The organism is Streptomyces sp. NPDC059037, from assembly GCF_042740015.1.
Lineage (GTDB): Bacteria > Actinomycetota > Actinomycetes > Streptomycetales > Streptomycetaceae > Streptomyces.
Window position 1 is genome coordinate 1 of the sequence record NZ_JBHYIG010000013.1, and the last position, 47,270, is coordinate 47,270.

The 47,270-nt window shown below is 71.1% G+C and carries 36 protein-coding genes; 22 read left to right on the forward strand and 14 right to left on the reverse strand.

The window, feature by feature from the left end; all coding sequences use genetic code 11:
* Window positions 1–141 precede the first annotated feature (141 nt).
* Genes ACFWY6_RS04900 through ACFWY6_RS04910 form a run of 3 tightly spaced genes read left to right on the forward strand, consistent with a single transcriptional unit; the run spans window position 142 to window position 6,096 of the window.
* A complete protein-coding gene (locus ACFWY6_RS04900) occupies window positions 142–948 on the forward strand; it encodes an HlyD family efflux transporter periplasmic adaptor subunit (protein ID WP_384686433.1) in 807 nt (268 codons plus the stop codon).
* Complete coding sequence (locus tag ACFWY6_RS04905) at window positions 945–3,230, forward strand: NHLP family bacteriocin export ABC transporter peptidase/permease/ATPase subunit (RefSeq protein WP_384686435.1); 2,286 nt, start codon at window positions 945–947, stop codon at window positions 3,228–3,230. The genes ACFWY6_RS04900 and ACFWY6_RS04905 overlap by 4 nt, the downstream gene beginning before the upstream one ends.
* 1 nt (window position 3,231) lies before the next feature.
* Window positions 3,232–6,096 (forward strand): NHLP bacteriocin export ABC transporter permease/ATPase subunit, encoded by a 2,865-nt coding sequence (locus tag ACFWY6_RS04910; RefSeq protein ID WP_384686437.1) that lies wholly within the window; start codon window positions 3,232–3,234, stop codon window positions 6,094–6,096.
* 4 nt (window positions 6,097–6,100) lie between these two features.
* On the opposite strand, the gene ACFWY6_RS04915 is transcribed toward ACFWY6_RS04910, so the two are convergent.
* Entirely contained in the window at window positions 6,101–7,474 is a 1,374-nt protein-coding gene (locus ACFWY6_RS04915; RefSeq protein ID WP_384686439.1) for an SLC13 family permease, read from the reverse strand.
* 292 nt (window positions 7,475–7,766) lie between these two features.
* Window positions 7,767–8,546 (reverse strand): IclR family transcriptional regulator, encoded by a 780-nt coding sequence (locus ACFWY6_RS04920; RefSeq protein ID WP_384686441.1) that lies wholly within the window; start codon window positions 8,544–8,546, stop codon window positions 7,767–7,769.
* A 96-nt stretch (window positions 8,547–8,642) separates the two neighbouring features.
* On the opposite strand from ACFWY6_RS04920, the gene ACFWY6_RS04925 reads away from it, so the two are divergent.
* Window positions 8,643–9,809, forward strand: coding sequence for a pyridoxal-phosphate-dependent aminotransferase family protein (locus tag ACFWY6_RS04925; RefSeq protein WP_384686443.1), 1,167 nt, complete (start codon window positions 8,643–8,645; stop codon window positions 9,807–9,809).
* Between the two features lie 40 nt (window positions 9,810–9,849).
* Entirely contained in the window at window positions 9,850–12,834 is a 2,985-nt protein-coding gene (locus ACFWY6_RS04930) for an FAD-binding and (Fe-S)-binding domain-containing protein (RefSeq protein WP_384686445.1), read from the forward strand.
* On the opposite strand, the gene ACFWY6_RS04935 is transcribed toward ACFWY6_RS04930, so the two are convergent.
* The 3 genes from ACFWY6_RS04935 to ACFWY6_RS04945 all read right to left on the reverse strand — a co-directional run bounded on the left by ACFWY6_RS04935 (window position 12,827) and on the right by ACFWY6_RS04945 (window position 15,558).
* Window positions 12,827–13,420 (reverse strand): dihydrofolate reductase family protein, encoded by a 594-nt coding sequence (locus ACFWY6_RS04935; RefSeq protein WP_384686447.1) that lies wholly within the window; start codon window positions 13,418–13,420, stop codon window positions 12,827–12,829. The two genes, ACFWY6_RS04930 and ACFWY6_RS04935, sit on opposite strands and share 8 nt — an antisense overlap.
* A gap of 97 nt (window positions 13,421–13,517) precedes the next feature.
* The gene (locus tag ACFWY6_RS04940) at window positions 13,518–14,243 is read right to left on the reverse strand and encodes a hypothetical protein (RefSeq protein WP_384686449.1); all 726 of its coding nucleotides are present in this window, start codon (window positions 14,241–14,243) and stop codon (window positions 13,518–13,520) included.
* A gap of 67 nt (window positions 14,244–14,310) precedes the next feature.
* Window positions 14,311–15,558: a glycosyltransferase gene (locus tag ACFWY6_RS04945; RefSeq protein WP_384686523.1), complete on the reverse strand. Its 1,248-nt coding sequence runs from the start codon at window positions 15,556–15,558 to the stop codon at window positions 14,311–14,313.
* Between the two features lie 216 nt (window positions 15,559–15,774).
* Here ACFWY6_RS04945 and ACFWY6_RS04950 point away from each other — a divergent pair, with 216 nt between their 5' ends.
* Genes ACFWY6_RS04950 through ACFWY6_RS04960 form a run of 3 tightly spaced genes read left to right on the forward strand, consistent with a single transcriptional unit; the run spans window position 15,775 to window position 18,392 of the window.
* A complete protein-coding gene (locus ACFWY6_RS04950) occupies window positions 15,775–16,890 on the forward strand; it encodes a M20 family metallopeptidase (protein WP_384686525.1) in 1,116 nt (371 codons plus the stop codon).
* Window positions 16,891–16,920: 30 nt separating this feature from the next.
* On the forward strand, window positions 16,921–17,319 hold the full coding sequence (locus ACFWY6_RS04955) for an ACT domain-containing protein (protein WP_384686451.1): 399 nt from the start codon (window positions 16,921–16,923) through the stop codon (window positions 17,317–17,319).
* Window positions 17,320–17,357: 38 nt separating this feature from the next.
* The gene (locus tag ACFWY6_RS04960) at window positions 17,358–18,392 is read left to right on the forward strand and encodes an endonuclease/exonuclease/phosphatase family protein (protein ID WP_384686453.1); all 1,035 of its coding nucleotides are present in this window, start codon (window positions 17,358–17,360) and stop codon (window positions 18,390–18,392) included.
* A gap of 39 nt (window positions 18,393–18,431) precedes the next feature.
* Here the strand turns inward: ACFWY6_RS04960 and ACFWY6_RS04965 are convergent, their stop codons facing one another.
* The 4 genes from ACFWY6_RS04965 to ACFWY6_RS04980 form a co-directional block, all read right to left on the reverse strand.
* Window positions 18,432–20,501 carry an iron ABC transporter permease gene (locus ACFWY6_RS04965; protein ID WP_384686455.1) on the reverse strand — a complete coding sequence of 690 codons (2,070 nt, stop codon included), beginning with the start codon at window positions 20,499–20,501 and terminating at the stop codon, window positions 18,432–18,434.
* A 4-nt stretch (window positions 20,502–20,505) separates the two neighbouring features.
* Window positions 20,506–21,486 carry an ABC transporter substrate-binding protein gene (locus ACFWY6_RS04970; protein WP_384686457.1) on the reverse strand — a complete coding sequence of 327 codons (981 nt, stop codon included), beginning with the start codon at window positions 21,484–21,486 and terminating at the stop codon, window positions 20,506–20,508.
* On the reverse strand, window positions 21,483–22,343 hold the full coding sequence (locus ACFWY6_RS04975; RefSeq protein WP_384686459.1) for an ABC transporter ATP-binding protein: 861 nt from the start codon (window positions 22,341–22,343) through the stop codon (window positions 21,483–21,485). The genes ACFWY6_RS04970 and ACFWY6_RS04975 overlap by 4 nt, the downstream gene beginning before the upstream one ends.
* 97 nt (window positions 22,344–22,440) lie before the next feature.
* Window positions 22,441–23,538, reverse strand: a complete 1,098-nt coding sequence (locus tag ACFWY6_RS04980) for a serine hydrolase domain-containing protein (RefSeq protein WP_384686527.1) — start codon at window positions 23,536–23,538, stop codon at window positions 22,441–22,443.
* Window positions 23,539–23,820: 282 nt separating this feature from the next.
* Between ACFWY6_RS04980 and ACFWY6_RS04985 the strand changes: the two genes are divergently transcribed.
* Complete coding sequence (locus ACFWY6_RS04985) at window positions 23,821–26,226, forward strand: SpoIIE family protein phosphatase (RefSeq protein ID WP_384686461.1); 2,406 nt, start codon at window positions 23,821–23,823, stop codon at window positions 26,224–26,226.
* A gap of 4 nt (window positions 26,227–26,230) precedes the next feature.
* On the opposite strand, the gene ACFWY6_RS04990 is transcribed toward ACFWY6_RS04985, so the two are convergent.
* Window positions 26,231–27,577 (reverse strand): chloride channel protein, encoded by a 1,347-nt coding sequence (locus ACFWY6_RS04990; protein ID WP_384686463.1) that lies wholly within the window; start codon window positions 27,575–27,577, stop codon window positions 26,231–26,233.
* 92 nt (window positions 27,578–27,669) lie between these two features.
* Complete coding sequence (locus tag ACFWY6_RS04995; protein WP_384686465.1) at window positions 27,670–28,482, reverse strand: phytanoyl-CoA dioxygenase family protein; 813 nt, start codon at window positions 28,480–28,482, stop codon at window positions 27,670–27,672.
* 56 nt (window positions 28,483–28,538) lie between these two features.
* On the opposite strand from ACFWY6_RS04995, the gene ACFWY6_RS05000 reads away from it, so the two are divergent.
* From ACFWY6_RS05000 to ACFWY6_RS05025, 6 genes are all read left to right on the forward strand, one after another.
* The gene (locus tag ACFWY6_RS05000; RefSeq protein WP_384686467.1) at window positions 28,539–29,399 is read left to right on the forward strand and encodes a helix-turn-helix domain-containing protein; all 861 of its coding nucleotides are present in this window, start codon (window positions 28,539–28,541) and stop codon (window positions 29,397–29,399) included.
* A 277-nt stretch (window positions 29,400–29,676) separates the two neighbouring features.
* Window positions 29,677–30,843 carry an alanine--tRNA ligase-related protein gene (locus ACFWY6_RS05005; RefSeq protein ID WP_384686469.1) on the forward strand — a complete coding sequence of 389 codons (1,167 nt, stop codon included), beginning with the start codon at window positions 29,677–29,679 and terminating at the stop codon, window positions 30,841–30,843.
* A gap of 156 nt (window positions 30,844–30,999) precedes the next feature.
* Window positions 31,000–32,517: an alpha/beta hydrolase gene (locus tag ACFWY6_RS05010; protein ID WP_384686471.1), complete on the forward strand. Its 1,518-nt coding sequence runs from the start codon at window positions 31,000–31,002 to the stop codon at window positions 32,515–32,517.
* Window positions 32,514–33,749, forward strand: a complete 1,236-nt coding sequence (locus ACFWY6_RS05015; protein WP_384686473.1) for a serine hydrolase domain-containing protein — start codon at window positions 32,514–32,516, stop codon at window positions 33,747–33,749. Before ACFWY6_RS05010 ends, ACFWY6_RS05015 begins: the two co-directional genes overlap by 4 nt.
* Before the next feature lie 102 nt (window positions 33,750–33,851).
* A complete protein-coding gene (locus tag ACFWY6_RS05020) occupies window positions 33,852–35,087 on the forward strand; it encodes an AAA family ATPase (protein WP_384686475.1) in 1,236 nt (411 codons plus the stop codon).
* Window positions 35,088–35,107: 20 nt separating this feature from the next.
* On the forward strand, window positions 35,108–36,718 hold the full coding sequence (locus ACFWY6_RS05025; RefSeq protein ID WP_384686477.1) for a VWA domain-containing protein: 1,611 nt from the start codon (window positions 35,108–35,110) through the stop codon (window positions 36,716–36,718).
* 24 nt (window positions 36,719–36,742) lie between these two features.
* On the opposite strand, the gene ACFWY6_RS05030 is transcribed toward ACFWY6_RS05025, so the two are convergent.
* A complete protein-coding gene (locus ACFWY6_RS05030) occupies window positions 36,743–37,720 on the reverse strand; it encodes a helix-turn-helix transcriptional regulator (protein ID WP_384686479.1) in 978 nt (325 codons plus the stop codon).
* Between the two features lie 124 nt (window positions 37,721–37,844).
* On the opposite strand from ACFWY6_RS05030, the gene ACFWY6_RS05035 reads away from it, so the two are divergent.
* Window positions 37,845–38,582, forward strand: a complete 738-nt coding sequence (locus ACFWY6_RS05035; RefSeq protein WP_384686481.1) for an NIPSNAP family protein — start codon at window positions 37,845–37,847, stop codon at window positions 38,580–38,582.
* Window positions 38,583–38,659: 77 nt separating this feature from the next.
* A complete protein-coding gene (locus ACFWY6_RS05040) occupies window positions 38,660–39,133 on the forward strand; it encodes a carboxymuconolactone decarboxylase family protein (protein WP_384686483.1) in 474 nt (157 codons plus the stop codon).
* 26 nt (window positions 39,134–39,159) lie between these two features.
* Here ACFWY6_RS05040 and ACFWY6_RS05045 read toward each other — a convergent pair whose 3' ends face one another.
* Window positions 39,160–39,849, reverse strand: coding sequence for a nitroreductase (locus ACFWY6_RS05045; protein ID WP_384686485.1), 690 nt, complete (start codon window positions 39,847–39,849; stop codon window positions 39,160–39,162).
* Between the two features lie 119 nt (window positions 39,850–39,968).
* Between ACFWY6_RS05045 and ACFWY6_RS05050 the strand changes: the two genes are divergently transcribed.
* The 3 genes from ACFWY6_RS05050 to ACFWY6_RS05060 all read left to right on the forward strand — a co-directional run bounded on the left by ACFWY6_RS05050 (window position 39,969) and on the right by ACFWY6_RS05060 (window position 43,822).
* Window positions 39,969–40,568 (forward strand): TetR/AcrR family transcriptional regulator, encoded by a 600-nt coding sequence (locus ACFWY6_RS05050; protein WP_384686487.1) that lies wholly within the window; start codon window positions 39,969–39,971, stop codon window positions 40,566–40,568.
* A gap of 218 nt (window positions 40,569–40,786) precedes the next feature.
* Entirely contained in the window at window positions 40,787–43,312 is a 2,526-nt protein-coding gene (locus ACFWY6_RS05055; protein WP_384686489.1) for an ATP-dependent Clp protease ATP-binding subunit, read from the forward strand.
* Window positions 43,313–43,339: 27 nt separating this feature from the next.
* Window positions 43,340–43,822, forward strand: a complete 483-nt coding sequence (locus ACFWY6_RS05060; RefSeq protein ID WP_384686491.1) for a GreA/GreB family elongation factor — start codon at window positions 43,340–43,342, stop codon at window positions 43,820–43,822.
* Between the two features lie 37 nt (window positions 43,823–43,859).
* Here ACFWY6_RS05060 and ACFWY6_RS05065 read toward each other — a convergent pair whose 3' ends face one another.
* On the reverse strand, window positions 43,860–45,149 hold the full coding sequence (locus ACFWY6_RS05065; protein WP_384686493.1) for a YhgE/Pip domain-containing protein: 1,290 nt from the start codon (window positions 45,147–45,149) through the stop codon (window positions 43,860–43,862).
* 149 nt (window positions 45,150–45,298) lie between these two features.
* Here ACFWY6_RS05065 and ACFWY6_RS05070 point away from each other — a divergent pair, with 149 nt between their 5' ends.
* Both ACFWY6_RS05070 and ACFWY6_RS05075 read left to right on the forward strand, forming a co-directional pair.
* Window positions 45,299–47,065, forward strand: coding sequence for a DUF3556 domain-containing protein (locus ACFWY6_RS05070; RefSeq protein WP_384686495.1), 1,767 nt, complete (start codon window positions 45,299–45,301; stop codon window positions 47,063–47,065).
* Window positions 47,062–47,270, forward strand: a 209-nt coding sequence (locus tag ACFWY6_RS05075) for an FAD-dependent oxidoreductase (RefSeq protein WP_384686497.1), incomplete at its 3' end; no start/stop codon positions are given. The genes ACFWY6_RS05070 and ACFWY6_RS05075, both read left to right, overlap by 4 nt.

Below are 47,270 nucleotides of genomic sequence, written 5' to 3' on the forward strand. Positions count from 1 at the left end.
TCCGGGCCCGCGGGCCCCCGCAATGCTACACCCCCCCCCGCACCTTGACCACCGCTCGCCTCCCCCCCCCCTTCCGGGGCCCCCCCTAAAACCCCGGGGCGGCGCAACCCGGACGCCATAAGCAAGGTAGGGAAGAGCCCCGTGCAGTTCCGCCAACAGGCCCTGTCCAAGCTGCAGTCGCCCGAGGAACTCGACCTGCCGGTGCGCTATGCCCGCCCTCAGGGCCTGCTCGTCCTCGCCGTCACCCTCGTCGTGATGGCCGCGGCCGGCGTCTGGGCGGTGACCGGTTCGGTCTCCTCGACGCTGCGCGCGCCCGGCATCCTCACGCACGGCCAGGGCAGTTACGTCCTGCAGAGCCCCGTCACCGGGCAGGTGACCAGTGTCCTCGTCGAAGACGGCGAACGGCTCGCCGCCGGCGCTGCGGTGCTCAAGGTCCGTACGGAACAAGGCGACAGGGTGGTCCGCGCCATCGCGGCGGGCCGCGTCACCGCACTCGTCGCCCGGATCGGCACCGTCGTCACCACGGGCGCCGACGTCGCGACCGTGGAGCGCGTGGACGGTAGCGACGACCCGCTCCTCGCCATGGTCTACGTACCCGCGGACAGCGCGGCCACCGTCCCCGTCGGCGCGAAGGTGGATCTCACCGTCCAGTCCGTGCCCACGCAGCAGTACGGCGTGCTGCGCGGCCATGTGAAGGCGATCGGACGGTCCGCGCAGAGCGCGCAGAAGATCACCGGATTCCTCGGGGACAAGGAACTGGCCGAACAGTTCACCCAGGAAGGACCGCCCGTGGCGGTCCTCGTGCGGCTCGACCGCTCGTCCGCCACCAAGTCCGGCTACGCCTGGTCGTCGGCGGGCGGCCCGCCCTTCGCACTCGACTCCATGACCCTGGCCACCGGCGCCTTCCACCTCGCCGAGCAGCGCCCGATCGATTGGCTGCTTCCGTGACCGCACCGCACCCCTCCCCGGCACACCAGCAGCAACTGCCGCCCCCCGGCGGACGCCGCAGGCACCGTCCCGAGCCCCCGCAGCGCGGCCGCCGCCGCGCGGCGCAGCGCCCCGCGTCCAAGGGCAAGCGGCAGAAGACGGTGCGCACCCCCACCGTCCTGCAGATGGAGGCCGTGGAGTGCGGCGCCGCCGCGCTCGCCATGGTCCTGGCCCACTACGGAAAGCACGTCCCGCTGGAGGAGCTGCGCATCGCCTGCGGCGTCTCCCGCGACGGCTCACGGGCCAGCAACCTCCTCAAGGCGGCGCGCAGTTACGGCCTCACCGCCAAGGGCATGCAGATGGAGCCGGCCGCGCTCGCCGAGGTCAAGGCGCCCGCGATCCTCTTCTGGGAGTTCAACCACTACGTCGTCTACGACGGCATGGGGCGCCGCCTCGGCCGCCGCGGCGTGCACATCAACGACCCCGACAAGGGCCGCCGTTTCGTGCCGTCGGAGGACTTCGACACCAGCTTCACCGGCGTCGTCCTCGTCCTCGAACCCGGCGACGACTTCCGCCCCGGTGGGCGCAGGCCCGGCATCATGCGGGCGCTCCCGGCCCGTCTGCGCGGCACCACGGGCACCATGCTCGCCGCACTCCTGGCCAGCCTGCTCCTGGTGGCGGTCGGCGCGGCGCTGCCCGCGCTCAGCCGGACGTACATCGATCTGTTCCTGATCGGCGACCAGACCTCGCTGCTCGGCGCGCTGTTCGCTTCCATGGGCGCGATGGTCGTGCTGACCGTGGTCCTCACCTGGTTGCAACAGGCGAACCTGCTGCGCGGCCGCATCATCTCCTCCACCCTCAGCAGCGCCCGCTTCCTGCGCCATCTGCTGCGCCTGCCCGTCACGTTCTACGCCCAGCGCAGCCCGGCCGACCTGGTGCAACGCCTGGCGTCCAACGACGCGGTCGCCGAGACCCTGGCCCGCGACCTCACGGCCGCAGGCGTCGACGGCATTGTCGTACTCCTCTACGCGGCCCTGCTGTGGACGTACGACCCCCAGCTCACCCTCGTCGGCGTGGGCATCGCCCTCCTTAACATCGTGGCGATGCGCGTCGTCATCCGGCTGCGGGCCACCGGCACCCAGAAGCTGCGCGCCGACAGCGCCAAGCTCACCAACACCTCGTACACCGGCCTGCAGTTGATCGAGACGATGAAGGCCACCGGCGGCGAGAGCGGCTACTTCCGGCGGTGGGCGGGCCAGCACGCCACCACCCTGGAGGAGCAGCAGCGCCTCGGCGTGCCCAGCGCCTGGCTCGGCATCGTCGCACCGACCCTCGCGACCCTCAACAGCGCGCTGATCCTTTGGATCGGCGGTCTGCGCGCGGTGGAAGGGCATCTGTCGATCGGCCTGCTCGTCGCCTTCCAGGCCCTGGTGACCCGCTTCACCGCGCCGATCACCCGGCTCAACGGCGTCGCGGGCCGCATCCAGGACTTCGCCGCCGACGTCGCCCGCCTCAAGGACGTCGAGAACTTCCCCGTCGACACGCTCTACTCCCGCCCCGAACCGGCCGCGAGCACCCGCCGCCTCAAGGGCCACGTCACCCTCGACGACATCACCTTCGGCTACAGCCCCCTCGACAAGCCCCTCCTGACCGGCTTCTCCCTGACGGTCGGTCCCGGCCAGCAGGTCGCGCTCGTCGGCGGCTCGGGCAGCGGCAAGTCGACCGTCTCCCGGCTGATATCGGGCCTCTACAGCCCCTGGGAAGGCACGATCCGCATCGACGGACAGCGCCTGGAGGACATCCCGCGCGGCGCGCTCGCCGCCTCCGTCTCCTTCGTCGACCAGGACGTCTTCCTCTTCGAGGGCACCATCCGCGACAACGTCGCCCTGTGGGACCCCTCCATCCCCGACGACGCCGTCGTCGCCGCACTCAAGGACGCCTGCCTGTACGAGATCGTCGCCCGCAGGCCCGGCGGCATCCACGGCCGCGTCGAGCAGGACGGCCGGAACTTCTCCGGCGGCCAGCGCCAGCGCCTGGAGATCGCCCGCGCGCTGGTCCGCCGCCCCAGCATCCTCGTCCTCGACGAGGTGACCAGCGCCCTGGACGCGGAGACCGAGCAGGTCATCATCGACAATCTGCGCCGCCGCGGCTGCGCCTGCGTCGTCATCGCCCACCGTCTGAGCACCGTGCGGGACAGCGACGAGATCGTCGTCCTGGACCACGGCTCGGTCGTCGAGCGCGGCCGCCACGAACACCTGGTCGCCGCGGGCGGTCCCTACGCCGACCTGGTCAAGGAGCACTGAGGTGACCTCGGTACCGGAGCAGTACACGCACACCGCGTACGAGAACGACGCGGTCGCCGCCGCCTTCGGCGCGCTCGGCACCCCCGCCGACTGCACGGACCTGCGCAGCGTCCACCTGGAGGGGCCGCAGGTGCTGTGGCTCGTGGTGGCCGGCGCCCTCGACCTGTTCGCGGTCGACGCCGTGCAGCAGGGGCACTGGCACTTCCTGGGCCGCCTCGAACCCGGCACCCTGCTCCTGGGCCCCGTCGAAGGCCCCCAGCACACCCTGGTCGGACGCCCTCTCCAGGGCTGCGAGCTGCGCCGCATCCCGCTGCGCGAGCTCTACCGCCCCGACTTCGGCGACACCTGGGCCTACGAGCAGCAGTACCCCACCCAGTACGACACCCAGGACCAGGCCCTGAGCCTGCTCGAGCACGCCTTCGCGCTCGGCATCGGACGCAGCCACCGGGTGCTGTTCGAAGCACCCCTGGACGGGCGCACCCTGGGCGACGACGTGGTGACCGACGACGACATCCTCTGGATGCCGGTCGCGCCCGGCAGCGTGCAGTACGGCGCCGCCTACAGCACGGAGGCCGCCGGCGATCTGCTCGTCGACCCCGCCGTCTGGCAGCGCATGGTCAACCAGCAGTACCGGCTGCTCTCCACCCTCGACCGCTGGATCGAGCGCCTGGAGCGCGCCCACGAGGACCGCACGGCCGCCGGCATCAAGGCGGGCGAGACGGTCCGCGAGCAGGCCGACCGGACCCTGATCGCCTCCATCGGCCGCTCGGGCAGGGGCGGTTCGGGCCGCCCCGCGTCCCAGGGCGGCGACGACATGACGTACGCGGCCTGCCGTCTGGTCGCCGACGCGGCCGGCATCAAGCTCGCGGCCCAGGCGGAGAGCGGTGCGGTCAGCGACCGGATCGACCCGGTGGAGCAGGTAGCGGTGGCCTCGCGGATCCGCACCCGGGCCGTCCGGCTCGACGGCCAATGGTGGCGCGAGAACGCGGGACCCCTGGTGGGGCACCGCGCCGCGAGCGGTGCGCCGGTCGCGCTGCTGTGGCGACGCGGCGGCTACGAGTCCGTGCACCCCTCGTCAGGACGGCGCACGCGCGTCGACGAGGACAACGCGGAGGAGTTCGAGCCGCAGGGCGTCATGTTCTACCGGCCGCTGCCGGACCGGGCGTTGACCCCCTGGGGTCTCTTCCGCTTCAGCCTGCGCGGCAACGGCGGCGACGTACGCAATCTCACGATCGCCGGTCTGGTGACGGTCCTCATCGGGGCCCTGGTGCCCATCGCGACGGGCCAGGTGCTCGGCGTGTACGTCCCGAACGCCGAGAAGAGCCTGATCGTCCAGGTCTCCCTGGCCGTCATGATCACCAGCATCGTCTCCGCGGCCTTCATGCTGCTGCAGAACCTCACCATCCTGCGGATGGAGGGGCGGATGGAAAGCGCCCTGCAACCCGCCGTCTGGGACCGCCTGTTGAGGCTGCCGACCCGCTTCTTCGCCTCCCGCTCCACCGGTGAACTGGCCAGCGCGGCGATGGGCGTCAGCGCCATCCGGCGGGTGCTCTCGGGCATCGGCCCGGTGGCCCTGCAGGCGGGCACGGTCGGCGCGATGAACCTCGTCCTGCTGCTCGCCTACAGCGTGCCCCTCGCCCTGGCCGCGCTCGGCATGCTGGTCGTCATCGCCGGGGTGTTCCTCGCCCTCGGCCTGTGGGAACTGCGCTGGCAGCGCCGCCTGGTGGAGCTCGGCAACAAACTCAACAACCAGGCCTTCCAGACCCTGCGCGGACTGCCCAAGCTCCGCGTCGCCGGGGCCGAGAGCTTCGCGTACGCGGCATGGGCGGGGGAGTTCGCGCGCAGCCGCGAACTCCAGCAGCGCGCGGGCCGCATCAAGAACCTCACGACGGTCCTCAACGCGGTCTATCTGCCGCTCTGTACGCTGATCATGTTCGTGCTCCTCGCGGGCCCGGCGCGCGGCAGCCTCACCGCGGGGGAGTTCCTCACCTTCAGCACCGCCGTGACGATGCTCCTTACGTCGGTCACCCAGCTCACCGGGGCGCTGATCTCGGCGGCCGCGGTCCTGCCGATGTTCGAGCAGATCAAGCCGGTGCTCGACGAAGCGCCCGAGGTGCGCGGCGCGAGCACGCAGCCCGGCGAACTCCAGGGCGAGATCGAGGCCCGCGCCGTCTCCTTCCGCTACACGGACGACGGCCCGCTGGTCCTGGACGACGTGTCCCTCGCCATCCGCCCCGGGGAGTTCGTGGCGATCGTCGGCCCGAGCGGCTGCGGCAAATCGACGCTCCTGCGCCTGCTCATCGGCTTCGACAAGCCGGTCGCGGGCAGCGTCCTGTACGACGGCCAGGACCTGGCCGCCCTCGACCAGGCCGCCGTACGCCGCCAGTGCGGGGTCGTGCTGCAGAACGCGCAGCCGCTCACCGGATCGATCCTGGACTGCATCTGCGGCGCCGAGACGTTCACCCAGGAAGAAGCATGGGAGGCCGCGGCGATGGCGGGCCTCGCCGAGGACATCAAGCGCATGCCGATGGGCCTGCACACGATGATCTCCGGCGGGGGAGCGGTCTCCGGCGGCCAGCGCCAGCGCCTGATGATCGCCCAGGCCCTGATCCGCCGCCCCCGGGTCCTCTTCTTCGACGAGGCGACCAGCGCCCTGGACAACGAGACGCAGCGCACCGTCATCGACAGCACCCGCGCCCTGAACGCCACCCGCGTCGTGATCGCCCACCGCCTGTCCACCGTCCTGGACGCCGACCGCGTGATCGTCATGTCGGAGGGCCGCGTCGTCCAACAGGGCCCGCCCGCCCAGCTGTTGGCGGACACGGGCGGACGGCTGCACGAGCTGGTGCGGCGGCAGATGAGCTGAGCCGTCAGAGCGACCCGGGCACCACGAAGAGCCCCCAGGTCACCAGCGGCGCGACCACGGCGATGCCGAGCCCCCAGGTCATGAGGCGCCGGAAGACGAAGTCACGCTGCTCCTCAGGGGTGTTGGCGGTCACCAGCGCCCCGCTGGTGGAGAACGGGGATGCGTCCACCACGGACGCGGAGATGGCAAGGGCGGTGATGAGCCCCACCGCGCCCACCTGGCCGTCGAGCAGGAACGGCACCGCAAGGGGGATCAGCGCCCCGAGCATCCCGGTGGTCGACGCGAAGGCGGAGACCACCGCACCGATGAGGCAGATCAACAGGGCGCCCACGAGGGGCGCTTGGATGGCGGCGACCTCCTTGCCGAGGTAGTCGATGGTGCCGATGCGCTCCATCTGGCTCACGTAGGTGACGATGCCGCAGACCAGCAGCACGGTGGACCACGCGCACCGCTCGACCGCGCCCTTGGCCGACTTGGGGGAGACCAGCGAGAGCACGACGGTGATGCTGAGCGCCATGAGGCCCACGTCGAGGTCGAAGAAGAGCGCTCCGCCGACCAGGCTGAGCAGGCCGAGGAGGGTCAGGGCGCGGGGGCCGTCGAGGCGGACGGGCGGTGTGTCCGCGGTCGAGGTCGCGGTGTTCTTGGCGATGGCCAAGGCTGGCCCGGACGTGCCGCCCGCCTCGACCAGTTGACCGCCGGGCGGTCCGTCGTCCCGTTCGGCCGGTGCGGCGACCGTCCTCCCGCCACCGCCGGTGTGGGTCGGTGCGCGTTGCCCCAGCAACTGCCTTCCGCCGAAGACGAAGAAGACGATGACGCACAGGCCGACGTTGAACAGGAACGAGGCGGTGAAGAGCATCGCGGGGCTGCCGGGCAGATCGTTGCGCTCGACGACGTTGTTGGTGATGCTGCCGAACACGCCGATGGGCGAGAAGCCTCCCGCGCTGGCACCGTTGGCGATGAGAAGCCCCATGAGCACCGGGTTGATGCCGTACGTCGCGGCGAAGCCGAGCCCGATGGGCGCGATGATCCCGACGGCCGCGGGGGTGACGGCGCCGACCGCGGTGAGCACGGCGGTGACCAGGAACATGACCCAGGGGATGAGGGCTATCCGGCCCCGCACCGCCTTCACGGCCGCGTGCACGAGCCAGTCGACCGTGCCGTTGTTCTTCGCGATGGCGAACAGTAGGGTCACGCCGACCAGGACGACGAAGAGATCGCCGGGGAAGCCCGCGAAGAGGTCGTCCGTCGATTCGTCCGCCACCGTCGAGCCGATGATGAACGCGGCCACCAGGGCGAGCGCGCCCAGATGGACGGAGGAGAAGGTCGCGATGGCGAAGATCAGTACCAGGGCGATGATGGAGATGACTTGATCTGACACGAGGGCTCCCTTGCCGTCGGCCGATGGTCATGTCACGGAGCGCCGGGGCGTGTTGAGGCCGGGGCGCGTGATGATGGGGGGAGTCGAGGGATTCCGACAGGCGGAATCAGCCTTTCGCAGTGGGGAGTATTGAAGCGCGATTCGCGGGACGTCAAGGGGGGCGCCGGATTCTGTCGTGGAACGGGGCGCCGCGGATCCGGGGCGCGTTGGAAGCGCCCCGAAGGGGCGCGGGGAAGTGCGCGACCAGCCAAAACGGACCCGCGGACGAATGCAGCACCCCCCGGCGGAGCCGCTAGCGCCCGGCCGCAGGCCCGCCCGACGCCCCCTCCGGCAACTGCCTCAACGCGGCGCCGACCTGCAATGCCGTCTCGCGCACCAGCGCTCCGTGCGCCGCGCTCGACTCCGCGCTCATCCGGCTCGTCGGCATATTGACGCTGATGCTCGCCACCGGCGAACCCGCCTCGTCCAGGACCGGCGCGGCGACCGCCGACACATCGGTGCGCCACTCGCCGCCGTTGGTGGCGTAACCCCGCTCGCGGATCAGCGCGAGCTCGGCGAGCAGCGCCTCCCGGTCCGTGATGGTCGTCTCGGTGAACTCTTCGAGCCCGGCGGCCAGTTGGCCCTCGATCGCCTCCGCGGAGCGGGAGGCGAGCACGGCCTTGCCGTTCGCGGTGGCGTGGCTGGGCAGCCGGGTGCCCAGGGCCAGGATGATCCGCACCGGCTTGGAGGTCTCCAGGCGCTCGATCAGGACCACCGACTCGCCGTCAGGGACGGTCAGATGCACCGTCTCGTCGGTGCGCCGCCGCAGCTCCTCCATGATCGGCACGGCCACGTCACGCAGGCTCAACTCCCCGGTGGCGCGCCGCCCGACCTGCAGTGCCTTGGTGGTCAGCGCCCACCGCGTGACCTCGCCGCCGGCCGGCCGGATCCAGCCCGCCGTGTGCAGCGTACGCAGGGCGCGCTGCGCCGAGCTCTTGGGCAGCTCCAGGGCGCGGGCCAGGTCGGCGACGCCGACGGGCTGGCGCGCGGCCACCTCTTCGAGCACTCGAAGTGCGTTGAGAACGCTCTGCATCCGTTGACTCCCCCTGCGTCGGCTCCTATGCTCCGCGTGCCACCTTATGACACACCGTGCCACAATGCGGCACGCTTCTCAAGGGAGTTGGCCACAGTGACCTCTCAGTCCGGGCGGCACTTCTTGCAGATACCGGGCCCCACCAACGTCCCCGACCAGGTGCTCCGCGCCATCGCGGCGCCCACCATCGACCATCGCGGCCCCGAATTCGCCGCGCTCACCACGGAGTTGCTCGCCGGTCTCGGACCGGTCTTCGGCACCACCGGACCCGTCGTGATCTTCCCCGGCTCCGGCACCGGCGCCTGGGAAGCGGCGCTGGTCAACACGCTCAGCACCGGAGACCGCGTCCTGCACGTCGAGACGGGCCACTTCGCCACGCTCTGGCAGCAGATGGCCACCACTCTCGGCCTGTACGTCGACTTCGTGCCCGGCGACTGGCGCCACGGCGCCGACCCCGAGGCCGTCGCCGAACACCTCGCCGCCGACACCGCCCGCACCATCAAGGCCGTCTGCGTGGTGCACAACGAGACCTCGACCGGCGTGACCAGCCGCGTCTCCGAGATCCGGCGGGCGATGGACGCGACAGGACACCCGGCGCTGCTCCTCGTCGACACCATCTCCTCGCTCGGCTCGATCGACTACCGGCACGACGAATGGGGCGTCGACGTCACCGTCGCGGGCTCCCAGAAGGGCCTGATGCTCCCGCCCGGCCTGAGCTTCAACGCCGTCAGCGAGAAGGCCCTTTCCGCCTCCCGCACGGCGGGACTGCGCAGGTCGTACTGGGACTGGCAGCCCGTCATCGACGCGAACAAGCGCGGCTACTTCCCCTACACCCCCGCAACCAACCTCCTCTACGGCCTGGCCGAGGCGCTGCGCATGCTCGGGGACGAGGGGCTCCCCGCGGTCTTCGCCCGGCACGACCGGCACGCGGCTGCCACTCGAACCGCCGTACGCGGCTGGGGACTTGAGCTCCTCTGCGCCGACGAACGGGAGTACTCCTCCTCGCTCACCGCGGTTCTCATGCCCGAAGGTGAAGACGCCGACAAGGTGCGCGAGGTCATCCTCGACCGGTTCGACATGTCCCTGGGCGCAGGGCTCGGCAGGCTCGCGGGACGGGTCTTCCGCATCGGCCACCTCGGCCACTTCAACGACCTGACCCTCGCGGGCACCCTCGCCGGCGTCCAGATGGGCCTCCAACTGGCCGGCGTACGCATCGACCCGAACGGACTCACCGCCGCCCTGGACGTCCTGCGCGCCGAGTGACGCCGCTGAACTCCCCACCTAGAAGAGGAGGTTGCCGCGTATGACCGTCACCACCCGCGACGAGAACCCCACGGACGACGATCCCGCAGGCAGGCAACAAGGCAGGGAACGGAGCAAGGATCAGGCCCGCGCTCTAGAGCAGGACCTCGTCAAGGATCTCGACGGTGAGGTCCGGTTCGACGACTACACCCGGCATCTGTTCGCCCGCGACGCGAGCATGTACGCGATCACGCCGATGGGTGTGGTCTTCCCCCGGCACGCCGACGACATCGCCGCAGCCGTCGCGGCCGCCGCCGCCCACCAGGTCCCCGTCGTACCGCGCGGCGCAGGCACCAGCCTGGCCGGCCAGACCGTCGGCCCCGGCCTGGTCCTCGACCTGTCCCGCCACATGAACGCGATCGTGGAGCTGGACCCGGAGAGCGGCACCGCGCTGGTCGAACCCGGCGTCGTGCAGGAGCAGTTGAACCGCGCCGCGAGTCCCTGGGGTCTGATGTTCGGCCCCGACACCTCGACCAGCAACCGCGCCACCATCGGCGGCATGATCGGCAACAACTCCGCAGGCAGCGGATCGGTCCGCTACGGCATGACCATCGACCACATCCGCGAACTCGACGTGGTGCTCTCGGACGCGAGCCGGGCCCGCCTCGGCCGCGTCGACGAGACCGAACGCGCCCGCCGCGCCAAGCAGGAGACCCTCGAAGGCGCCCTCTACCGCGAACTGCCCGAGATCGTCCGCGCCAACGCGACGGCGATCGCCGACGGCTTCCCGGCCCACTGGCGCCGCGCCTGCGGCTACCGCCTCGACCGGCTCGCCCGCGAAGACTCCCCCTTCGACCTCGCCAAGTTCGTCGTCGGCTCGGAGGGGACGCTGTCCGTCGCCACGCGGGCCCTGGTCGACCTGGTGCCCAAGCCGAGCCGCACCGTGATCGCCGTGGGCCACTTCGCCTCCGTCGCCGAGGCCATCGCAGGCACAGAGGACGCGCTCGCCTGCGACCCGGCCGCCGTCGAGCTGATGGACCGCACGATCCTCGACCTGTCCCGCCGCAAGATCGAGTACGCCGCGCTGGGCGACGTCCTTCAAGGAGCCCCCGAAGCCCTGCTCTTCGTCTCCTTCACCGGCGACGACGAGGCCGAACTCCTCGACCGGATGCGGCGCCTGACGAAGCTGTGGGCGCGGCACGGCCACGGCTACCACACCCTCCAGGCGGTCACCCCGGCCCAGCAGGCATCGCTCCTCAGGGTGCGCAAGGCCGGGCTCGGCCTGCTGATGGCCGCCGGCGAAGGCACCCGCCGCCCGCTGGCCTTCGTGGAGGACACCGCGGTCGACCCCGTCCATCTCGCCGACTACACCCGCCGGTTCAAGGACGTCCTCGACCGGCACGGCATGAGCGCCGGCTTCTACGGCCACTGCTCGGTCGGCTGCCTGCACATCCGCCCCTACCTCGACCTCGCCGACCCCGCCGACGTGGGCCGGATGCGTGCCGTCGCGGAGGAGATCAAGGACTTGGTCGCCGAGTACGGCGGCGTCAACTCCAGCGAGCACGGCGACGGCCTTGCGCGCAGCGAGTTCAACCGCGAGATCTTCGGCGACCAGCTGTACGAGGCGATGCGCCAGGTCAAGCGGCTCTTCGACCCGCACGGCGTACTCAACCCCGGGAAGATCGTGGACGCGCCGCCGATGACGCAGAGCCTGCGCGACGCGGGCCTGCCGCCCGCCGAACCCCTGCGCACCCGGCTCTCCTTCGAGGTCGTCGGCGGAGGCGGCATGCGCGCGGCGGCCGACCGGTGCATGAACATCGGCCTGTGCCGCAAGAGCGGAAGCGGCGCCATGTGCCCCTCGTACATGGCCACCCGCAAGGAAGAGGACTCCACCCGCGGCCGGGCCGGCGCCCTGGTCAAGGCCCTGTCCGAGCCCGACCCGAAGGCCGCGCTCGGCGACGAACGCCTGCACGAGATCCTCGACCTGTGCCTGATGTGCAAGGCGTGCAAGAGCGAATGCCCCCTCGGCGTCGACATGGCCACCCTCAAGAGCGAGACCCTCTCGCACTACCACGACGTCCACGGCGTGCCGCTGCGCTCCCGCCTCTTCGGAGCGATCCGTACGCTGAACCGCCTGGGCTCGGCGACCGCGCCGCTGTCCAATCTGCCGGGGCGCATCGCACCGGTGCGCCGCCTCTTGGGCCGCGTGGCCGGCATCGCACCGGCGCGGCCGCTGCCGGTCTTCGTCCGCCACAACCTGCTGCGCTGGTTCCGCCGCCGCACACCGGCCGTGCACCCCGTCACCGACCAGGGCACCGTCACCTATCTCGCCGACTCCTTCACCACGTTCACGGAGCCGGACATCGGCAGGGCGGCCATCGAGCTCCTCGAACGGGCCGGTTTTCGGGTCAGGTTGGAGAGCGGCGGCTGCTGCGGCAGGTCAAGCCTCTCCAAGGGTCTGGTGGACGACGCCAAGAACAAGGCACGCCGGCTCGCCCACACCCTCGCCGACACGACCGACCCCGGCTCGCCGATCGTGGGGTGCGAGCCCTCCTGCCTGATGACCCTGCGCGACGAACACCGGGCGCTGCTGCCGGACGACACGGCCGTCAAGGATGTCGCGGGCCGGGTGCGCCAGGTCGAGGAACTCCTGGTGGAGGCCATCGACGAGGGGCGCCTGCGGCTGCGCGAGGACTCCTGGCTCGCGGGCCGCAGGCTCCTCTACCACGGCCACTGCCACCAGAAGGCCGAGGTCGGCACGGCCGCGACCGTCGCCCTGCTCAGCCGCATCCCGGGCGTGACAGTGAGCGAACTGGACGCCGGATGCTGCGGAATGGCGGGATCCTTCGGCTTCGAATCCGAGCACTACGACGTGTCCATGACCGTCGGGCAGGATCGTCTCTTCCCCGCGATCGCAGCGGAATCCCCGGACACGGTGGTGGTCGCCACCGGCGTCTCCTGCCGCCAGCAGATCTTCCACGGCACGGAGCGCAACGCCTGGCATCCGGTCCAGCTCCTGCGGGAGGCGGCTGCAACAGTCAGCTAGTGCGGGTGTAGGTGAGGAACGCGGTCCCGCCGTCCAGGACGGTGTGGTCCGTGAGGTTCCAGACGTGCGGGTCGAAAGCGGTCGAGCGGCCGAACAGGGGAATGCCGGCGCCGGTCGTCAACGGGGCCAGCTTGACGATGAGTTGGTCGATCTCGGCGTACAGGGCGCCCGCCAGTTCGCCGCCGCCGATCAGCCAGATGTCCTTGCCCTCCTCCTGCTTCAGCTCCCGCACCTTCGCCACCGCGTCGCCGGTGACCAGCTCGACGGACGGGTCGGGGCTCTCGGTCAGCGTGGTGGAGAACAGCAGGTGGCGCAGGTGCGGGTAGGCGTTGGTGGTGCCGGCGGCCACGCCGATCTCGTACGTCTTGCGTCCCTCGACGACCGTGTCGAAGTGGGTTCCCTCGGCCGTGATGGACAGTGCTGCCCGGGCCGGGCCGGGCAGGGTCTCGGGATACTCCGCGGCCAGGTGCTGCACGTAGTCGGCGGGGATCGGCCAGAAGCCGTCGGGGCCCGTGGGGTCGGCGCCGTCGGGCCCGGCGATGAATCCGTCAAGGGTGACGGCTATGAAGTACACGAGCTTGCGCATGGGGCCTCCTGTGGCGTGGCAGGTCGGTCAGCCCGCCGACCGGTCGGCCGACGGGCACGTCGAAGATCGACTGACCAGGCACAGTACCCGGCCGCCGTCATGCACGGGCTGCTCCGGCCGCGGGGATGCGCTCAAGGACCCCGCCCGCGAAGACGTCGTACAGCGGCAGCGTCTCCAGATGGACGTAGCCGATGTGGCAGTCGCACACGGCGAGCGGGCAGGCGCGTGGCTCCAGGGCGCGGCGGTACGAACCGTCGTAGAGATTGCCCAGTTCGCTGCGGACGAAGTGGCAGCGGCGGACCGTGCCGTCGCCGTCGCCGTCGACGGAGATGACCGACTCGCCCGTACGGCAGGGCAGTCCGGCCGAGCGGTGCGGGTGGCGGCTGTAGGGGAACAGGGGGTCGATGGCCGTCCACTGCTCGGCCTCGGCGTCGGTGTAGGTGTGGCCCTCCGCCCCGTCGACCCGGCGGCCGTGCACGGCGCGGCTGAAGTCCTCCGTGGCGGTGTAGTCGTCGGTGATCGTGCGGATCTCGCGCAGGTCGACCGCGTAGTCGAAGGAGTAGTGCAGCGTCGAGGTGTACGAACGGGCGCCGCAGCCCAGGCCGATCATGCCGTCGGTCTGGCAGGCGTAGTCGTCCGCACCCTGCGGTGGCGCGTCCGCGCGGCGGAACATCCTCATCGACACCTGGACATAGCCCTCGGCGACGAGGCGGTCGCGGCCCTGCCGGTACAGCCGCAGCCGCTGCTCGTCCCACTCGCGGTCGGCGAGCGCCGCGTCGAGTGCCGTGCTTGCCGCCGCCCCGTGCCTGCCCAGACCCGTCAACGGCCGTACGTACAGCGGGTAGAGGTAGAGCTCCTCGGGCCGCCAGGCGAGTGCGGCGTGCCACGCATCACCCGGAAGCCGGTCGCCCTTGCTCGCTGACGCTGTCGATCAGCAGCTTCGCGGTGACCGTCGCCCCGTCGGTGCGGAACATGCCGGCCACGGCCGTTGCCCGTGCGCCGGTCTCGGGAGCCAGGGCCGTCTTGAGCGCCGTCGACAGGGACTCGAAGGTCGGCGTCGGACCGTCGTGCGCCGCGCCGATGCCCAACTCGGCCACCCGGCCCGCGAAGTACGGCTGGTCCCCGAACTGGGGGACCACGACCTGAGGGGTGCCGGCCCAGGTGGCCGTCGTCGTGGTGCCCGCGCCGCCGTGGTGGACGACGGCGCCCACGCGGCGGAACAGCGCCTGATGGTTGACCTCGTCGACGACGAAGCAGTCGTCCGCGTCGTCGATCAGGGCGAGGCCGGCCCAGCCCCGCCCGACGACCGCGCGGCGGCCCTGCGCGCGTATCGCCTCGATGGCAGCCCGGGCGACGTCCTCCGGATCGCGCATCGGAATGCTGCCGAAGCCCACGTAGACCGGCGGTGCGCCCGCGTCGAGGAACGTCACCAAGCCGGCGGGCAGCGGCCGTTCGTCCGGCAGGACCCACGCGCCGGTCTGCACGACTTCGAGGTCCGCCGGTTGCGGCCACGGCGCGAGGACCGGGTCCGTGGCCAGCCACGGGCGGTCGGTGAAGACATGGTCGCGGACGTTGTCCACCAGCGGCAGGCCGACCGACGCCCGGTGCGTGTTGACCGCTTCGCCGAACACCGCCTGAGCGTCCAGGGCTTCCTGGTCCCACAGCGCTTGGTTGTCGGTCACATCCTCCGGGAGCGGATGGCCCGGCCGCGCGAGCGGCGGGTGGTGCGGCGACGGAAGGGTGACGGGCTGATGGCTCGCGTACACGTAGCGGATGCCCAGCTTCTCGGCGGCCGACTTCACACCGGCCACAGCGGGCACGATGCCGGTCGCCACCACCACGTCTACAGCGCACCCCTCGGCCGCGGCGATGACGTTGTCATAGAAGGCGACGACCAGTTCGGCCGCGCGCCGGGGAACACCTGCCGCCGTCGGCCGCGTCTTACCGGTCGCCAATGCGCGCACCGACTTGCCCGTAGGCACCATCTCCACGCCGACTCCGGCAAGCCGCCGCGTGAACTCCTCGTCCGGCGGCGCGCACACCAGCACGTCCGCGCCGAGTTCCCGCAACCGCACCGCGAGCCCCACCAGCGGTTCGACGCCCCCGCGCGAATCATAGGCGGCCAACAACACGCGCATTCGTACTCCCATTTGCCGTTCCTGCGGAATCTTGCCCAGGGCGCGGAATCTTGCCCAGGCCGGAGATTCTGCGGCACGACCGGGGCCTTGCCGCAAGCCCCATGGGGCGCTATAAGTTGAAAGTGGCAAGGAGCGAGTGCGCTCCTTGCCTTTTTTCGCCTTGCCTTCTTTCGTCCTCAGAAGCCTCAGAGGCCCGCGTACCCTGGCGACGTGACCATGCACAGAAGCGCCGATGTGAGTGTCGACGCGATGATCGATGACCTCAGGACACTCGTCGAGATCGAGTCTCCGTCGCGCGATCCGGATGCCTTGACGGCATCGGCCAAAGCCGTCGCCGCCGTCATCGAGAACCGCATCGGCGGGCAGGCCGTCCTCGTCGAGAGCGAAGCCGGGCCGCATGTCCACTGGTCGGGCGGCGGCGATCCGCGCGTCCTGATCCTCGGTCACCACGACACGGTGTTTCCGCTCGGCACCCTCGCACGCCGTCCGTTCAGGGTCGAGGACGGGAAGGCGACAGGACCCGGGGTCTTTGACATGCTCGGCGGCCTCGTACAGGCCATTCATGGTCTGGCGGCGCTCGACGACCGGTCGGGCGTCGAGATTCTGGTGACCGCCGATGAGGAGGTCGGTTCCCGTTCCTCTCGCGCTCTCATCGAGGAACGAGCCCTTGCCTGCGGCGCGGTCCTCGTCTTCGAAGGCGCCGCCGACGGCGGGGCCCTGAAGACCGGTCGCAAGGGCTGCGGCACCTTCCAGGTCTCCGTCACGGGCCGGGCCTCGCACGCGGGCCTCGAGCCCGAGGCCGGGGTCAACGCCCTGATCGAGGCGGCGCATCAGGTACTGGACATCGCGGCGCTCGGCCGGCCCGAGATCGGTACGACCGTCACCCCGACCGTCGCGTCGGCGGGAACCCTGGACAACGTGGTGCCCGCCGAGGCGACCGTCGTCGTGGACGTCCGCGTCGAGTCGGCCGACGAGAAGGAACGGATCGAGTCCGCCTTCGCATCACTGGTCCCGCATCTCGACGAGGCGGAGATCGCGGTTGCGGGTGCCGTCGGCAGGCCCCCGATGCCCGAGTCCGCGTCGGCCGAACTCATCGCTCTGGCACGGGAGTTGATTCCCGGCATCGAGGGCAGGGCAGTCGGCGGCGGGAGCGACGGCAACTTCACCGCCGCCCTTGGCGTGCCGACGCTCGACGGCCTCGGCGCGGTCGGGGGCGGCGCGCACGCCGACCACGAGTACCTGGTGATCGACGCCATGACCGAGCGGGCCAACCTTGTCACCGGCCTGGTGAAGGCACTGCGCGGCGGATCGCGCCCGGCGAGCACCGCCTAGCGGTTCGACGGATCCCGCTAGCATGCCGACATGTCTGGAGAAACCGACCTGGCGAAACTGCTGAGCGGCATGCGGCCCCAACTCAATCCGGGACGCTACGTGTTCACCCTCGCCCCGGGGCGCACGGTTCCCCCGGGTGCCGAGCCGGTGGTCACGGTCCTGGAAGAGGAGGGGCTGACGCTGGTGCTGCGGCAGGAGGAAGCGGACGGCGCAGGGCTCCCGTACGACTACGTGGCGGGCTGGATCACCCTGCGCGTCCACTCCGCCCTGGAGGCCGTCGGCCTCACCGCCGCCATCGCCGGCGAACTCGCACGGGCCGGGCTGAGCTGCAATGTCGTGGCCGGTTTCCACCACGATCATCTCTTCGTGCCCCACGAGCGGGCGGCGGAAGCCGTGCGTCTGCTCCAGGGCATGGCCCTGCGCGGCTGATCTGGAACCTGATCACAGGGGCGTGCGTCGTTGCAGGCATGCAGCGGGTGGAGAGCGGTGCGGCGCCGCGGGAACGGCGTACGGACAGTGGGGTGTGGCTGCGGCGCATCGGCCGGCCGCGTTGGGGTACGGACGCGGCAGGCAGGTCGTCCTGGCAGCGCGGCCGGTTGCTCGCAGGCCTCGCCGTGCTCACCGCCGGGCTGCTGGCGTTCCCCTCCGCCGTGCCCAACTCCGTCGGCCGTGTCGGAAGCCTGCTGGAGACGTTCCTTCCCTGGCTCGGTCTCGCCGTCCCGCTGCTACTCGTTGCAGCGCTGCTGCGGCGCTCGGCCACCGCGCTGGTGGCGCTGCTGCTTCCCGTCGCCGTCTGGGGGAGCCTGTTCGGCGGACCGCTGTTGGCGCCGGACCGCGCCGCCCACGACATCACGGCGGTCCAGCACAACGTCAGCGACGTGAACGCCGACCCGGCGGGCACCGCACGTGCCCTGATCGAGGCAGCACCGGAACTCGTCGCCCTGGAGGAGCTGACACCGTCCGCCCTGCCGCTCTACGAGAGGGCGCTGGCACCGACGTATCCCTACCGTGCGGTCGAGGGCACGGTCGGCCTGTGGTCGAAGTACCCGCTGTCGGACGTCCGGCCGCTGGACATCAAGCCGAAGGGGATCGGGGAGGGCTGGCAGCGCGGGATGCGGGCGAGAATGGGGACGAAACAGGGCGATGTCGCCGTGTACGTCGCCCACTTGCCCTCGGTGCGCGTCGGCTGGAGCGGCTTCAGTTCCGGGAGGCGGGACGAAAGCGCCGGGCTGCTGGGCGCGGCCCTCGCCGCGGAACGCCTTGACCGGGTGATCCTGCTGGGTGACCTCAACAGCACGGCGGACGACCGGGGTCTTGACCCGGTCACTTCGCGGATGGACCCGGTGGGGCGGGACTTCGCCTTCAGCTGGCCCACGGCCTTCCCCGTGTCCCGGATCGACCACGTCATGACCCGGGCGGCGACCGTCACCCACGTCCGGACGCTGCCCGCCACGGGCAGCGACCACCTGCCGATCGCCGCCGACATCAGGCTTCAACCCTGATGCCTCCGGAGGCGCGGTCGGCTCCCCCGGAGGATCCCCCTATCGCCCGGCCCTGCTGCGAAAGAGCAGATGCATGAAGTACGGCGTCCCGACGACCGCCGTCATGAGGCCGGCGCCCAGCTGCGCGGGTGCGATCAGCGTGCGCCCCAGCAGATCCGCGACGCCGACGAGAACCGCCCCGAGGAGCATGGCCACCGGCAGCACCCGCACATGGCGGCGTCCCACGAGCGAGCGCGCCGCATGCGGCGCCACAAGGCCGACGAAGCCGATGGTGCCCGCCGCGGCGACGGCGGTCGCGCTCAGGAGCACGCTCAGCAGGAGGAACCCGAGGCGTCCGCGGGACAGTTGCAGCCCGAGGAGCCGGGGGGTGTCGTCGTCGAGGGAGACGAGGTCGAGTTCCGTGCGCCGCGCGAACGCCACGGCCGCACCGGCGGCGAGCACGACGGCGAGCGGGGCCATGTCGGTCAGGCTCCGCCCGTAGGTGGAACCCGACAGCCAGGTGAGCGCCTTGGTCGCGTTGAACGGGTCGGTGAGGACGATGAGCAGGCTGATGAGTGCCGTCGTCCCGGTGGACACGGCCATGCCGACGAGGACGAGACGGTTCTGCTGGAATCCGCCCCGGGCAGCCAGGCCGAAGACGACGGCGGAGGCGAGCAGGGCGCCGGTGAACGCCGCTCCAGCGATGCCCCACGAACCGGCGAGCGGCACGGTGGTGACGAGCAGTACGGCGCCGAGCGCCGCCCCGCCCGACACACCGAGAATGCCGGGCTCGGCCAGCGGATTGCGGGTCACCGCCTGCACGAGCGTCCCCGACAGGGCGAGCGCCGCGCCCGCGGAGAGTGCGGCGAGCACCCGCGGAACCCTGGTGTCGAGCACGAAGGTGGTGGTCTGACCCGCCCGGCCCTGGGCCCAGTTGACCACGTCGCCAAGGAGCAGCTTGGCGTCGCCGAGGAGCACGGAGGCGATGGCCAGGCCGACGAGTACGGCGACCAGCACGACCAGGGTGATCAGGAAGGCGGCCCGGCTCGGGATGCGCAGCCGGTCCATCGTGTCGGCGGCCCCGGTGTCCCGCACCCGCACGGCCATCACCATGAGGAAGGCGGCCCCCACCAGGCTGGTGACGACTCCCGTGGGCACCGAGACCGCGGTCTGGGCGGTGATGAGGGCCCGCAGGAGCACGTCCGAACCGAGGACGAGAGCGGCGCCGACCAGGCCGGCGACCGGGATGGTCCCGCGTGCCCGTACGAAGCCCTTGAACCTGCGGCCGAGTGGCCGCACCAGCGCGGGTGCGCAGAGCCCCACGAACCCGATGGGCCCGGCGAGCGTCACCGCCGCGGCGGAGAGCAGCGCCGCGAGCACCACCACCGTGACGCGGGTGGAGCGGACCGGGACGCCTAGGCCGCGGGCGGCGTCGTCCCCGAGGGCCAGGGCATCGACGCGGCGGGCGAGCAGCAGAAGACCGACGAGGCCGGCCACGGCGATGGGCGCCATCTGGAGTACGCCGTTGAAGCCGTTCTGCCCGATGCTGCCCTGGTTCCACTGGTAGAGGCCGTCCGTCTCCTCGGGGTACAGCAGGAGCAGCGCTTCGGTGATGGAGCCGAGGCCGAGGGTGAGGGCGCTTCCGGCGAGGACGAGGCGCACGGTGCCGGTGCCGAGCCCGGAAAGGCCGAGCACGACCGCCGCGGCAGCGAGCCCGCCGACGAACGCGACCCCGGAGGAGGCGAGCAGCGGCAGCGACGTACCGGTGATGGCGAGCAGGCCGAGCCCCAGGTAGGAACCGGCGTTCACCGCGAGGGTGTCCGGCGAGGCGAGCACGTTGCGGCTGACGGCCTGCAGTGCCGCGCCCGCCATGCCCAGGCAGATGCCGACGAGCAGACCGGCGGCCATCCGGGGCAGGCGCGATGCGATGACGACCGAGGCGTCGCCCGCGTCGGCCTGCCCGGTGAGCGCCTTGACCACTTCGTGCGCGCCGACGTCGGCCGTGCCCTGCGTGATGTCGACGACGGCGAGGACGGCGACCAGGAGCAGCAGTCCGGCCGTCACCGCGGCCGCGCCGGTCCTGGACGCCGTCGACGTGCGGGTCGCGGTGGTGGGTGCGGTGACGGCCATGGCGCTACTTCGTCAGGGCGTCGGTGAGGGCGTCGATGTACGCGCCCATCGACTCGGGTCCGCCGAACATCCAGATGCCGTCGGGCAGTTGGTGGACGTCGCCGGCCTTCACGAACGGCAGGGACTTCCAGACGGCGTTCTTGGGGAGGTCCTTGGCGAACGGGTCGCGGTCGCCGCTGCTCTCGCCCCCGATGTAGGCGAAATGGACGTCCTTGCCGAGGCCGGTGAGTCCTTCGACGTCGGTGGTGGCGAGCCCGTAGTCCTTGTCGCCCTTGACCTTCCAGGCGTTCTTCAGGCCGAGCCGCTTGTTGACGTCGCCGATGAGGGAGCCGTCGGTGTAGGGGCGGATCGAGACCTGGTTGGAGGCGACGTAGCCGTCGGCGAAGGCGATCTCCGTCCCGGCGAGGCCGGCCTTGTCGAGCTTCTTCTTGCCGGCGGCGATCTCCGCCTCGAACTGCTTGGTGAGGGTGGCCGCCTGCTTCTCCTTGCCCGTCGCCTCGGCGATGAGGTCGAGGTTCTCCGTCATCTGCCCGATCGGGTCGGACGCGTCGGCGGGGCGCACCGTGAGGACGGTGCCGACCTTCTTCAGCTGCTTCACGGCGGAGGCAGGCAGGTCGGTCGTGGCGAGGATGAGGTCCGGCTTGAGCGAGGCGATCGTGTCCATGCTCGGCTCGCCACGGGTGCCGATGTCCCTGGGGGTGTTCTTGAGCGGGACGACGGTGTCCCACGTCTTGTAGCCCTTGACGTCGGAGACGCCGACGGGGTCGACGCCGAGGGAGACGAGGCTCTCGACGACGTTCCACTCGGTGCCCACGACCTTCTTCGCGGGGCCGTCGAGGGTCACCTTCGCGCCGGTCGCGTCGGTGAGCGTGATCTGGTCGGAGGCATTGTCCGAGCCGTCGGAAGCGGGCTCGGTCGTTCCGCAGGCGGCCAGCGAGAGGGCGGCGGCGGTGACGACGGCCGCGGTGCTGAAGAGGCGTCTCATGAGGTGGTGCGGAGCCTTTCGGTGCGCGTGTGGTGGCGGCCGATGGCGCGGGTGCGCAGGCGGCCGGTCAGCGGGTCGGTGTCGACATCGATGCGGATGCCGTACGTGTCGGTGAGGCGTTCCGGCGTCAGTACGTCCTCGGGGGCGCCGTCGGCGATGATCCGCCCCGAGTGCAGCAGGGCGATCCGGTCGGCGACGGCCGCCGCCTGGTCGAGGTCGTGCAGGACGACACCGACGGCGATCGCGTGGTCGTCCGCCAAGTCACGGATGAGATCGAGGAGTTCGACCTGGTACCGCAGGTCGAGATAGGTCGTGGGCTCGTCCAGGAGGAGTACGCCGGTCTCCTGGGCGAGGCAGCTCGCGAGCCAGACGCGCTGGAGCTGCCCTCCGGAGAGCTGGTCGGCGCCGCGCCCCGCGAGGTCCTCGACGCCCGTCATGCGCAGCGCCCGGTCCACCGCGGCGGGCCCTTCGGGATCGGCCCGGCCCCACCGGCCGCGGTAGGGATACCGCCCGAACTCGACGACGTCCCGCACGGTCAGCCCGCTGGGCGTGGGCCGCGCCTGGGTCAGCAGCGCGACGTGCCGCGCGAACTGCCGGGAGGTGAGGGCGAGCCCGTCGGTGCCGCCGTCGAACGTCAGCGTGCCGGTCCGGGCGCTCTGCAGCCGGGCCAAGGCGCGCAGCAGCGTCGACTTGCCGCTGCCGTTGGGCCCCGCGAGCGCGGTCACTTCACCGGGCCTGAGGGAGACGGCGGCATCGTGCACGACGTCCACGCCGTCGTACGCCACGGTCACATCTTCGGCGGCCAGTTCATGCCCACGGGAACGTGCGGAACCGACTCCTTGCTCACCAGCTTTCACGGGTGGAAGGTTAGCCTAACCTAAGTGGCTTGAATGCCATGGGTTCAGAACCCGGTTCTGGGGACCGACGCGCCGGCCGGCCCCCAGGAGGCGGGGTTCAGCGGCAGAGGGCCGTGTCCACGACGTGCTCCGCGTGGCGCATCGTCGCCTTGTCGCGCGGCTGGACGGTCACCGCGACGTTGGCGGCGCGGCCGTCGCCGGTGGCGCCGCCCCGGGTCTCGTAGCCCGTGGTGCTGCCGCCGTGGCCCCAGTAGACGCCGCCGCACGACAGGGGCTTGCTCACCAGGCCAAGGCCGTAGCGGGCTCCCGGGCCGAAGTACTCGGCGGGGACGGTGGTGCGCATCTCGGCGAGCTGGGCCGCCGGGAGGAGGCGGCCTGCCAGGAGCGCGGAGAGGAACTTGTTGAGGTCGGAGTTGGTGGAGACCATCTGGCCCGCGGCCCAGCCCCAGGAGGGGTCGAATTCCGTGACGTCGAGCGGGGCGCCCGTCGCGTCCCGGTCGTAGCCCTTGGGGTGGGGTTCCCGGATGGTCGCGTCACCGGGGGCGGGGAAGTAGGTGTGGCGCAGCCCGATGCGTTTGATGACGCGGCGGTCGATCTCCTGGGCGACGGAGTGGCCGGTGACCTTCTCGACGATCAGGCCGGCCAGCACGTAATTCGTGTTGCTGTACGCCCATTTCTTCCCGGGAGGGAAGTCCGCCTTGTGCTGGAGGGCGAGGTCGAGGAGCTCGTGGGGCGCGTAGTACCGGGGTTCGTCGGCGAGGTACTTGACGTAGTTCGGAAGTCCGCTGGTGTGCTGCAGGAGCTGACGGACGGTGATGCGACGTCCGTCGATCCCCTCCCCGCGGACGAGGCCGGGCAGATGGGTGTCGACCCGGTCGTCGAGGCCGATCTTCCCTTCACCGACCAGTTGCAGCACGACCACCGCGGTGAACGTCTTGGTGTTGCTGCCGATCCGCACCTGTCCGTCCCTGGGCACCTTCGCGCCGGTGGCCAGGTCGCCGACCCCCGCGGTGTACGTACGGGCGTGGCCGTTGCGGTCCGTGACGCTCGCCAGCGCGGCCGGTACGCCGTCGGAGCCGACCAGCGCGTCCAGACCCTGCCGTACCTCGTCCGGCCTCGCGGCAGCGGACGCCGTCGGCGACGCGAGGACACCCGCCGCCAAGGCGCCGAAGGCCACCGCGGCCGCGGCCCGCACGCCTCTGCGCCGGCCACCGCGCTGCCGGTCGGAAGGCCCCTCGGAAGGCCGCTCGGAAGGTCCAAACCTCTGCCATGTCTGCTCACGCACGGGCCAACTCCTACGGAATCGTCGGGACATCAGCGGCATATGCCGGGACCCAGCATTTCCGGCGAAGGACGCCCGGGACGATCCTGCTGGCCGCCCGGTCCGGCTGGGGATAACCCCCCATTGCCGACCTGCGAAGACGGTGAGGACTGGCGGGCGCGGCGAGCGGAGGGATGATGGAGTGGAACCCGGCCCTTGAGGGAGGCAGAGCACGAGGTGGACGAAGAGATCCTGCCCTTCGCTCCGGTGCACCCCGGGCTGCCGTTCGCCGATGGGGCCGCCGGGGCGCTGCTCGACGCAAAGGGCCGGATCATCGGGTGGACGCCGACGGCGGAGGAACTGTTCTCCCTGCCCGCCGCAAGGGTCTTGGGGCGGCGCCTCCGTGAGCTGCTCAAGGATCCCGGCGCCGGGCCCGGACCACCGTCCGAGCTGCGGTCGGGAGCTTGGTCCGGCGAGGCCGTGGTGCGTACCGGCGAAGGCGGGGAGCTGAAGGTCGAGTTCCAGGTCCTGCCGCTCAGCGACGCCGGCCCGAGCACCGGGGCGCCCACGGCGCAGCCGGCCCGGTACTTCGTGCTTGCCGCCCCCGCGAGGACCGCGGACCGGTGGCGGCAGGACCGGGCGTTCACCAGGGAACTGTTCCTGCAGGACCGGCTTGGCCTGGCCGTCTTCGACGAGGAACTGCGGCTGGTCAGGACGAACACCCATCTGCTCCCGTACACGGGTCTCCCGCAGGACCTGCGAGGGCATCGCCTTGGGGACTTCCTGCAGGCCAAGGACGCCGCGGCCGTCGAGCAGCGTTTGCGGGAGGTACTGCGCACGGGCCTGCCGCTCGTCCGGGTGGAGGAGACCGTCAGGACCGTCGAGGACCCCGGGCGCGGCGCGGTGATGGCCATCTCGGCGTTCCGGCTGCAGGCTCCCGACGGGCAGGTGTTCGGCGTGACCGCGCTGTTCACGGACGTCACCGAAGTGCGCCGCGCGGGCGAGCGCCTGGCCGTGCTGCAGCGTGCGACCGCGGCGGTCGGCACCTCGCTGTCGGTGGCAGGCACCGCCGAGGACCTGGCCGCCGCACTGGTGCCCGCGCTGGCCGACTTCGCCGTGGTGGAGATCGCGGAGGCCGTGTTCACCGGGGAGGAGCCGGCCCCCGCCCCCGACGGCAGCATGCCCCTGCGCCGGACCGCCGTGGCCGGGCGGACATCGGCGGAGGCTCCCCTCGACAGCGTCGTCCTGGCCAGGCCCGACGATCCGGCGAAGCCCGCCGATCCGCTCACCTCGATGACCGTCCCATTGAGCGCTCGGGGCAGCGTGCTCGGACGCGTGGCCGTCCACCGCGAGGCAGGCGAAACTCCGTACGAGGAAGCCGACTTGGACCTGCTGCGGGAGATCGCCGGACATGCCGCACTGGCCCTGGACAACGCCCGCCGCTACACCCGCGAACACCGCGCGTCCGTGGGCCTGCAACGCAGCCTGCTGCCGCCCTCACAGGCCGAGACCGTCGCCGTCACCACCGCGGGTGTGTATCTGCCGGCGGACACGGGCACCGGTGTCGGCGGCGACTGGTTCGACGTGATCCCCCTGTCGTCCGCCCGTGTCGCCCTGGTCGCGGGCGACGTCGTCGGCCACGGCCTCGCGGCCACGGCCACGATGGGACGACTGCACACCGCGGTCCGTACCCTCGCCGACCTCGATCTCGAACCGGACGAACTCCTTGAGCACCTCGACGACCTGGTCTCCCAGCTCCGCGTGGAGACCGACGAACCCGAGCAGTCCGATGACGCGGCGGAACGCACCCGCCCCCGGCCCGACCCGATCGGCGCCACCTGCCTGTACGCCGTCTACGACCCGGTGTCCCGGCGGTGCAGCGTGGCCTCCGCCGGGCACCCACCGCCCGCCGTTGCCGCGCAGGACGGGACCGTCACCTTCGTCCCCGTGAACCCCGGGCCGCCCCTGGGCGTCAGCGGCCTGCCCTTCGAAGTGGCCGAGGTCGACGTGGAGCCGGAGAGCATCATCGCCCTCTACACCGACGGCCTGATCGAGAGCCGGGAGCGCGACCTCGACGAAGGCATGGCCGAGCTGACCCGCCGTCTTTCACGGCCCGGCGTCTTCGACACCCCGCTGCGGGAACTCGGCCTGGACATCGTCTCCGCGCGCCCCTCGCACCATCTGACCGACGACATCACCCTGCTGCTCGCGCGCACCCACGTGCTGCCGCCCGAGGACCAGGTGGTCTGGCCGGTGGCCGCCGACCCGGCCGCCGTCGCCGACGTACGCGAGGCCACCGCCCGGCAACTGGACGTCTGGGGCCTGACGGACCTCGCCTTCACCACCGAACTGGTGCTGAGCGAGCTGGTCACCAACGCCATCACCTACGCCGGCGGCCCGGTCGAGGTGCGCCTCATCCGTGCGGGCCGCCTGATCTGCGAGGTCTCCGACCCGAGCGCCACCCAGCCGCGCATGCGCCGCGCCCTGCTGACCGACGAGGGCGGCCGGGGCCTGTACCTGGTCGCCCAGCTCACCACGCGGTGGGGCTGCCGCTACACCCGGCAGGGCAAGACGATCTGGGCCGAGCAGGAGATCCCCGACGGCGACGGCTTCTCCCGCTGATCCCTCAGTGGCCTTCCGCGGAGTCGCGGCGCCGCAGGAGCTGAGCGGTGACGAAGGCGGTGACCGAGGCGGTGACGATCAGCGGCATCTGGTTGTACGCGTCGCCGCCGATCAGCAGAACCGCGAGGACGGCGCTGGTGAGCGGCAGTCCGGTGATGCTCGCTGCCGCGGCCGCGAGACCGAGGGCCAGGCCCGGTGTCGTACCGAGTCCGGGGAGCCCGGAGCAGGCGATGCCGATCGCGGCGCCGATGAGCGCGGCGGGGAAGATGGGGCCGCCGCGCATGCTGCCCAGGCTGATGCCCCAGGCCAGTGCCTTGCACACGATGAGGGTGAGCAGTGCCGCCACCGACCAGTCGTGCGGCTCGGCGGCCAGCCGGCCGAGGGTTGCCTGCCCCGACAGGGCGGCTTCCTCCGGCGAGCGGTCGGTCAGCAGGGCGTACGCGCTCAGGCAGCAGCCGACGGCCAGCGCGCACAGGACCGTGCGGCGGGCGGTGTGTGTCGACGTCCATGCCGCTGTGCGGTGGCCGAGGCCGCGGGCGACGGTGAGCACGGCGGCGATCAGGACGGCGGCGGGGACGCCCCACAGGAAGTCGCCCACGTCCGGGTTGACGTTCGGCGGCAGATGGGGGAGCCGCAGGCCGCCGATCGAAAGGCCGGTCCAGTTGCCGAACCCGGTGAAGACGAGCGCGCCCGTCGCGCTGGCGAGCAGGCAGGGCAGCAGCAGGACGACCAGCTGGGTGCTGCCGAGCCCGGCGGCCTCGACGACCATCACGGAGGCCACCACCGGACCGCCGAGGATCGTCGAGATCGCCGCGGTGGAGCCGGTGGTGGCGAGTACGGCCGTGGCCCTGGGGTCGGGTGCCTGCTTGAGGGTGCGTACGGCCAGGAGCGCCAGCGCACTGCCGACCGCCATGAGCGGCGCCTCGGGGCCGAGCACGACGCCCAGCGGGAGGGTCGCGAGCGCGGCAAGGGCGACGCCCGGCAGTTCGGCGGGCCCGATGGGCGCACCGCCCCCGAGGCCGTGCACCGGCAGATGGCCACCCCCTCCCGGCATCCGGGTCACGACCGGCGCGAGGATCAGCCCGGCGAGCAGCAGCGCGGGCAGCGGCCACCACCAGGGGGCGCGGTCGTATCCGAGGGCCTCGGGCAGCGCCTCCCACACGCCGTGCTGCAACTCGTGCTGGAGGCTCACGAAGAAGAAGCAGGCCAGCGCGATCGGCACCCCGAGCAGCACACAGAGCAGCAGCAGGCGCCGATAGCCGCGGCTGAGCAGCGTGGCGCGCAAGGTGTCGGCGGGCTGCTCGGGCTCGGCGGCCGCGGGGGTGCTCGTCCGGCCGACGGCGTCACCCATGCAAGGCCCCCTGGACTTCGCCGTACGGCGGTTGGCAGCAGATGGGCCTCAGTAAAGAATGAGAGCGCGACCCGCGCATCTCGGGAAGCTCCTCAGTGCGCCGCCCCCGGCCAGCCGTCGCCGCACGGCCCGCCGCCCACCGCCGCGGCCACGGAGACGTCGGTCCCGTCCGGTGCCACCAACGGCAGGTACCACTGGGCGATCTCCACCGACGTCTGCGGTACGTAGTGGAAGATCAGCGACATGCGGAAGCGGTCCTCCGTGGTGTTGGGCAGCGAGCCGTGCACCAAGCTGCCGTGGAAGAACAGCACATCGCCGGCGCGCATCACCGTCTGCACGGTCGTCAGGCCTGCCGGGGGACGCACCAGACCGGTCGTGAACGACTCCTGGTCGTCGGCCGTCTCGGGGCACACCACCTCCATGGTGTGCGAGCCGGGGACCACGGACAGCGCGCCGTTGGCCGCGTCGCAGTCGTCGATCGCGATCCAGGCGGCGATGCACGTCTCCGGATGGGCGCGGAGGAAGTAGTTGTCCTGGTGCAGCGCCTGGCCGCGTGCGGAGGGCGGCTTGAAGTAGAACATCGACTGCGCGCCGAAGGCCGGGCCGACGAGTTCGGTGACGATGTCCAGGAGGCGGGGGTCGGTCATCAGCCGGCGGGCGATCGACCCGACTTCCAGGTCCGGGTGCCGGTGCGGCTGCATGAAGCGCGGGAAGCGGGCCAGGACGTCGCCATCGGCGATGCCGTCCCGCGCGCCCAGGCGGTGCCGGTCCCGTACGACCTGATCCATGAACGCCGAGCGGATCGTCTCGGCCTCGCCGGAGCCGAGCAGGCCGTCGACCTGGACCATGCCGTCGGCGGCGTACCGCTCGGCCCGTTGCGACGCCGGTGCTGTATCGAGTGTCATGTTCTCCATCGTGTGCACCGGCCCCGTGGCCGGGAATCGGACTTCGAGGACTTCACATGGAAGATGCTGCCGCGGGGGGTGACGCCAGGACGCGTCCGGGTGGCGCGCGGACGCGTCCGCAGGTCGTCGCCACGTCCGAGAACCGGGTCGTCGCGGGCCGGCTCGCGGCAGGACGCGACTACCGGACCGTGCGGCACGCCGGTACGGACGACTGGCTGCTGCTGTTCACCTGCCGGGGGCGTGGCCGGATCAGGAACGAGGGAGCGGCCGACGTACCCGCCGACGGCAGGTCCTTCGTCGCGATCGCGCCCCGCACGCCCCACGATTACGGCACCGATCCCGAGGCGGGGGACTGGCTCCTGCTCTGGGCCCATGTCCAGCCGCAGCCCGAGTGGCTCGCCCTGCTCGACTGGCCGCGGGCCGCGCCCGGCGTGGGACGCGTGCTGCTGCCCGACCCGCTCGCCGACCGCGTGGCCGCCGCGCTGACCCGAGCCGTGTCCCTGAGCAACAGCGCGCTGGCGAACTCCGCGCTCTTCGGCGTCAACGCGGTGGAGGAGGCGTTGTTGTGGTGCGACACGCAGAATCCCCGAGGCGAGCGGATGGACCCACGCCTGCTGGCCGTCCTTGAGCACCTGAGCACCTGCCTGGCCGCCCCGCACACCGTCCGGTCCCTGGCGCGCGTCGCCGGCCTTTCGGAGTCCCGCCTCTCGCGGCTGTTCACCGCCCAGTTCGGGACGAGTGTCATGGCGCACGTCGAAGAGCGCCGCATGGACGTGGCGTGCCGCCTGCTGCGCCTCTCGTGCCTGCCGGTGCGCGATGTCGCCCGGCAGGTCGGGTACAACGACCCGCTCTACTTCTCCACGCGGTTCCGGCGTGCCCTGGGGTGCTCGCCGTCGGCGTACCGCGATGCCGTCTGAACCCTCGGCGTTGCGTCTGCAGGCCGGCCTCACGCCGGAAATTCGGGTGCCCCCGCGATCCGGGCGCGCTACCGTCGGCCCCATGAACGTCACCGGCCCAAGCACCACCGCGACCGCGCGAGCGACCAGCTCGCCGGTTGCCGCCGTCTGACGTACCTCCCCCTCTCCACCGGCGACCGGAAAACGGTCCGCCGGTGCTTCTGTGGCCCTCCCGCCCGTGCCGTTCCGCGGAGCGTCCTCCGGTGCCTGCCCGCTGCGCACGCGAAGGAGCCACCCCATGAACACCGAACAGATCGTCCGTACGTTCGTCGAGTACTTCGAGGACCGCGGTCACCGCCGGATCACCGGCTCGACGCTGCTGCCACCGACCGGTGACCCGGTCCTGTTCACCACCTCGGGCATGCATCCCCTCACCCCGTACCTGGAAGGGCGCCCGCATCCGCTGGGCAGGCGGCTGGTCAATGTGCAGCGCTGTCTGCGCACCACGGACTTGGATGAGGTCGGCGACTCCACCCATCTGACGGTCTTCGAGATGCTCGGCAGCTGGTCGCTTGGTGACTACGAGGGCCCCATGAGCCTCGACTGGGGCCATGGGCTGCTCACCGAGGGCTTCGGCATCGATCCCGGTCTGCTGTACGCCACGGTCTTCGGCGGCGACGGCCAAATTGGCCTGGACACCGCCTCCTTGGAGCTGTGGCAGGAGCGCGGGGTGCCGGTGGAGCTCACCGTCGAGGACAACTGGTGGTCCAACGGGCCGACCGGCCCGTGCGGCCCCGACTCGGAGATCTTCATCTGGACCGGCGCCACCCCGCCCGAGTCGACGCCGACGGGCGACGACCGCTGGGTGGAACTGTGGAACCACGTGATGATGCGTCATCGCCGGCTCGTCGACGGTTCGCTCGTGCCGCTCCCGCAGCGCAACATCGACACCGGGCTCGGCCTGGAACGTCTCGCCTCCCTGCTCCAGGGCCGGACGTCGGTGTTCGAGTGCGACCTCTTCGACCCCTGGCGTCGCCTCGTGCCGGCCCTGTGGCGACTGGACGAACCGTCGCTGCGGCTGGTCTGCGACCACCTGCGCTCGGCCATCGTGGTGATCGGCGACGGGGTGCGCCCGGCCAACACCGGCCGCGGCTATGTGCTGCGCCGGCTGGTACGCCGCGTACTCACCGTGCTGTGGCGGGACGACCCCTCGCGCGGCCTCGGGGACCTGCCGGACGAACTCGTCCTGCACACCCTCGACCACTTCCGCCAGGAGGTGGACACGGACGAGGTGCGCCGGGTGCTGCTCGGGGAGGAGCGCCGCTTCAGGCAGCTCCTGGAGCGCGGCCGGCAGGTGCTGGCCCGGCCCCGGTTCCGCGGCCCGCTGGACGAGGAGGACCTCCACTACCTTCACGACACCCACGGACTGCCGCGCGACCTCGTCCTGAGCCTGCGCCCGGAGTGATCCGGGGGGCATCCGGAGGGAGCGTACTGGGGCTGTCCCCAGGGGAGTTCGGCCCGGTGGCCCGATGGTCCGGTGCGGCGCGCGTTCCTAGCGTAGTGATCGATTTCTTCGGCCGATCCAGCCGAGCCGATCGGTCCAGTCGATCCAAGGAGCACGATGCGCGCCGCCTCAGCAGTCACCGCAGGCCTGGCCCTGGCCGGATTACTCGCCGGCGGAGTAGCCGCCGCGACCCTCCCTGATTCTGCCGAAAAGACCCGCCAGAAGCTCAGTTGGGGCCGCTGCTCGGCCGACCAGAAGGCGCTGAACGAGGCGGGCGCGCGGTGCGCGAAGGTGACCGTCCCGCTCGACTACGCCGACCCCGGCGGTCGTACGATCCAGATCGCCGTCTCCCGCATCAAGGCGAAGTCGCCGGGCGAGCGGCGCGGCATCCTGCTCTCGAACCCCGGCGGCCCCGGCGGGACGGGCCTGGCCAACACCCTCGCCCTGCGCCCCGCGCTGAAGGACGTGGCGGACCGCTACGACCTGATCGGCTTCGACCCGCGCTTCCTCGGCGAGAGCACCCCCGTCACCTGCGGCAAAACCCCGCGTCCGACGCCGCCCCCGGAATCGACCGGCCCCCGCAAGGACTTCGAGGCAGCGGTGCGTTCCGCGCGTGACACCGCACGCCGCTGCCAAGAGCACGGCGACAACGCCCGGTTGCTGCCCCATGCATCGACCCGCAACGTCGCCCGCGACATGGACGCGATCCGCGCGGCACTGGGCGAGCGCACGCTCTCGTACTACGGCATCTCGTACGGCGCCGACCTGGGCGCCGTCTACACCCAGCTCTTCCCGCGCCGGGCCGACCGTTTCGTCCTGGACTCCTCGACGGATCCGGCGGCCACGCAGTACGAGCTGTTCCAGCGGTCGGGCGCGCCCGCGGAGGCGGCCTTGGACGGGCAGGCGGGTCAGGTCGGGTCGGACGTACGGAAGTTGCTCGACCGGGCCGAGCGCCGTCCCATCGCGGTCGACGGCCAACGGCTCAACGCTCCGTTGCTGCGCATCCTGTTCAAGCAGCTCGTCCAGCACGAGGAGAACGACCCCCAACTGGCCAGTGTCGTCGGTGACTTGAAGAAGGCCGCCGCGGGCGAGCTCGACAAGCCGGGGCCCGCGCTCGCCGCGCTCCTGGAGCTCCTCGCCTCGCCCGATCTCGAGAGCAGCATGGTCGGCGGCGCGATCTTCATGTGCGGCGACGGGGGCTGGCCCGCGGGCGGCTGGCCGAAGAACCCGGAGACGTACTGGAAGAACATGCAGCGCAGCCGCGCCACGGAGCCGGTCTTCGGTCCGTACGTCAACGGAATGATCGCCCCGTGTGCGTTCTGGGGAGCCGAGCCGCGCGAACCCGGCACAGAGATCGGCAACGCCGTGCCCGTTCTGATGCTCCAGGCCCGCTACGACAACAACGTTCCGTACGACGGCGCCCTCGCCCTGCACCGCAAGCTCACCGGCTCGCGGCTGCTGACGGCCGACATCCGTTCGCACGGCGTCTACGGGCGCGGCAACGACGGTCTCACGCCCGTCGCGTGCGCCGACCGGACCGTCAACGCCTATCTGCGGGACGGAAAGCTGCCCGCCGCCGACTTCACCTGCCCCCGCCCGACGGACGAGGCAGCGAAGAACGAGGGGGAGCGATGAAGGCGAACACCCCGATGGCCCCGATGGCCCCGATGATCAGCAGGCGCACCGGCCTGACGGCCACCGCGGCCGCCCTGCTCACGGGAGTGGCCGGCGCCCCCACGGCCACGGCGTCGCGGCGCACGCCCCAGGCGGCCTCTTCGCTCCAGAAGAACGTCGACGCGATCCTGGCCACCGGGGTGTCCGGCATCCTCGCCGAGGTGCAGGGCGCGCACGGCCGGACGACCGCCCGTGCGGGCGTCGCCGATCTCGCGGCGAAGGGGCCCGTGCCCTGGGACGCGTACTACCGCATCGGCAGCGACACCAAGACCTTCACCGCCACCGTCGTACTCCAACTCGTCGGCGAGGGACGGCTGAAGCTCACCGACACCGTCGACCGATGGCTGCCCGGAGCGGTCCGTGGCCACGGCAACGACGGCCGCCGCATCACCGTCACCAACCTGCTGCGGCAGACCAGCGGCCTGAACGACTACTTCGCCGCGGACGCCGGTGACCTCACCCCGGAGAGCTACCGCCGCCACCGCTTCCGCCCGCAGACGCCTGCGGAGCAGCTGGCGGCGGCGCTGAGCGAGCCGCCGCAGTGGCTGCCCGACGCGAACGACCCGGCGCAGGAACGGCGTTGGGGGTACTCCAACACCAACTACGTCGTCGCCGGAATGCTCATCGAGCAGGTCACCGGACACCCCTGGGCGCAGGAGGTCCACGACCGGATCATCGAACCCCTCGGCCTGCGCCACACGCTCACTCCGGGCACCTCCTCGTATGTGCCGGGGCCGACGGCCACCGCGTACACGCACTTCCCCGGCGACCCGCGGCCGACCGACACGACCCTCAACTTCGGCGGGGGAGCGGACGGCGGAATCATCGCGACGGCACACGACCACGGTGTCTTCCTGCGCGCCCTGATGAGCGGCCGGCTGCTGCGTCCCGCCCAGCTGGCGGCGATGAAACAGACCGTGCCGGCCGCCGATCTGATCCCCGTGCCCGGTGTCCGCTACGGCCTGGGCATCGCCTGGAGGCCGGTGGCGGGGCGTGGCGACGGCATCTGGTTCCACGGCGGGACGAGTCTCGGCTGTGTCTCCGAGTGCGGTGTGACGCCGGACGGCAACAGGGCTGTGACCAGCGCGGCCTTCACCCTCAGGCTCGGCGGGCCGCAGGCCGATGCGCAGGCCGCGCGGACCCTAGGGATGGTCGATGCGGCGCTGCGTGCCGACTCCGGGGGAGGGCGGTGATCACGGGCGTCCTGACCGGCCTCATCACCGGGTGAAGCGGCGGCTATCTTGCTCGGGCAAGGACCGAGCCCGGCAGGGCGGCGTCGCAAGGAGTTGAAACACGTGGACGCACCGGACGCACCGGACGCACCAGACGCACCAGACGCACCGGACGCGCAGGACACGGCCAAGAGGCTGCGGACGGTCTGCGACGAGCTGTCGGACCGTTTCTACGAACGGGCCGACGTGGTGCGGACCTTGGTGGTGACACTTCTTGCCGGGCAGCACTCGTTGCTGCTCGGCCCTCCCGGGACGGCGAAGTCCGAGCTGGCCCGGGAGCTCACGGGCCGGGTCGACGGCGCGTCCTACTGGGAGATCCTCCTGTCGAGGTTCACCGCGCCGACGAGGATGTTCGGTCCCGTCGACGTCGCCGCGCTGGCCAGGGGCGAGTACCGCCAGGTCTACGACGGCCGTGCCACGACCGCGCACGTCGCGTTCATCGACGAGATATTCAAGTGCTCCACGGCGGCGCTGAACGAGACGCTGGGCTATCTCAACGAGCGGATCTACCACCCCGAGAGCGGCGGCGAGCCGATCCGCTGCCCCCTGATCGGCGCCATCACGGCGAGCAACGAACTGCCTGCCGGGGAGGATACGGCCGCGATCTACGACCGGCTCCTCGTCCGGATCGAGGTCGGATACCTGGCCGACCCGTCCAGCTTCGCCGCACTGGTCCGCTCCGCCGTCGGCCGCCCGGCGGCACCGCATCGCACCACCGTCGAGCTGGCCGCGCTGCGGCACGCCGTGACCGAGGCCGTCCCTTCCGTGGACGTCCCCGACGGGATCGTGGACGCGGTGTGTACGCTGCGGGCCGCCCTGCGCCGCAAGGAACTCGTCGCATCGGACCGCCGCTGGCGGCAGGCGGTGGGCCTGCTCCAGGCGTCCGCGTACCTCGACGGCCGCCCGGCGGTCGCCGAGACCGACCTGTCGGTCCTTACGCACGTGCTGTGGGACTCACCGGCCGAGCGCCCGACCGTCGAGCGCGAGGTGCTGCAACTGGTCAACCCCGACGCCAAGGAGGCGCTCGAACTGGCCGACGCCATCGAGGAGTTGGAGGTACAGCTCGACGCCATGGCCGGGCAGTCCCGCGAGGCGCTGAGCGAGTGGGTCATCAAGAAGGCCCACAACAAGCTCGCCATGGCGGGAAAGCGCCTGGAGAAGCTGCGCGAGGAGGCGGTGGGCGCCGGCCGCTCCACCGCCGCCATAGACAGGGTCACCGGCCGCCAGCGCGCCGTCCGCGCCCGCGTCCTCACCGAGGCCCTCGGCATGGACGCGAGCATGGTGCAGGCTCAGCTCTGACCACCGGGGGGATCAAGGCCATGGGCGAAATGCCGGGCAGGCTCGACGAGTTGGCGGGCAGGGCAGGGAAGTGGCTGGGCCTGTCCGCCGCCGCTCCCGATCGGCACACCGCGGCCGTGGTCGCGGACCGGTTCGAGCAGATCGCCTGGCGCGACACCTACGCGCAGTCGGCCGGACTGCGCGACCTCGCCGAGGAGCTGAACGAGCGTCACCCCTACGCCACCGACCTCCTCAGCGACGCGTTCCTGGCCGCGTACAAGGTCGGCCCGCGGCTGCGCGAGCGCGCGGAGATGGACCCGTCCCGGCTGGTCAACCACCAGGTCATCGCCGCACTGGTGGAGTCGATGGAGTTCGCCGAGCTGCGCCGGGAGACGGCCGGTGACCCCTACGCCGCCGCCATGGCCGTGCTCGCCCAGGCCGCCGCGCTGCGCCGGATGCTTGACAGCTCCCGGGATGCCCAGGACCGGGCCGAGCGGGCGAAGAAGGCACAGGAGGACGCCGAAGGCGCGGCCACCGCCGTGGCCGATGCGCTCCGGCGTTTCGCCGACCAGGACGGCACCGTGCCGGCTCCGTCCGCCGACGCCGTCCACCAGGCGATCGCCGCAGCCGAGGCCGCAGAAGCCGCTGCTCAGCGGGCCGCCCGGGACGCCGGGCAGGTCCTCGCGGTGGCCGCTCCCGGCATCGGCGCCGCCGCGCGGAACTCGGCGGCGAAGGCGGCCAGGGCCGCGCGTGAGGAGGCCGCCCTGATGCGGGCGTGGGGCGTCGGTCCCGGCGATCTCGAGCGGCTGGCGTTCGACCGGCGCGCCCGGCTCGCCGAGCGGCTGCGCACCGGCCGGCTCGCACAGTGGGCCGAACTGATCGGCCGCTTCCGGCAGATGGCCGGAGCCGAGCGCGCCCGCAAGGTGGAGAACACCGCCGGGGAACTGGTCGGCGTGACGCTCGGCAATGACCTCTCCCGCGTCATCCCCTCCGAACTCGCCAACCTGGGCCTGCCCGAGCTGCGTGCGGTGTTCGCCGCGCGTTACGCCGCCGGGGAGCTGATGCTCTACGACAGCCAGGGAGAGCAGACCACCGGCAAGGGCGCCGTCATCGCCTGCGTGGACACCTCGCACTCCATGTACGTGGAAGGGCCCGGCGGAGTCACCCGGGAGGCGTGGGCCAAGGCGTGCGCCCTGGCGCTCCTCGACCAGGCCCGCGACGCCGGGCGTGACTTCGTCGGCATCCTGTTCTCCGCCGCCGACAAGATCCAGGTCTTCCGCTTCCCGGCCGACCGTCCCGCAGGCATCGACCGGACCCTCGACTTCGCGGAGACCTTCCTCGGCGGCGGCACCAGCTACCAGACGCCCCTGACGGCGGCCGCCGAGCTGCTGGGGGAGGAGTTCAACGACGCCGCCCGCGAGCGCGGCGACATCGTGCTGCTCACCGACGACGAATGCGGCGTCACCGAGGAGTGGATGCGCGGCTGGAACGAAGCCAAGCACCTTCTGGGCTTCCGCGTCTTCGGCGTGGCCATCGGCGCCCCGCCCGCCGCCGAAGCAGGCTCGGTCCTTGACGCCCTGTGCGACAACCTCCGCTCCATCGAGGACCTCACCGACGTCCACGCCGCCGCCGACCTCTTCCGCGTGATCTGACCCGGCCTTCGCGACGCCGGCAGGTCAGCCGATCCCGTACGTCCTGGCGAGTACGTCGACCGTGTCGGCCATGGCCCGGCGCAGTTCCGCGGGTGCGACGACCTCGACGTCGACACCGAGCCGCAGCAGCTCGCCGCACGCGTGCTCGGTGCTCTCGGTCGGGATGACCGCCTCGACCCATCCGTCGTCGCCGACGGCGGTCGCGGTGGATTCGACCGCCCGCACCACCTCCGGGGGAAGGTTGTCCGGCAGGCGTCGGCGTCCCCGCGCGGAGAGACGAATGGTGGCCGTGCCGGTGAAGCGGCGCCGCTGGAAGTCGTCCAGGTACGAGGTCCAGTACACACCCAGGTCGAAGTCCGGCGGCCGGTCGAACCGTTCGTCGCTCGGCACCGCGTCCAGGACCTGGGTGACCCGGTAGGTCGCGACCCGGCTCTCCGTGGCGGCCACGAGGTACCAGACACCGGACTTGAGGACCAGGCCGTAGGGGCGGAGGCGACGCCGCACTTCTTGCGGTGCGCGCCAGCGGCGGTAACGCACGTCCACCACACGCCGGTTGAGCACCGCGTCGACGAACACAACGAGATACGGCGTCTGTTCGGGCTCCCGGTACCAGGCCGGAGCGTCCAGGTGGAACACCGCCGCGGTCCGCGCCGCCTCCTCGCGCAGCCCCGTCGGCAACGCGGCAAGCAGCTTCAGGCGCGCCGCGGTCACCTCCGCCGCCAGCCCCAAGTCGGCCGCGGGGCCCGGCAGTCCGGCGAGCAACAGCGCCCGCGCCTCGCCCTGGCTCATCCCGGTCAGCCGGGTGCGATAGCCGTCGAGCAGCCGGTAGCCGCCCCCGCGGCCCGGCTCCGCGTACACCGGGACTCCGGCGGCCTGCAGCCGCACCACGTCACGGTAGGCGGTGCGCACGGACACGCCCAGCTCGTCCGCGATGCCTCGCGCGGACACGCGGCCGCGGGACTGCAGCAACAGCAGCACCGACAGCAATCGACCAGCAGACATGGGCGCATTCTCCCCGGAAACCCTGACAGCCTCTGACACACGGCCGTCGTAGCGTCAGCCGCGAGCACCGAAGCACCGAAGCACCGAAGACCCTTACGAAGAGAACTGAACAGGAGCCTGCCGCGTGGCCAGCACTGAGACTTCCGGTCGTCCCGCCGTGATCGAGCTTCGCCAGTACACGCTGCGGCCCGGCCGGCGCGACGAACTCATCGAGCTGTTCGACCGGGAGTTCATCGAACCCCAGGAAGAGGCCGGGATGCGAGTGTTCGGCCAGTTCCGCGACCTCGACGACCCGGACCGCTTCGTCTGGCTGCGCGGATTCCGGGACATGACGACGCGCCGGCGCGCGCTGACGTCCTTCTACGACGGCCCCGTCTGGGCCAAGCACGGCCCCCAGGCCAACGCCACCATGCTCGACTCCGACGACGTACTCCTCCTGCGTCCCCTGTCGGAAGAGAGCGGCTTCGCCGTCTCCCCGTCCCGGCGGCCCCAGGTCGGCGCTCCGGCGCCGGAGCGTTTCGTGGCCGCCACGGTGTGGTCCTTCCCTCCCGGCCACCAGGACGGCATCGCGCTGATCCGGGACGAACTCCTCCCCGTGCTGCACAGGACGGGCCCCGCGCCCCTGGCCGCCCTCAGCACCGAGGCGGCGCCCAACACGTTCCCCCGACTGCCCGTCCGCACCGGGGAGAACGTCGCCGTGGTCGTCACGGCCTACCCCGACGAGAGCACGTACCGAGCGCACCTGGCCGCTGTGCAGGCGGACCCTCTCGCACGGGACGAGATCTTGCCGAGCATCGAGCGGGAACAGACGGCGGCGGCAAGGACCCTGCGGCTGGCGCCGACGGGCCGATCGGGCAGCTGATCGGGCGGCCATGTCACATTTGGCGGAGCTGTTCCGTCGGAAGGGTGTAGGCACCCGCAACGACACTGGAGCGCATCATGGAAGCCCGCCTGAACTTCTTCACCAGCCCGGTCGCAGCCAAGTTCGGCAAGCACCTGGTCGCCGCCGGCAAGGTGCTCGCGGAGTCCACGCTGCCCGCCGAGACGCAGGAGCTGGTGAAGCTCCGCGCCAGCCAGATCAACGGCTGCGGATTCTGCACCGACATGCACACCAAGGACGCTGCCGCCGCCGGTGAGACGTCGGTGCGCCTCAACCTGGTCGCGGCCTGGCGCGAGGCCAAGGTCTTCACCGACGCCGAGCGGGCAGCCCTGGAGCTGGCAGAGCAGGGCACACGTATCGCGGACGCGGCCGGTGGCGTCACCGACGAGGCCTGGGCGAACGCCGCCAAGCACTACGACGAGGAGCAGTTGGCCGCCCTGGTGTCGACCATCGCGCTGATCAACGCCTTCAACCGGGGAAACGTCATCGTCCAGCAGCCCGCAGGCGACTACCAGCCCGGCCAGTTCGCATAGCCAGGGCTGTGGGCAAACGGAAGTCGTCAGTCATGGAAGGCCGTGGTTGACCCGAGCGCGGCCCGCTCGGTGGTGATCCGGTTCACCGGGGCGGCCTCGTCTGCATAGCCGAACGAGATGCCCAGGAGCAGCTTTCCTTCGGTCACGCCGAGTTCGGCGCGGACGGTGTCGGCGTAGAAGCTGAGCAGCCCCTGCGGGCAACTGTCCACGCCGTACGCGGTCATCGCCAGGAGCAGCGTCTGCATGTAGGCGCCGACATCCGCGGCAAGGCGGGCCCCGCCGTCTCCGGTGACGAACAGGAACGCGGCGTGCGGCGCGCCGTAGAAGCGCAGGCTCTGCGCGTCGTAGGCCGCGCGTGCCGCGTGGTCGTCGGGACCGATGCCCAGCGCTCCGTACAGCTCGCCGCCGAACGCCGCCCGGCGCGCCTGGTGAGTCGGCGAGTACATCCCTTCGGAATACGGGAAGTCCACCGAGACGCGCTGCTCGGCATGGGCCGCCCGCAAGGCGTCCGCAAGGCGCTCACGCGCCGCGCCGCTCACCACTTCCACCTGCCACGGCTGTGCGTTGGAATGGGACGGCGCGGCGCCGGCCAGCGAGAAGATCGCACGCATCGTGTCCTCGGGCACGGCTCCCGGACGGAACGCCCGGGTCGCGTGACGGCCACGGATCAGCTTCTCCGCGCAGCCACTCAGCTCTGTGGGGACCGACTTGCTCATAGGGCTCCTCAACGCCGTTCAATATCGCCGTTCAATGATGTAAACGGGTGCGTTTACTTGGGTGGGTCGACCGTAACAGCACGCACCTTGGTAAGTAAACGCGTACGTATACTTGCCTCATGAGTGCGACGGCTACGACATCTCAACGGCGGGGGCGCGGAGGGCGGGAGCGGATTCTGGCTGCCGCCGCGCAGCTGTTCGCGGTCCAGGGGATCAACGCGACCGGCATGGAGCAGGTCGCGGAGGAAGCCCCGGTGTCCAAGCGGACGCTCTACGCGCACTTCCGGACCAAGAACGACCTGGTCATCGCCCACCTGCAGGACCTCGCGTCGTCGGGCGCCACGCTGGAAAGCGTGCTGACCCGCGAGGACATCCCCCCGCGGGAACGGATCCTCAAGCTGTTCGAGCAGCCCGCGGGGGGCGCGAATCCCGTGCGGGGGTGTCCGTTCATCGACGCCGCCGCGGAGTTCCCCGACCCGGAGAGCGCGGCCCACTCCTACGCCCGCGAACAGAAACTGCGGATGGCGCAGCTGATCGCCGCGCTGGTGACGGAGCTGGGCTGCCGCGAACCGATCGCCCTCGCCGAACAACTGGCCACCCTCGCGGACGGGGCGGCCAGCCGCGCCATGGTGCTGGGTGACGCGGACTACGGCCGACACGCACGGGCGGCAGCAGAGGTTCTCCTCGAGCGCGCGGAGCGAGTGGACTCGCCGGGCTGAGCGGCGGTGCGGCGGCTACCGTCATGACGCCGTGAGCCACGCCCCGGCCACACTGCGTCCGGCGCCGGCGCTCGACGAGGCAGTGGTGACGCTCAGCCCGGATAAGAGCGGCCGAGCAGCCCTTCAATTCTCGTTCCCGCCTGCATTTCTCTCCGCTTGCAGAGCAGTGGACATCGCGTTTCAGTTGTACAGATCTCCCCTCGGTACCAGGAGCTGCGATGTCGATGTCCTTCGGTTCAGGGTTCGGTTCCTCTGACCCCTTCAGCGAGATGTTGAATCGGTTTTTCGGAATGTCCCCGGCATCGTCGCCACCGGCCGTTCAGCGCGTTCCCATCGGACGGCTCCTGACCGATTCCTCGCAGGAACTCCTGAATCTGGCCGCGCAGCGAGCCGTCAAGGACGGAACCCCCGACCTCGACACGGAGCACCTGCTCTGGGCATCCGCACAGGTCGACCCCGCGCGCAAATTGCTCTCCCAGGTCGGCGTGAATCCCGACAAGCTCGCCTCGGAACTCGACGCGGTCCTTCCACGGGAGTCCGGTGAGCCGTCCGCGGAACCAGGACTGACACCGGCGGCCAAGCGCACCCTGGCAACCGCCTACGCCCACTCGCAGGCCGCCGGGGTTTCGTACATCGGGCCCGAGCACATTCTCAGCGCGCTCCTCGACGGCGCCGACTCGGGCGCCAACCGGCTGCTGCGCGCGGAGGGCCTGGACCCGGAGCGGCTTTCGGGCCTCGCGGACCAGGCGGCCCGCTCGGACGGATTCCCGGCCGACGCGAAGAAGGAGAAGCCGGCCACGACCCTGGACGAGTTCGGGCGGGACCTGACGGAGGAAGCGAAGGCCGGAAAGCTCGACCCGGTGGTCGGGCGGTCCGACGAGATCGAGCAGACCGTCGAGATCCTCTCGCGGCGATCCAAGAACAACCCTGTGCTCATCGGCGAGCCCGGCGTCGGCAAGACCGCCATCGTCGAAGGCCTGGCGCAGCGGATCGTGGCCGGCGAAGTCCCGGCGACCCTGAAGGACAAGAGGGTCGTCTCGCTCGACCTCTCCGGCATGGTGGCCGGCGCACAGTACCGAGGCCAGTTCGAGGAGCGTCTGAAGAAGGTCATCGAGGACGTCCAGGAAGCCAGCGGCGACATCATCCTGTTCATCGACGAACTCCATACGGTCGTGGGCGCGGGCGCCACCGGCGAGGGGTCGATGGACGCGGGCAACATGCTCAAGCCCGCGCTGGCACGCGGAGAGCTCCATGTCGTCGGCGCGACGACCATCGACGAGTACCGCAAGCACATCGAGAAGGACGCAGCCCTGGAGCGCCGCTTCCAGCCCGTACTGATCCCGGAGCCGACCGTCGAGCAGACGGTGCAGATCCTGGAAGGGCTGCGGGACGCCTACGAAGCCCACCACCAGGTCCGCTTCGCCGACGGCGCCCTGGCGGCCGCGGCCGAGCTGTCCGACCGGTACATCAGCGACCGGTTCCTGCCGGACAAGGCCATCGACCTGATGGACCAGGCGGGCGCCCGTGTCCGCCTGCGCAGTGCGGGCCGCTCCACCGAGGTCGTCAGCCGCGAGGACCGTATCGCCAGACTCCGCCGCGAGCAGGCCCATGCGGTGGCCGGTGAGGACTTCGAGAAGGCCTCCGACCTCAAGCGGCAGATCGCCGAGGCGGAAGGCGAACTCGCGGGCATCGAGGAGCGCCGCGAGGGCGTCGTCTCCGTCACCGCCGACGACATCGCCGATGTCGTGTCCCGCCGCACCGGGATCCCGGTCTCCCAGCTCACCGCGAGCGAGAAGGAGAAGCTCCTCAAACTCGAAGAGGAGATGCACGCCAGGATCGTCGGCCAGGACGAGGCGGTCACCGCCGTCTCGGAGGCCGTACGCCGCAACCGTGCGGGCATGGGCGACCCCAACCGCCCCGTCGGCTCGTTCCTCTTCCTCGGCCCCACCGGCGTCGGCAAGACCGAACTCGCCAAGACGCTGGCCGAGTTGCTGTTCGGCGACGAGGATCACATGATCCGCTTCGACATGAGCGAGTTCCAGGAGAAGCACACCGTCGCCCGGCTCGTCGGTGCCCCGCCCGGATACGTCGGTTACGAAGAGGCCGGCCAGCTCACGGAGAAGGTCCGCCGGCAGCCCTACAGCGTGGTGCTGTTCGACGAGGTGGAAAAGGCCCACCCGGACGTCTTCAACACACTGCTGCAGATCCTCGACGACGGACGGCTGACCGACGCCCAGGGACGCACCGTCGACTTCCGCCACTGCGTCATCATCATGACGTCCAACATCGGCGCCCACCGCATTCTCGCGCACGAGGGCGATGTGTCCGAGATCAAGGACGAGTTGATGGAGGAACTGCGGACGCGGTTCCTGCCCGAATTCCTCAACCGCATCGACGACATCATCATCTTCCACAGCCTCACCGAGGACGACCTGTCGCAGATCGTGGATCACCTCCTCGACCAGAGCAAGCACCGGGTGCACGCCCAGGGCATCAATCTGGAAGTCACCGACGCGGCCAAGAAGTTGCTCGTCGCCCATGGCCACCAGCCGGAATTCGGCGCCCGTCCGCTGCGCCGCACGATTCAGGCCGAGCTCGACAACCGCATCGCCTCGTTCCTGCTCGGCGGCGATGCGGACCCGGGCGACACCATCGTCGCCGACGTGGAGAACGACACGCTCCACTGCACCGTACGCAAGGGAGCCGCTGCGGAACCTACGGAATCCGCCGACGGCGATCAGTAAGAAAGCTGACAGTTCACGGGAGCAGTGATGAACGGAGATCCCCAGCCGATCGGCGCCAGCGCACGTCGCGCGCTCGAGAAGGAGCTCGCAGACCTGCGCGCCGAACGGAACGCGGATGCCGCGACGCTGCAGAACACCGACGAAGCGGGCGACCGCGCCGACCAGGCCGACGAGTTGCGGCGGCTGGCCGTCATCGGACGCCTCGACGACCGCATCACCGAGATCACCTTGCGGCTCCGCCAGGCGGACGACGCGGGTCCGCCGTCGACCGACGAGGTCGGGATGGGCAGCACGGTCACCGTGCGGTTCTCGGACGGCACGGTGGGAACCGTCGAGATCGGCGAGGTCGGGGAGCCGCTGGACCCGACGATGGTCACGTACGACAGTCCCATGGGCCACGCGCTGCTCGGCCACCGCGCGGGCGACAGCGTCAGCTACAAGACGCCCGGCGGAGAGCCGGCCGTGACGATCGTGTCGCTGGGCGAGACGGGCGTCTCGGGGGAGGGCTGACGCAGCCACGGCGAGCCGCCGCTCACGACGAGGACCGTCACCCCGGCTGCGGCACCATCCGGTGCAGGCCCTTGCGGTCGTAATAGCGGGTCATGGCGAAGCCGAACACGAGCGCGGCGACGAAACCGACCGCGATCATGATCCAGCCCCGGGTGAGTCCGGCGTCGGCGCGGGCGTCGAAGTAGACGATCGCCCGGACGCCGGAGACGAGTTGGCGCATGGGTTCGAACGTGGCGAGGAAGCGGTAGAAGCCCGGCGTGGCTTCCAGCGGGACCGTGGCGCCGGACGACGGGAGCGCGAGCGCGATGAAGACGAACATGGCCACCAGCTGGCCGATGCTGCCGAAGGCGGCGTTGATCGCCTGAACGCCGAGGCCGACGGAGAGACTCGCGCAGCAGGAGAACACCCAAAGGAGCGCCGGGTGCGGCGCGTCCATGCCCAGGATCGAGACCGTCGCGACCATGAGAAGCGTGGTCGTCAGGAGCGAGAGACCCGCGGTCATGACCATTTTCAGGAGCAACATCTGGGTGCGGCTGATGGGAACGGTGGGGTGCCGGGAGTGCCAGGGGCCGATCTCGCTGTCCGCGTAGCCGAGTGAGCTGTCGACGGTGTTGTGGATGAGGTTGGCGGCGAGGAACCCGGTCAGGACCAGCAGCAGGGTGTAGTAGAAGGCGCTCAAACCCAGACCGGTGTGCGTACCGATCGGGTGGCCGACCTTGGTGTTCACCGCGACCGGGTCGGCGAGCAGCACCCGCGTGGTGGAACTCGCCTTGGCGACTTCCGGTGCCGACACCAGCTGCTTGCCGATGCCCGCGGAAGCCTCGTGCGCCGCCCGTTGGGTGATCTGCCCGGCCAAGGACGAGCCGAGGCTGCCCATCCCGGGATTGGTGAGCGTCGTGAGGGTCGGCTGGGCGGTGGCTTTCCCGGAGGCCAGCGATCCCACGGCGGACGTGAAGCCGGAGGGGATCTCCAGCGCTCCGTAGACCTTGCCGGAGGCCAGCTCGTCCTGAGCCTCTGCGCGGCTGATCCTGCGCCAGTCCACCTCCCCGCGCGGAGTGGAGGAGACGATGCCGGCACTCACCTGGGAGCCGAGATTCTCCTGCTGACCCGGCAGCGGCTTGTCCGTGTCCGCATTCACCAGGGCGATGGGCAGCCGGTCCAGATGGTCGGCGGGCGTGAGGATGCCGCCCATGTACAGCAGGGAAAGGGCGAGTGCGACAAAGCCACTGAGCACACTCGGGACGATCCACAATTTCCAACGACGCAGCAGCAGCCCCGCCTTCACATCCTGGGCGGAAGCGTCGCGCGGCGGAATCCCGGTGGCCATAAAACTCCCCTTTGACTCCCGAATGACCATAGGGCGCGGATGAGGAAGGGAGGCGCCACGACACCTGGTTCCGGCATACCTTCGCGTTCGTCCCCACCTCATTCGTACGAGACAAAACCTCATTCATCCGAGACACAGAGGCTGACCCCATGGGCTTCATCAAACCCCGGCTGGTGCCCGTCGACGCCGGCGACTTCCGCTCCCTGCCGCGCCGTGAGCGCCTGGAGATCCTGACTCGGCACTGGGTCGAGCACGGCTTCGGCAGCCCCTACGGCGTGTTCCTGTTCTATGTGGTCAAGTGCGCGCTCTACGTCGGCGGCGCGGCCCTCGTGATCTCGCTGACGCCCGGCCTGGGCGCCGTCGGCGACGTGGGCTCCTGGTGGTCCGAGCCGATCGTCTACCAGAAGCTGATCGTCTTCACGATCCTGTGGGAGATCGTCGGGCTCGGCTGCGGATCCGGCCCGCTCTCCTCCCGCTTCAACCCGCCGATCGGCTCCATCCTCTACTGGCTGCGGCCCGGTACCATCCGGCTGCCCCCGTGGCCGGACAAGGTGCCGCTGACCCGCGGCGACCGGCGCACCGCCGTCGACGTCCTGCTGTACGCTGCCGTACTCGCCTCCGGCGGCTGGCTGTTGAGCCGCCCCGGCGACGGCACCGGCATCGCGGACTTCGGTCACGTCGGCCTCGTCGAACCCCTTGCCGCCTTACCGCTCATCGCGGGCCTGGCGGTGCTCGGCCTGCGCGACAAGACCGTGTTCCTCGCGGCGCGCGCGGAACAGTACGGTCTTTCGCTGCTGCTCTTCTTCTTCCCGTACAACGACCAGTTCATCGGCTTCGAGCTCGTCATGCTGGCGCTCTGGTGGGGCGCCGCGACCTCCAAGCTCAACCACCACTTCCCGTTCGTGGTGGCGACGATGATGAGCAACGCGCCCCTGATCCCCTCGGGCCGCATCAAGCGGATCTTCTACCGCGACCATCCGGACGACCTGCGCCCCTCACGCCTGTCGTTCCTGCTCGCCCATGTCGGCACCGCCACCGAGTACGCCGTCCCGCTCCACCTGGTCTTCTTCGGCGACGGCGGCTGGTGGACGTGGGCGGCGCTGCTCTACATGGCCGTCTTCCACCTCCACATCCTCTCGACCATCCCGATGGGGGTGCCGCTGGAGTGGAACATCTTCTTCATCTTCTCGCTGTTCTACCTGTTCGGCGCCCACAGCGACCTCACCGTCCGGGACCTGGACTCGCCCTGGCTGCTCGCCGTGATCCTGCCGAGCCTGCTGTTGCTGCCCGCCCTCGGCAACATACGGCCCGACCTCGTCTCCTTCCTGCCCGCGATGCGCTATTACGCGGGCAACTGGGCCACCAGCGTCTGGGTGTTCACCGGTGACGCGGCGCAGCGCCTGGAAGCGGGTCTGACCACCGCGACCCGGCTCGCCTCGAACCAGCTGGCGCAGCTCTACGACGCCGACACCGCCCTGCTCATGGCCGCCAAGGTGGAGGGCTGGCGGGCCATGCACTCCCACGGGCGCGCCCACAACGGACTCATCGCCCGCCTCACCGACGGCCAGGACGACGTCATGGTGGTCGACGGAGAGATGGTCGCCGGTTTCGCGATCGGCTGGAACTTCGGCGAGGGCCACCTCCACGACGACCAGCTGCTGCGTGCCGTCCAGGCCCGCTGTGGCTTCGCCCCCGGCGAGGTCCGGGTGATCTGCCTGGAAGCCCAGCCCATTCACCGGCAGACTCAGGACTATGAGATCCACGACGCGGCGCTTGGCCTGCTCGAGCGGGGCCACGTCAAGGTGCGGGACATGCTGATCCGCCAGCCCTGGCCGACCGACGGGCCGGACTACCCCGTCCACGACGTGGAGTCGCTGCATCCGTTGCGGCCCGTGGCCGCGGACACCGAGTCATGACGTCCGCGGTCGTCGTGGGCGGCGGGCCCAACGGGCTCGCCGCCGCGGCACTCCTCGCCAAGGCGGGGCTCGACGTCACCCTCCTGGAAGCCGCCCACCAGCGGGCCGGCCGCACCCCCACCCCAGAGGCCCACGTGCCCGGACTGCTGCACGACCACAGCACGGCCCTCCACCCCCACGCCCAGTCTCGTATACACATCTCACG

What these genes read in the sequence shown, in the direction of transcription:
- ACFWY6_RS04920 (WP_384686441.1), bottom strand. Translation starts at nt 8,546, where the DNA reads ATGCAGAGCGTTCTCAACGCACTTCGAGTGCTCGAAGAGGTGGCCGCG.
- ACFWY6_RS04930 (WP_384686445.1), top strand. Translation starts at nt 9,850, where the DNA reads ATGACCGTCACCACCCGCGACGAGAACCCCACGGACGACGATCCCGCA.
- ACFWY6_RS04935 (WP_384686447.1), bottom strand. Translation starts at nt 13,420, where the DNA reads ATGCGCAAGCTCGTGTACTTCATAGCCGTCACCCTTGACGGATTCATC.
- ACFWY6_RS04945 (WP_384686523.1), bottom strand. Translation starts at nt 15,558, where the DNA reads ATGCGCGTGTTGTTGGCCGCCTATGATTCGCGCGGGGGCGTCGAACCG.
- ACFWY6_RS04950 (WP_384686525.1), top strand. Translation starts at nt 15,775, where the DNA reads ATGCACAGAAGCGCCGATGTGAGTGTCGACGCGATGATCGATGACCTC.
- ACFWY6_RS04955 (WP_384686451.1), top strand. Translation starts at nt 16,921, where the DNA reads ATGTCTGGAGAAACCGACCTGGCGAAACTGCTGAGCGGCATGCGGCCC.
- ACFWY6_RS04960 (WP_384686453.1), top strand. Translation starts at nt 17,358, where the DNA reads ATGCAGCGGGTGGAGAGCGGTGCGGCGCCGCGGGAACGGCGTACGGAC.
- ACFWY6_RS04965 (WP_384686455.1), bottom strand. Translation starts at nt 20,501, where the DNA reads ATGGCCGTCACCGCACCCACCACCGCGACCCGCACGTCGACGGCGTCC.
- ACFWY6_RS04970 (WP_384686457.1), bottom strand. Translation starts at nt 21,486, where the DNA reads ATGAGACGCCTCTTCAGCACCGCGGCCGTCGTCACCGCCGCCGCCCTC.
- ACFWY6_RS04990 (WP_384686463.1), bottom strand. Translation starts at nt 27,577, where the DNA reads ATGGGTGACGCCGTCGGCCGGACGAGCACCCCCGCGGCCGCCGAGCCC.
- ACFWY6_RS04995 (WP_384686465.1), bottom strand. Translation starts at nt 28,482, where the DNA reads ATGACACTCGATACAGCACCGGCGTCGCAACGGGCCGAGCGGTACGCC.
- ACFWY6_RS05000 (WP_384686467.1), top strand. Translation starts at nt 28,539, where the DNA reads ATGGAAGATGCTGCCGCGGGGGGTGACGCCAGGACGCGTCCGGGTGGC.
- ACFWY6_RS05005 (WP_384686469.1), top strand. Translation starts at nt 29,677, where the DNA reads ATGAACACCGAACAGATCGTCCGTACGTTCGTCGAGTACTTCGAGGAC.
- ACFWY6_RS05010 (WP_384686471.1), top strand. Translation starts at nt 31,000, where the DNA reads ATGCGCGCCGCCTCAGCAGTCACCGCAGGCCTGGCCCTGGCCGGATTA.
- ACFWY6_RS05015 (WP_384686473.1), top strand. Translation starts at nt 32,514, where the DNA reads ATGAAGGCGAACACCCCGATGGCCCCGATGGCCCCGATGATCAGCAGG.
- ACFWY6_RS05025 (WP_384686477.1), top strand. Translation starts at nt 35,108, where the DNA reads ATGGGCGAAATGCCGGGCAGGCTCGACGAGTTGGCGGGCAGGGCAGGG.
- ACFWY6_RS05030 (WP_384686479.1), bottom strand. Translation starts at nt 37,720, where the DNA reads ATGTCTGCTGGTCGATTGCTGTCGGTGCTGCTGTTGCTGCAGTCCCGC.
- ACFWY6_RS05040 (WP_384686483.1), top strand. Translation starts at nt 38,660, where the DNA reads ATGGAAGCCCGCCTGAACTTCTTCACCAGCCCGGTCGCAGCCAAGTTC.
- ACFWY6_RS05045 (WP_384686485.1), bottom strand. Translation starts at nt 39,849, where the DNA reads ATGAGCAAGTCGGTCCCCACAGAGCTGAGTGGCTGCGCGGAGAAGCTG.
- ACFWY6_RS05050 (WP_384686487.1), top strand. Translation starts at nt 39,969, where the DNA reads ATGAGTGCGACGGCTACGACATCTCAACGGCGGGGGCGCGGAGGGCGG.
- ACFWY6_RS05055 (WP_384686489.1), top strand. Translation starts at nt 40,787, where the DNA reads ATGTCGATGTCCTTCGGTTCAGGGTTCGGTTCCTCTGACCCCTTCAGC.
- ACFWY6_RS05060 (WP_384686491.1), top strand. Translation starts at nt 43,340, where the DNA reads ATGAACGGAGATCCCCAGCCGATCGGCGCCAGCGCACGTCGCGCGCTC.
- ACFWY6_RS05065 (WP_384686493.1), bottom strand. Translation starts at nt 45,149, where the DNA reads ATGGCCACCGGGATTCCGCCGCGCGACGCTTCCGCCCAGGATGTGAAG.
- ACFWY6_RS05070 (WP_384686495.1), top strand. Translation starts at nt 45,299, where the DNA reads ATGGGCTTCATCAAACCCCGGCTGGTGCCCGTCGACGCCGGCGACTTC.